The organism is Elizabethkingia occulta, from assembly GCF_002023715.1.
Classification (GTDB): Bacteria; Bacteroidota; Bacteroidia; order Flavobacteriales; family Weeksellaceae; genus Elizabethkingia; species Elizabethkingia occulta.
The window spans coordinates 288,356-345,833 of record NZ_MAHX01000021.1; the positions used below are offsets into that span (position 1 = coordinate 288,356).

The following is a 57,478-nucleotide window of genomic DNA, read 5'->3' on the forward strand; positions in this document are numbered from 1 at the left end:
AATGTATAATGAATATTGGCTTCGTATGAAAAGAGAAGGGCGTTATCCTTCATTTATGGATGGAGATATAGGCATAGGGCTGGATAAAGTTGAAAGTATCAATAATTATGAGCAGGTGTCAAGTACGTATGATTTTAAAAAAAATGAAAATCAGCTAAACCGCTGGGGGTATGGGCTTCAAGGGCAGGCTCAGGTGGGCTATTCTTTCGAAAAATATAATGTGTATGTTTTATACAACTATATGTATGGACTTTCTGATATTAACAAAGTTCAAGATAATGATAAGAAAATGTCGCCTCGCACGTATATGCTTTCTATCGGGATTTCTTATAATATAGACTAATACCCAATTTCCTTTATAATTTTTAAACTATAATAAAATGAAAGAAAAAAAAATATACATTTTTTTAAGTGTTTTTACATTTATGTTTGTTTTTAATTCCTGCGTTCGTGAAGATGTTATTTCTGGTAAAGAGCCAATGAGGTATACCTCCTCTGATATAAAATCTTATGCAGATCTTTTTCAGCTTTACTGGAAAACAATGGATGATCGCTATAATTACTTTTATGAACAAAAGCGGAGAGATGGTATGGACTGGAATGCAGTTTACAGAGAATATTACCCAAAATTTGCAGAGCTAAAGTCTTTTCAGAACCTCGATTACAGTCCTAATCAGCGAGAGTACGAAAGTAATAAAGCTAAACAATATTTTAAAGATATTATTGATCCCATTTTGGACAGGCATTTTGTTGTAAGAGTATTGTTTCCACAACCAAGAACTCCATTATTATCGGATACATTGACATTCTATGGCGGTATGAAAACATCGAACAGGAAAAGCCAAATATCCTATGCATATAAAGAAAAAACTTCTTATATGAGAGAAAAACTTATGGATGGTTATATGGATTATGAATCTTTTGATGATAAAAATAAATTACAATATTCTATGCTTGGAGGCAGGTTAAAATCTAATCAGGATATCTATTATTTAACTTTTCCAAGTTTCAATTTTATCTTGGGTGGGAAGGCCTTATTATTCGGAAAAGGCAAATATTTTAATCCCAGCAGTGATGATAGAAGTATTCTAACTTCTGCGGAAATCGACAACAATCCTTTATTCAAAAATATTAAGAATGAAGATAATAAAAAATATGTTAAAGAGGTCAGTTTAGAGGTACTAAAAAAATATAATGATTTTGTTACATCTGCCGGAGCAAAAGATTTTAGTTATTTGATGAACAAATTTAAAGAAGATGAAATCCTTTCAGATGATTTGTTGAAATCTATTGATAAACTAAATGCCTATCAGATACCAGATATGCAAATACGAAACTTTAATGGTGAAAAAATACTTCCTTTATATTTTTTACTTAGATTAGGTCTTGTTAATGAGAATAATACTCCCTATTTTTTATGGTTTGCCCAACGTATTGGAGAGCATATAAATGCCTTTGGTATAACAGAATTCGTAGTTGACTCGAAGAAGATTAAAGAAATTGCGCCATTGTATCAACAATTTCTAAATCCGTTGAGACAAGGTACAATCAAAAAGCTTATTATAGATCTAAGAGGTAATGGAGGCGGAGCTGCTGTAGATATTAATAATTTTGTATCGCGATTTATTACTAATACAACCACTTTTGCTTACCAAAGAACAAAAGAAGGAAGCGGTAGATTTAATTATACACAATGGGTTCCTCAGATAATTAGGCCTCACCGTTTTGCTATGCCTAATAAAATTCCTATGGTAATACTTACAGACAAAAGAAGTGTAAGTATGTCCGAAATATCAACTTTAGCTTGGAAATCACAGGGAAAACAAGTATTGTCAGTTGGTGATTATACATACGGAGGAACTGCTGGGTTAACAAGTAATTACGATGATTATAATGGAGGTTTGAATACTTATGGTTCTAAAAACCAGTATGTAGCGGATCGTATTTTATTCTATATGCCCGCTATGGCAACCAAAGATATGAATGGTGATGTTATAGAAGGTATTGGTATAAAGCCAGATATTTATGTAGACCCGCCAACAGCTCAGGAAGTCGAGGAAATGAAAAATTCCCCCGAAACTCATATTGACAGAACATTAAGAGAAGCTATTAAAGTACTCAATTCAAAATAAGATACTTAATTGCATTGTACATGGAAGCTAAAAGTATAACAAAAAACTAAACCTTTGTGATACATCTGGTATAATTTTCCACAATGCTTTTTTAATTAAGATACCTTATTCCATATAAAGTAATAAATATACATTAGAATTATTATGAAATTAACATTACTGAAAACAGCAGTAATTATGCTGCCTTTGTTTGTGATTATAAATTCATGTCGAAGTACTGATGCCGAGAATCAGTATGATGCCGATGCAATCGTGAAAGTTAAAATATCTGGGACAGAATATTTTGATACTATAGATATGACTCCTCCATCTCTGGAGCAAAAAGTACTTTCTTCTCAAAAGTTTGGAATGCAAAGTAAAATTGTCCAAGTTAATAAAGAAATGCATATAATTTCCGAATTAATTCCGATAGCATCATCTGCTACAAATATTGTAAAGGAAAACCTTTTACCGGATTCCCGATATAAAATTACAATCTATGATGCCCAAGGAAATTATGTGACAGAAAGGAATTATACTAGGGGTAAAGAGAATGAAAAAGATTTAACTTTTAAGCTAAAAAGTGATAATAACTACACTTTTATTGCTTATTCAGTTGGTAGTCCCACAGAGCTTCCCGAAATTACCTATAATGATCCTTCCAATAAAACATTAAAAAGCTCAGGATTAATCAATATAGATGATACTAAAGCTTTAACATATTCCAGAAAAGATATCAGAATTGATGGCAAAGATATTAATTATGTAGATGTTGTTTTAAAACATAAATTTAGTGAGATTGACGTAAATTTAATATCTGAAAATATGCCTATTAAAGAGATAAAAGCTAATATATCTCCTGGTTACAGAACTGCCAATTTGCAGTTGGCAGACGGAAATATCATTAATAATGGAACTGGGGTTCAAATTCCTATTGAATTTAAAGAGCTTAATAAAACTATAATCAGCAAGAAAATAATAATCAATAGTTCTACTACTAAGGGACTTCTGAATATTTCCAGTCTTGTTTTTGGTAATGAGACGATCAACTTTAATGCACCTTATCTTGATAATCTGATAATTCGGCCAGGACTTAGATATAAACTCAATGTTACAATCTCTTCAGATAGAATCTTATCCCATATGGGGCAACAAGCAGTAAGCATTAATGGTATGATATGGATGCGTCATAATCTTGGAGCAGATACAACTCTTGATCCTGACCAAAGTCCATCCGTTAAAGGATTACACGGTAATTATTATCAATTTGGCAGATTAGAACCGGTGGGAAATGCAGATTCATATAAACTTGGTAAGAACGCAAAGCCTTATGATAATAATGAAAAGTCGTGGAATAGTGGTACTGAAGAGATACCTGTAAAAACTCCAAATGACCCGTGCCCTAATGGATATAGAATTCCTACAACTGCAGAAGTTCGAAAATTAATTGATGCAACAACTCTGAGTTACACTCCTTCAAAAGATGATTGGAATGAATCTTTCACTAACTATGCATCTGCGGCAATGTTAATCAGTAAAAAGAACCCAAATGCTAAGATAACATTTCCTGTAACTGGTTATCTTACTAACAGTTCTGTAGATAGAGGAAAATATCTTTACATTATGACAAGTAATGTAAAAAAGCAAGGCTATATTTCTGTAATATCTGAAAAAGTTATTTCTGATACGCCTCGTTATGCTTGGTCTTTTGGGCGGAGTATACGTTGTATAGCACAATAAATTTATTGTTTGTAGCTGATGATAGATTTATAGTGCTTTGTACTAAAATTATTATAATCTTTTTTTCATAATAAGGAATGGTTTGGTAGACCATCGAGGTCGTCTCACTATATGTGCGGCGGCCTTTTTATTCAATTACTTTTTTACTTTGCTTTTCAGTTCGGTAGGTGTCTGGCCAAAATGCTTTTTGAAAGCTGTTGAAAAATGCCTTGGGTTTTTGTAGCCTACAGTCATTGCAATTTCGTTTATATGAAGTGATTCTTCTAAAATCAGTTTTTTTGCATTCTGCATTTTAAGACTGCTCCAATAGTTGAAAACAGTAGTATTAAATACTTCTTTGAATCCTTTTTTCAGTGCATATTCATTTGTCCCGAACCGATGGGCAAGATCTATTAGTGAATGAGTTTCTGCAATATGCTGCTCGATAAAATCCCGTATAGCATACATTTTTTCATAATCAGATTTAGAAAGGCTAATCTGATCATCTGGTGTATTGATCTGTTCCAGCTGTAAGAGTAAGAGTTCAATAGTTCTGGCTTCCAGAAACATTTTTTTATAGATTCCGGTGCGTTTACAATTTAATATTTCCCTTATGGTATGATGCATTTCCGGTGTTATTATAAAATGCTGTGGCAGCATAAGCTGCATGTTTCCTTTATCCATCATTGTTCTGAAGCGTTCAAATAATGTTGAATCATCCGGAAGATATTTTTTGAAAAATGAGGGCAGAAAGTTTATTTCAAAGATTTGGATATTGCCCTTATCCCACAAAAAATGTCCTTTCATCTGATTGGCATACATAATATTGTGGTGGTAAGATTCAAAGCTGATGTCTTCACTTTCTCCCTTTATAGATGCCGTACTATTTCCCTGGAGTGCAAAATGAAGTTCTACGCTTTCTGCTTCAGCTTCAAAGCTTATAAGGGCAGGCTGTCCCAGCTGTAAATCTCCATACCCGATATGTATCCCGTCAAAGGATATTTCGCGATATGATCCACGGATAAAAGCGTGGTTTATATAGCTGATATTCTCACTCAGCGCTGTTCCTGAAGCATTAAACTCCTTTTTAATGGAGAGGTCCGGTAGATCCCTATGGTGAAGTAGTGTTCTCATATTATCTGCAATTCTGGTGTAAAACTCCTTTTTGCGGAGTTTTTACTCCGTTATTGAAACATCCTGCGAAAAGGAAAGCTTTAGTTTTGCAAAGTTATTTATAATTAATCTAAATAAAAACAAAATGTAAAGATTATTGTCATAAAAGCAGTTCGGTATAGACAAGTTTTTCATATCAGATTATCGGTCTGAGTGATTTTGGGTACAAAATCGTATCGAAGACCAAGCTGGGAAATAAAATTGATAATGTTTCGACTTTTTTCTTTCAAAAAAGCTCAACATAACATCAATTTTATTATTCAAAACTTAGGAATAGCTGAAAAAGAAACCTATGTTTTCTGCAACAAAGTCAATAAAAAACAGAATATATAGCTCCGATTTTTTAAAACAATTAAAAAATGTACAATGAAGAAACAAGAGTTCAAAACGATTAGAGAACAACTAAGGGTAAGCAGAAAGGAGTATATCACACCGCATTACATAAGAGTTTATCTTACGGGTGATAATATAAACGTATTTACAAATACCACTATTGGTGTCAATAATAAGATTCTTATTCCGCCAAAAGGGCTTCAGGAAATTCACTTTCCGGAATATGACTACGAAGCCATGAGATGGAAGCCCCAGCCAGACGATATTCGCCCTTTTATCCGCACTTATACCCATAGAGGAATTGATACACAAAACAAGGAAATCTGGATAGATTTTGTAGCGCATGGCGATGAGGGGCCAGCATCTGCATGGGCAGCAAAGGCAGAAAAAGGAGATGTATTAGGGGTGTTGATGCATGATGGAAAAACAGAACTGTATGCTCAGGCCGATTGGTATCTTTTGGCAGGAGATGCAACAGCAATTCCTGTACTTAGTACTATTCTGGAAGATCTTCCAAAAACGGCAAAAGGAGTTTGCATTATAGAAGTTCACGGAAGGGAAGATGAACACAAAATAGATACCCAGGCTGATATAGAATTTATCTGGATATACAATAAAAATCCACAGAAAGGAAGCTTACTGCCAGAGGTTGTAAAACAACAGGATTTTCAGGAAGGACAACATTTTGGATATGTAGCTGCTGAATTTAGCTCTGTAAAAGAAATCCGAACCTACCTTAGAAAAGAAAGGCAATGGAAACAACAGCAGCTTTATGCCTATTCCTATTGGAAGTCCGGCGTTGCTGAAGACAAAAGTGCTACAGAAAGACATCAGGAAAAAGATTCAATACAATAAATTACAATGAATCAGCAGAAGTCTATCATATTGCACTCCAAGTTGCCCTCTGTTATGTGGCAGATGTCATGGCCGGCAGTAATAGCTATGGTATTATACGGACTCAATAATTTTCTGGACGGAATTTTTGTAGGACACCTCATTAATAGTACAGCGCTCGCAGCAGTTGGGATAGCCTATCCCTTGGCTCAGTTTGCACAGGGATTCGGAACTCTTATTGGTACTGGAATAGGGTCTGCCATTAGTATATGGATAGGCGCGGGAGATCAGCACAAGCTGAATAAATCCTTAGGTACTGTTAATTTTCTGGCCATATTATTTTCTATTCTGGTTACCATTCCCTGTTATATTTTCGCCAAAGATCTGGTGTATATGATGGGTGGACGGGGCGAGATAGGAATATTGGCTGCAGAATATTTTAGGGCTACTATTCTGGGAACTTTTTTCTGGATTTACGGATTAGCTCTGAATATGATTATTCGTGCCGAAGGCCGTATGAAAACTGCAGCGTGGATGATTGCAGTAGGTCTGGTAGTAGATGTTATACTAAAACCTGTTTTTATAGATACATTTGGATGGGGAGTAGCCGGTGCAGCGTGGGCAACTAATATATCTATGATTATTTATTCCGTTCTCGGAGTTTGGTATTATGCCGGAAAGAAAGCCTCTTTCAGTTCCAAATTCTGGTCGTGGACACCGGACAAAGCAATCATTAAAGAAACGATGTCTCTGGGGATGCCTGGTTTTATTATGATGGTTATGATTGTTGTACAGAACATTGTCATTTTCAATGTATTTGCGAAATATGGTACAGACAAAGACATCACTTTCTTTACCGCTGTCAACAGATTTTATATACTGCTCAATACTCCGTTATGGGGACTTATGCGCGCATTACAGCCCGTTGCCGGGATGAATTACGGAGCAGGAAAATATAAACGGACAATTTCCTCATACCGTTTGTTTTCAGTCACGGGATTATGTATCCTGATTCCGTTCTGGCTTTTTATTATGTTTTTCCCGGCAGATGTATTATCGGTAATGCTTCCTTCGATGAAGCTTACAGCCATACAGTTAACTGATTTCAGGATTTATATGAGCGTTCTTCTGGCATTGCCATTTACTTTTATGGCGCTCGTATGGTTTCCTTCAATAGAAAATGCAAAACCAGCCACGCAGATCAGCATATTGCGTCAGCTTGTCTTTTATATCCCGGTTTTACTTATTGTTCCGCGTTTCTTCGGGGTCAGAAGCATCTATGTTGCTTGTGCAGGAATCGACTGGCTGGTATTTTTTATAATTCTATTGGCTGTTTATAAAAGTTCAAAAAAACTGAGAATGAATTTAAAAGCAGCCTGACGACCACAGCATTAAAACACTACAACTATTATTTTTTACAGAAACAGATATATTATGATTAAGAGAATTACCCATTTGTCGGTATTGGTAGCGCCTTTATTCTTCTATGCCCAGCATACGAAGTCCGATACGACAAGTGTAGGAACTATTCAGGAAGTGAGCCTTCAGGGAACTAAAAGTTTCAGAACCAAGAAATCCGAAACTGTTGCAAGACTTCCTTTGGAGAATCTTGAAAACCCAACGGTTTATAGTGTGGTACCGAAGGAATTGATTAGTGAGATCACAGCAATAGATTTCAATACCGCAGTAGCTACTGTTCCGGGCGTGGTTGTGAATAATGGGGTTAATGATAGTGGAAATGATATTTTCCTCAGAGGTTTTACAAGTAATGCCAGCTTTAGAAATGGACTAGCCATAAACCCAAGAACACAAACCGAAATTAGTAATATCGAAACGATAGAAGTGGTAAAAGGACCTTCCGGAACTTTGTTCGGCGGGACCATGGCCAAGTATGGTGGGGTAGTGAATATCATTACAAAAAAGCCACAGGAAAGATTCGGAGGATTGATAACCTATACTACTGGTAGTTGGGGAATGAATAGAGTGACAGCTGATGTAAATACACCTCTGAATAAAGAAAAAACAGCTTTGGCCAGATTTAATTTTGCTACTTTTTCTCAGGATTCATTTCAGGATTCAGGATTTAGTAAAGGGACATTCTTTGCCGGAAGTGTCGTGTATAAAGTATCGGACCGTTTGAAGATAAGCTTTGATGCCGATTATTATGCTCCTTATAAAACGATGAATGCTTTTGTCCGAAACTCAGGTGTTCTTACTATAAAATCGCTTAAAGATCTTACCAGTGTACACGACCGTTCGTTTACAAGTAACGATATCGGATCTCGAAGAAATGTCTTCAATACCATGGCAGAGGTAGAATATAAAATCAATGATCAGTGGACATCCAGAACCTCTTTTCAGAGAGGGGAGTCTGTAGAAAATGAATCTATTTTCCTGGTACTTACTTATCTGGATAATAATACTGTAAGAAGAGGTATCAGACCCTTCGATATGTATAAAATTACCACCAATAATATCCAACAGAACTTTGTTGGCGATTTCAAAATCGGTAAGTTAAGAAACAGAATGGTTGTAGGAGTCGACTATTACCAGCAGGATTCCAAGAATCAATATCCTATGTTCAAGAACAGTGTGTTTGCTGTTTATGATCAGGTAAAATTAGATGATACAACGCCATGGCAGGGGATTTCCAGAAGTGGAGTCAATAAACTGGAGAGAACAGCTACCAATAACCAAACCGATACTTTTAGTACGATTAGTGGATATGTATCTGATGTGCTAGATGTTACTCCAAACTTACATGTAATGGGAAGTTTGAGATGGGATTATTACAATAGTGATCCAAGCCTGGAAAATGGTGTGAAGAATACCAAAACCGAATTTTCTAAATCCGCATTTTCTCCAAAGTTTGGTGTAGTGTACGAAGTAGTTAAAGATAAAATTTCAGCATTTGCCAACTATGTAAACGGATTTACATACAATGCACCTTCACTAAATCAGAATGGTGTAATGGAAAAATGGGCTCCTGAAAAGGGAGATCAATTTGAGTTCGGGGCTAAATTCGATGTATTAAATAAAAAGCTATTGGCAACAATCAGTTATTATGATCTTAGAGTTACCAATAGGCTTATTGCTACTCCGGATGGTATCGGAAGCTACCAGGATGGAAAAACGATGAGTCGTGGTATAGATGCTGAGGTAATTGTAAACCCTGTAGCCGGACTTAATATTATTGCCGGATATGGTTACAACGATAATAAGTTACAGGACAGAAGCGCAAATGATGGTAAAAGACTAATATGGACACCTAAGCATGTTGGAAATGTTTGGGCAAGTTATAAGTTCCAAAGCGGTGCTGTAGAAGGCTTAGGATTGGGTATAGGGGCCAATTTTGTAGATAAAACCAAATTGGATTATGTATCGGGATATTTAGTTCCTTCCTATGTTAATCTGGGAGCTACGATATTCTATGACAGATCCAGATACAGAGTCGGTTTGAAGCTTAATAATGCGAGCAATACCACCTATTGGAATTTCTATGGACAACCCCAGAAGCCGAGGGAGATATTGGCTAACTTTTCTTTTAAATTTTAAATTTTACTTTTCCGAAGCCTGTTGATTGCCAATAGGTTTCGGTTTTTATTTCAGTATGGACAAAGACTTACATATACTACAAAAGAAACATCACAAAAAAAGAGGAAAAACATTATTAAAAAAAATTACAGGCTGGCTGCATTTATGGTTGGGGCTGATATCCGGTTTAATTGTTTTTGTTGTTGTACTCTCAGGGACTTTATTTGTTTTCTGCGACGAGATTATTGATTTGGTAGCTGGCAGTGATAAATATACGGAGTACAGAGAAGGGCAACAGAAAATAGATGCCGATGTATTAATATCACAGTTTAATGCAAGGCATAAAGAAGAAGGAAGAAAAGCCTTTTATATTGATGAGTATAAAGATCCTGAAAGAAGCTTTAGGATTGCCTCCGGAGTTAAGAGAGGTGGGTTTTCCTATACTTATATCGACCCCTATACCGGAAAAGAAATCGGAAGTACAATGTCTTACCGTTTTTTCTATGTTGTAGCCCATATACACAGCCAATTGTTATTAGGTGGATTTGGAAAAGCAGTAGTAGGAATCGCTTCTATTATATTTTTTATTCAGCTTGTCGGAGGTCTTATTCTTTGGTGGCCACAAAAATGGACGAAAGCAACCAGAACATCTTCTTTTAAATTTAAAAGAGGTGTAAAATGGAAGCGCCGAAATTATGACCTGCACAATGTATTAGGTTTCTATGTCGTTATTCCGGCTCTATTTGTTACCATCACAGGTCTTATTATGGCTTATGAGGTACTGGAAAGTTTTACCCAGAAATCCTTTGGTGGGGTGCCTGCAACCGAGGCCCGCAAATTATCTAAAAAGTATGAACCGGCTTTTGTCGAAGGAAAAGAATTTATTACAATGCAGGACGCTATAGAGATTACCAGAGTAAGACATCCAGATGACAAACAGGTTAGGGTAAGTTTCTTTGGTGGTCATGATGCTACCACATATTCTATTCTTACCGGGAAATTTATTGGACTGAAAAGTGTAATAAACGGTTACAATATAACATTAGACAGATATACAGGAAATGAAATAGCAATGCCGGAAGTTTTGGAGAATCATGAAAAGATAGAGCATACCAACTTCGATTTGCATGTTGGTTATTGGGGTGGTTATATCGGAAAGACTATAACATTTGTTGTAGGAATTATCTGTTCCAGTTTACCCATTACAGGCGTTCTTATATGGTGGGGAAGAAGAAATAAGAAAAAACCTGTTGCTGTTGTTAAATAATTGATCCATTTTTCAGAATTAAATGCCATATTAAAATCGCTTAATACAGCTCTGGCCGGGAAACCTTTTCCCGGTTTTTTTGTAAATTGCAGTAAAGATTATAGTATTAATCTGGAATAAAAACAGAAAAGTAAAGTTAATGTTCTATATAAATAGGGAAGAGCTTTATAATAAATCAGTAAACAACAAATGGATAGAGAAATAAAAAGAATAACAGTATTTTGCGGATCGAGTTTCGGAACAGAGGCTGTATATGAAAAACAGGCTTATGAATTAGGTGAAACATTGGCGAAGCAAAATATCGGATTGGTATATGGGGGTGCTAATGTTGGTCTCATGGGAACTGTTGCCAATGGTGTTATCGAGAATAATGGTGAGGAGTATTGCCACATTTTCTGAAAGGAAAGGAAATTGCCCATGAAAGCCTTACAGAGCTTATTTTAGTTGATACCATGCATGAGCGTAAAGCTAAAATGAATGAACTTTCAGACGGCGTAATTACACTTCCGGGTGGCTTCGGAACACTTGAAGAACTTTTTGAAATGCTTACCTGGGCACAGCTGGGATTACATCAGAAACCAATAGGAATTCTTAATATCAATGGGTTTTATAATGAATTGCTTGCATTTGTTCAGACAATGGTAAGTAAAGGCTTTCTGAAAGATATTAATAAGGAAATGCTGCTCACAAGTGATTCGATAGATGAGTTACTGGACATGATGAAAAATTACAAAGCGCCTGAAGTTAGTAAATGGATTCAGAAAGAAGAAATCTAGATTACAACAGACTTTAGCCAGCTTATCCAAGACTAAATCCGAATTTCTATCTCCTGTTATGGAGTATAATTATGTTAAAAATCAATTTTCATTTGTAAATATGTATTCAACTACGTAGTTTTGTACTTTAAAAATAAAATACAATGAAATTAGATATTCAATCCATAGGAGATTCCTATTCAGAGCAGCTTGTAGAACTCATTCTGACAATTCAGCAGAAGGAATTTAATATTCCAGTAACTATACAGGATCAACCGGACTTGATTAAAATTGAAAGTTTTTATCAGGCTTCCGGAGGAAATTTTTGGGGTGCTTTTATTGATGGGGAACTGGTTGGTTCTATTGCTATCGTGAAATTTGATGAAAAAGCAGGGGCAGTTCGCAAGATGTTTGTTAAACAAGAATTCAGAGGTAGAGAGTATAGCATCGCTCAGATATTGTTAGAGACTTTAATCTCATACTGTAAAGAAAATCAGATTGATGATATATATTTGGGAACCGTATCGGTGCTAAAAGCTGCACAGCGCTTTTATGAAAGAAATCATTTTGCGAAAACCGAAAAAGAGAGCCTTCCGGCAAAGTTTCCGTTAATGAGCGCCGATGATGTTTTTTACCATTTAAAAATTAATTAAAGTATGAATGTAATTAATGAAGCAGGAATCCTGGCGATATCCACCAGGCTCCATCGCCTCAGTGAACAATTGAGAAAGGATGGTGCCCTTATTTATCAAACTTTCGGAATTGACTTCGAACTCAAATGGTTTCCTGTTATTTTTACCATCTACAAGAAAGAGGTAGCAGGTGTTGTGGAGATTGCAAATGAGATAGGTTATACCCATCCCTCTACAATAAACCTGTTAAAAGAACTGGAAAAGAAAGAGTTGATACAATGGGAGAAAGATAAGCAGGATGAACGCAAAAGATTATTTATGCTTACTTCTAAAGGTAAAGAACTTATTGAGAAAATGCAGCCGGTATGGGAACTGATGTCAAAAATTCTGGGTGATATTGCAGACAACGAAAACAATCTGCTGAAAGCTATAGATCAGGCCGAAGAGAAAATTGCCAGTCAGTCTTTTTATCAGAGGGCATTACAACTAAAAAATTCGAAATAAACAGTACTATATCTGGCTTTAAATTGAAAGTCACCAGTAAGTTCGATTAAAATACATAGTGTAAGGTATTTATAACAGTATTTTACATTGAAAAAATCAGTTTTTTTTTAGAGCCCTGTCAAAGCATAAAGCTATGGCGGGGTTTTTTATATCAAAAGCAGTTAGTATAGAATATAGTGTTGCCAAGACTCCGAAAGGATAGTTAAATGCCCTTGTTACCTAAATGGTAGAAACAATTGGATACTAACATAACTTTTGTAGCGATAAGGCTTCCAAATAATTACATTTGTATAATTATCAGTTAATCACAAAATTAAAACTTATATGAGCACCCGTAAAAATGCATTATCAGCAGATCAAAAAGAAGCATTATTAAAAAGCCTTAAAACCCGCTTCGAAAAAAATACTTCACGCCATAAAGGGCTGGATTGGAATAAAGTTCAGGAAAAATTGGAAGCTAATCCTGCTAAACTCTGGTCGCTAAACGAGATGGAAAGAACAGAAGGAGAGCCAGATGTGGTAGCTTATAATGCTAAAACAGGTGAATATATCTTTTACGATTGCTCAGCAGAAAGTCCTAAAGGCCGCAGAAGCCTTTGTTATGACCGCGAAGCTTGGGAAGCCAGGAAACAACACAAACCAGAGAATACAGCTATAGATATTGCGAATGAAATGGGTATTGAGTTATTAACTGAAGAAGAATACAGATCCTTGCAGGAACTGGGGAAATTCGATCTGAAAACTTCAAGCTGGATAAAAACACCTGCCAGTATCCGTGAACTTGGCGGAGCCGTTTTCTGTGATCGCCGCTACAATACAGTATTCCTTTACCATAACGGTGCCGATTCCTATTATGCTGCCCGAGGATTTCGAGGGGTATTAAAGGTATAATGTTCCGTGGTAAATAATTGATGAATTTGCTGGATCAGATATTATATTAATTCTGGACCAGTTTGGTAGTCCTGTTAACTGATACTTTTGCATCAGAATAAAATATTTAACTATGGATTACAAAATTACAAAAGCAAGTCTTGAGGACTTAAATGAAACAGCCGAACTGTTTAATCTTTACCGTGTTTTCTACAGACAGGAATCTGATGTAGAGAAGGGAAAAGCTTTTCTGAAAGAAAGATTCCTGAATAGTGAATCGGATATCTTTTTAGCAATAGCAGATGGTAAGGCTGTTGGATTTGTTCAGCTTTATAAGCTTTTTCATTATACAAAACTACAAAAACAATGGTTACTAAGCGATTTGTTTGTCCACCCTGATTACAGAGGGAAAGGACTTTCGGTTGCATTGATAGACCGAAGCAAACAATGGTGTGAAGAAACCGGAGCTTGCGGACTGATGCTGGAAACCGAGAAAACAAATGATATAGGAAATACGCTATATCCACGTTGTGGCTTCGAGTATGATGGACTACACAATTACTACCATTGGTGGAAGTAAAATATAAATGGCGGATTCTTATAGTCCGCCATATTTTGTTTAAACCTTAATAAGTCAATTAAAATGCAGGATAAGATTAGTCATAACTTACAAAACATTCTTCAGTGGATCGAAGCTGCTTGTATCCGTAGCAGCAGGAATCCGGATGAAGTTCGATTGCTGCTGGCCACCAAAACAGTTCCCACTGACCGTATTAAGCTTGCATTGGAAGCCGGCTGTACACTTATTGCCGAAAATAAAGTTCAGGAGCTAAAAGAAAAATATGAAGCTTTAAAAGAAATACCTCATACTAACCATTTTATTGGTCACCTGCAAACCAATAAAGTAAAAGATATTCTAAAGTATAATGTAAGCTGTATTCAGTCACTTGACCGCATAGATCTGGCAGAAAAACTGCATCAGCGTTTAGCGTCTGAAAACCGGACAATAGATGTATTGATTCAGGTGAATACATCCGATGAAGAAAGCAAATTTGGTGTACATCCCAACAAGGCAATAGAGCTGGTTAAACAGGTTTCAGAATTAAGCTCTCTGAAAATAAAAGGATTGATGACCATAGGTCTTTTTAGCGCAGAAACAGAAAAAGTGAGAACATGCTTCCGTTTGCTAAAGGATTTACAACAACAGATTATATCTCATAATATCCCGCGGGTAGAAATGAAAGAACTTTCTATGGGGATGAGTGGAGATCTGGAAACAGCGATAGAAGAAGGGGCAACTATAGTAAGAGTAGGAACAGCAATATTTGGACAGCGTACTTATCCTGATAGTTATTACTGGAATGAAGATAATGCATAGTATAGAATTTGTCAGGCTGAGCTTATCAAAGCTTTATAAATTGGTGGACCTTTTATACATATTCCAAACTCTTGGAATTAGAAATAAGCTGCATTATAGCTATCTTTGCAGTCCCAGATAAAGGAATTTATGATACACGATGCAGAAGCTTTTACACTTATTAATGGTAAAAATTTGTATACTGAATTTGTCAATGAATATAAGGATCGTCCGGTTTTAATTTTTTTGCACGATAGTCTAGGAAGTACACAATTATGGCGGGATTTTCCGCATCAGTTGGCTACTGCTGTACAGTGTAATGTGCTGATATACGACCGTTTGGGATATGGAAAATCGGATCCAATGCCAACATATGAAAGAGCAACAAATTATATGGAGGTGGAAGCAGATGTTTTGCATGAAGTATTAGTAAAATCCAATATTACTGATGCTATTTTATTTGGGCATAGCGACGGAGGAACCATAGCATTGCTTACTGCTGCTAAATATCCTGAAAATATCAAAGCCGTAATCTGTGAAGCAGGTCACATATTTGTGGAAGATGTGACTCTGAAAGGAATTTATGAAGTAATGGAAGCTTATAAAAATACCAATTTGCTACAGCGTCTGGAGAAATATCATGGTGATAAGACCGAAACACTATTCCGGGCATGGACGGAAACCTGGACAAGAGCTGATTACAGAAACTGGAATATTGAACATTTTTTATCAAATATTACTTGTCCATTGCTATTTATTCAGGGAGAAAATGATGAATATGGGACAATGGATCAGGTCGATAAGACTATTAACCAGGTAAGCGGTCGCTCTGAAAAATATATAATACCAGAGACAGGACATACCCCCCATAAAGAAGCATCTGAATTTACATTAAAAGCTGCGAAATCATTTATTGATAATGTACTGGCAGATTAGTTTGAATAGGAACAGATCAGCCTGGCAGGCTGATCCGTATATATGCTGATTATGTTTATAAAAGTTCTTTATGCTCCATTAGGTAAGCAAAGGATTCTTTCAGAATCTGTTCCGGTTTCTTAGGATTAAAACCAAGCTCATTTCTCGCTTTAGAAATATCAAAATTTTGCTGTAAACCAGAGAACATTGTAATATCTTTAATGGTAAGAACAGGTGGTTTTCCTTTAAGTTTTGCAGAGAATTGCATAATCCCTGCAAGAGTATACAAGATAAATTTCGGTACAGCAGCAGGCTTCTTTAGCTGAAGTTCCGGATATAGTTTGCCTGCCAGAACTGTTGTATCGGTAATGGTCATGCATTGTTCATTAGCCAAAATATAACGCTCCCCGTTACGGCCTTTTTCTGCAGCCTGAAAACAACCTTCCGCCACATCCTTTACATCAACCCAGTTTAATGTAATCCTTGTATCCATGGGAATCTCCTTGTTCAGTATCAGTTTTAGAATACCATAAGAAACATTTAACGGAAAAAAAGCTTCACTTCCAATCATAGCTCCGGGCATTACCGATACTAATTCTATTCCCAATTCATTGGCCAACTTCAAAGCCAGTCTCTCACCATCATTTTTAGAATTGTAATACATATCCCGTCTGTCGGGATTATAACCATTGCTCTCTTTGGTCGGGAGCTTTGTATAATCCAGCGCTGCAATAGAACTTACATATATAATCCGCTTTACGCCAGCTTCTGCAGCTGCTTCTATAGTATTACGAGTTCCCTCTATATTCACATCATAGATTTCTTTTTCAGGGTTTTTCGCCCATAATTTGAAAGAGGCACCAACAGCATAGAAGGTTTCAACGCCCTGTAAGGCTTTCACAAAAGAAGCTTTATCTGTAATATCGGCCTGAACAACTTCGCAGTTCAACCCCCTAAAAGGTTCTTTATTTTTAATATTTCTAACTGTAGCCCGTACCGGAATACCTTTTTTTAATAATAAGCGTACCAGATTGTTTCCCAGATGTCCGTTGGCACCAGAAACAAGTGCCAGATTATGATTATTCATGTGTAGCTGATTTTAATTGATGCTGCAAAGTTCAGCACTGCAGATTCAAAATCACTTCACAAATGTTACCTAATCACTTGCTTGCGGATTCGGCTTAAGCTTTTAGGATTCATGCCCAGAAATGAGGCGATATATTGAAGAGGAACATTCTGAAGAATATTTGGATATTCTTTAATTAATTTCAGATAACGCTGCTCTGCAGTAAGTGTAGCGAGTTCTTTGGAACGGTTCTCGTTGTAGGAGATTGATTGTTGGAATACTGAAATACTAAAATCTTTAAAAGCGGAACTTTTATCAATCAGTTTGTCGAGATTGGTTTTGGTAATTCTTAGCAGTTGACAATCTGTTATACACTCCAGATTTTCATCTGACGGCGTTTGATTAATATAATTGAAATAAGACGTGATAAAGCCCGGTGGACAATTAATATGTGTTGTCATTTCTTCACCTTTTTCATTCTGATGAAAAAGCCTCACATAACCGGAAACAATAAAATAGAGATACTGAGGAATCTTTCCTTCCGCTTCTATACTCGTATTTTTGCTATAGACAACAGGTTCGAAATAAGATGCACACCATTCTCTTTCTTCATCAGAAAGTATTACCCGTTCTGTAATAAGCTGAATAAGCTTTTCGTGCATCATACAAAGGTATAGAAGAATTAAGAATTGACTCAGACAAAAATACAATTTAAAAGACAAACTATATCTTTATTCCTGAATAATAGAAGTGTTCAGACTATTATATGCTAAAATAATTTCGTAGTTTCGGGATTCTATATATATATCAATTATAGTTTATAATTTAAATAATGATGAAGCTAGTAAAATATCAGGATATAAGACATCTTCTGCCCGAAGATACCAATTATATAAACGAAAGGTATTATGATGCCGAGGAAGCATGGGTACTACACCATGAAGGAGATCTGGTATTAGAAAAGCCACTGGATCTGGATAATTCTTATTCCTATTTTTTCGAAGGAGAAGAGCCAGAAGATTTATGTTATTTTATCTTCGTAGAAGGAAATGTGAAGGCTGGTAATATTTACAATAACGAAACCGATGGTTCCACCGGACTTGTTGTTATGGGAAATCTTACGGCAAATAATATAGTAGTGGGAGGCCAGGAATTATTTGTAGCGGGTGACCTTGCTGTAAATGAGCTTTTCTGGGGCGATTACAATCATGGTGAATTACAGGTAAGAGGTTCTATACAGGCAAAGGTTTTCATCAATACTGATTATGGTGTAGACTATAAGCGTTTTGAAGAGCATGCGAATATTTTTATAGAACATTTACTATGGGATGATGTAGAAGACGATTATGAAGACGACGAGCATATTCGCCAGTTACTGCGTCCTGAATATTTACTGTCTGCAGAAGAACTGACAGAAGAGGAAATTTATTCATGGAAAGATTGGATTTTTGTTTCAGGCTTAATGAAAGCTATGGAGCAAGACCTTTCTGTATTGAAGGACAATGTAAAACCTTACAAAAGACCAGAAGAAGACTTTTCATTTTTCTTTGAAGACAATATCGTTAGTGAGCACAATATAAAACGCTTTCTGGATAGTGATATTCTTGTTGGAAGGGCTCCTGTGGAAGGAGAGAGTTTTGCTCTGGAATATTGGGATGGTCCTGTATTTCGCAGAATTTACACTGTTATAGGGAGTCCCGAAACAACAGCTGTATATTTCCAGTACGAAGAGAAGTTTGCCTGTATGGCTTATTTTACAGAACATCAGAATATGTTGGGTAAACTAACCGGGAAAAAAGAATACCGCGTAGAGCAGGCCTATAAGATTTTTCCGGAAGATAAGTGGTTAGTTCTGGATAAGAATGCACCACAGGAGTTTCAGGATTTTATGAATACCCAATGGAATGTATTTTTGTGGCAATATTCGGAAATGGTTCATCTCAAGAATTTGTTCAGAAAAACAGTTACTCGTGAAAAGTTAGAACGAATACTCAATCTGCCATTGGTACAGGAAAAAAGTAAGCTATACTATACAGACGATGCATCCCTTGATTTAGGCTCATTGCATTTACAATTCCGACAAGAGAATTCTCAGGAAGATTATGGCAGCCGTATAAGCATTATCCGCCAGGAAAATGGCGATGAAGATATTTTTAATTTCTGGCATTTCGATCTTGTAGAAACTGTAGATGGTAGATTAGCTCCGGTATTGTTTAGTCAGGATGACAACGATTATGAGTCTAAACTTTACGAAGTATCTGCTACTGCTGTTAATAAATATAAGAACGCTATCCGCTACTGGAACAGATTGGAAAGAAATATTGACAGTCTGAATGAAGCTTACCTTCGCGGAGAATTAAGTCTTGTAAACGATGAAGAATCAGAAGAATCTTAAAAAAATATAGCCCTGTCAGAATCTTCTACAGGGCTTTTTAGTATTAAGGCACAAAATTTTATCACTTAGGTATTAAGATAATTATACAATAGAGATCTTAATAATCTTAATTTCTTAATGGTTTATATTGCAGTACGGTTGGGAAAAAGCCTGTGCTCTTTAAATGCTAATCCAAATATTCCAATACCTGATCAATTCTTTGCAGCTCCATAAAGTTTTCATGTTGAAGGGTAGACTCGTGTTGTTCGTGTGCCCATGTAATATGATACGGAATATGTGCTGCATACCCACCCAAATCTAATACGGGTAATATATCCGATTTTATAGAATTTCCCAGCATCAGAAAGCTATCCGGCTTGCAGTCCAGATGCCTCAGTAGTTTTGTATAATCATTAATCTGCTTATCACTCATAATTTCTATATGGTGGAAATAATCTTGTAAGCCAGAGTTTTTAAGTTTACGTTCCTGATCCAGAAGGTCTCCTTTTGTAGCAACCACTAGTTTGTATGTACCACTAAGGCTTTCCAAAGTATGCTGGACACCATCCAATAGTTCAATAGGCTTTTGTAAAAGTTCCTGTCCCAGTTCAATGGTTTTATTTACAAAGCTAATGGGTGCGGTATTTCCGGATATTCTGCCAATGGTTTCAATCATGCACAACATGAAGCCCTTTACCCCATAGCCATATAAATGAAGATTTTTCATTTCTGTTTTGAATAATTCCTGCGAGACAGAATGGTGTGGTAAATAATCCTGAAGCAGATCACAAAACTGTTTCTCAGCCTCCTGAAAGTAAGGTTCGTTTATCCAAAGTGTATCATCAGCATCAAAGGCAATGGTTTTTATCTTATTTTTCATTTTAATTCGTAATTTTCAGATTCAAAAATCGGAAACAAAATCCATACAGAAAAGGACATTTGTCCTGACAAAAATATGTTACGTACCCATCAGTCATTTTTAGCTTACATGGCACAACTTTACGAAGAACAACAGCGTAAAGAAGACATCATTGTAAAAACATTTAAAAAAGGAAGTAAACTACTGGAACAGGGGAGTAGTATTACCAAAGTGATGCTTATAAAAGAAGGGATTACCAAATGTTTTGTAAAGGAAGAAAACGACAAAGATTTTATTCTGGAGTTCCTTGGGAAAGGAGAAATTATTGGAGAGATAGAGCTGTTGCAGAATATTCCGTGTTTGTGTAATATCGAGGCAATGACAGAAGTTACTGTTTATGCACTTTCAGTTCCATATTTCAGAAGCTTACTCACCAGAGATCTTGGATTCAATAATCTGTTACTAGAAGTCTTTTCAAAACGTATTGTCAATACATCTAGCAGAGCATCTTATCAGCAGTTATATACAACAGAGCACAGCTTGTCCCGTTTGCTTACGCTGCAAGATCAATTGGGAGCACCAATGAGCAAAGAAGATATGGCTGCCTATCTTGGGGTTAGTATACGCAGTCTAAACAGAACATTAAAACAACTGGAGGATCATAAAAAATAGACTACAAGCTTTTATTTTTTGAAAGTTTTTCAATCCTTTCTTTATACAGCTTTTCTATTCTAGGCAAATCTTTTTTATAATCTTCAAGATTCCAGGAAAGCCCATCTTCCTGCAGATCGTCGTTTAATGAATCCAAACCAATTTCTTTTCTTAGCTCGTCCACTTTTTCTGGATTTTCTGTGTTTCATAAACCTATTTTATTAATTGTTTTGAATTTTGGCTGTAAATAAAGCTGATTTTTATTTTATAAAGATTATAATATCTTTGATTTTAATGAAACTACACCAAAAGAAATTTAATTGTCAAAGAAAATGTCATTAGAATCAATAACAGAAATCATAGAAATAAAAATATTTGATGATATACCATCAGATGAATATTTTTTTAATCTACCTAGAAATAAAAAGATAGTGTTGAAGTTTTCTGAAAAAAATGAACATAAGCGAAATGAAATTGGTGAAAGATTTAAAGAATTTTTTCCTAATCATATAATCGGTATACACACAATAAGCCCGGAAATAATAATAAGGAAGCTCATTACAAGGGAAGAAATTATATCAAACCAGGATTTTTTTGAAAAGTGTGCTTATGATTATAGAGAATTGGCAACACAATTAATTTTTGATTTAGCTAGTCATTTAAAAGTAGATATTCATAATGAAATTCCATATTTTGCTTTTCTTAGATATTGGCAAAAGTATAAGCAAAAAGGCAGATTAGGAGAATGGGATTTTTATTTTCATGGATTTCATTGTTGCTTTACTAATAGAGAAACAAAGCAGTATATTGAAGTTTCTATTGTTTTTGGATTAGAGTTTGGTGATCTAGACCCTTATTTTTTCACTCAATATATAAAATCATCTTCTAAGTATTATCCTCTACCCATTGGGATTTATGAAGATTATCATGACGGAGCGAGAATAAATCAAATTATGACTGACCTTGGAAAGTTTGAAAAAATGAATTCAGACTTTGATCACCATTCGGGTACAGTCATTAAGAATAGAGAAAATAAAATAGAAACAGGAACAATTTGCAATCTTCGAAATGAAACTAATAAAAAAATAAAATTCAAGTTTTTTAAATTTTTGCTACAAAGATTAAACTAATACATTTTGATGATGAAAAGATTAATTTTATTTCCAAATTTTTATTAAAACAGAGCCTAATATAATGCCTATCCCTACAAATAAAGAAGAACTATTAAAAGCTATAGAAAAAAACTACAGCAAATTAAAAAGTGAGCTGGAGACTATCTCTGTTGAGGAAGTAACAGTAAAAGAGTTAGATGGCCACGCAAAAGGCGCATATATGAGCATTAATAATCTGTTGGCATATCTTATAGGATGGGGCGAATTGGTGCTAAAATGGAATAAATATAAAACAGAAAATAAGCCTGTAGATTTTCCTGAGACAGGTTATAAGTGGAATGAGTTAGGTAAGCTAGCACAGAAGTTCTATGAAGATTATTATGACGATGACTTCAATACGTTGATCCAAAAACTTGACAATACAGTTAAGAAAATTACGGAGCTTATTGAAAGTAAAACAAATGATGAGCTTTATGGTGCAGGTTGGTATGAGAAGTGGACATTAGGAAGGATGATTCAATTTAATACGGCATCACCTTATACCAATGCCAGAGGAAGAATCAGGAAATGGAAGAAAGAAAAGAGCTTATGAAACCAATAACAGAAACTGAAAGACTTTTGCTTAGAGAACTTGCTCCTGATGATGCAAAAGATTTCTACAATTTGAATTTAAATCCGAGTGTTATAAAATATACAGGAGATAAAGCTTTTCAGAATATCGATGAAGCCAAAGAATTTTTGGAAAATTATCAGGATTATAGACTCAACGGATATGGGCGTTGGGCAGTAATAAGTAAAGATAATAATGAATTTTTGGGGTGGTGTGGATTAAAATATAGCAGTAGCACCAACGAAACAGATATTGGATTCCGCTTTTTTGAACATTACTGGAACAAAGGTTTTGCGACTGAAAGTGCCCGTGCATGTATTGATTATGGCTTCGAAAAACTAAACCTTAACAGGATAGTTGGGAGAGCAATGCTGGAGAATAAAGCTTCGGTAAATGTACTAGAGAAAATAGGCTTGCAGTATTTAGAAGAATTTGATTTTGATGGTCATAGAGGTGTAATCTATACAATAGAAAGTAGGACTCCTTAGTACTGAAATTATTGATACAGGATTATTTTATCATTTTGTTATTTAGGGAACTTAGCAAACAGCACAAAGAGTTAATTCATAATTGAAAATGTCATAAGAAAAGCCTTGTCAGAGTTTCAAACTTTGACAAGGCTAAATATAGTATAATGAACAATTTATCTCGAAAGCAGTACAAATACAAGAGCCAGTAATGCCGGAACAGCCTGTACAAAAAAGATCTTTTTACTGGCTGTAACTGCACCGAAGATTCCGGCAACAGCTACACAACCCAGAAAGAATAAACGTACGTTATTACTCCATTCCGGATTTTCTATAAAAAATGACCAGATTAGGCCAGCTGCAAGAAAGCCATTGTACAAGCCCTGATTAGCAGCTAAACCTTTGGTAGATTTGAACAAATCATGAGGTAAAGCACGCCCAAAAGCTTTTTTACCAGCTGTTTCCCATGCAAACATTTCCATCCACAAAATATACAAATGTTCTATGGCTACAATACCAGTAAGGATAATAGCGATGATCTGCATTTCTTTGGTATTAATTGTTAGATACTGTAAGCTTTACTTCGATATTTCCCCTGGTTGCATTAGAATATGGACATACCTGATGTGCTTTCTCAATCAAGTCCTGTGCTTCTTCTATTGTAACTCCCGGTATATTCGCATGAAGCTCTGCCTCCAGACCAAATCCACCATTTTCAATTTGCCCGATACCTACTTTTGCTGTTACTGTTGTTTCACCGGTTTTAATTTTAGCAGATTTAATTACTAAATTCAAAGCGCTGTCAAAACATGCTGCATAACCAGCTGCAAATAACATTTCAGGGTTTGCATAGTCATCATTAGCACCGCCTAATGCTTTTGGATAACGAACCTCCAGATCCAAAATTCCGTTGTCGCTTTTTACATGTCCGTTTCTTCCACCGGTGGCTGTAGCACCTATGGTGTACAATGTTTTCATATTTATTAATTTAAAGTTGTTAATATTTTTTCAGTTATTTTTTTTAATTGTATAAGTTCTTCTCTTGGAATTTTCATGTTTTTCAAAAATTGTTTCGGAATGCTGGCAGCTTTCTTTTGCAGTTTCTCACCTTCAGAGGTCAGTCTTATCTTTACAATCCGTTCATCCTCTTTGCTTCTTTCCCGTATAACTATCTTTTTTAGCTCCAGACGCTTTAGCAATGGAGTAAGCGTACCGCTGTCCAAATATAGTTTTTCTCCTAGTTGAGAAACCGATTGTTCTTGGTGCTCCCAAAGAACCATGAGAACCAGATACTGTGGATAGGTTACATCCAATTTGTCCAAAAGTGGACGATACCAGTTTATGATTTCCTTTGAGAGCGCATATACTGGAAAACATAGTTGGTTGTCTAGTTTTAGTTGTTGCATATTTTTTATTTCTTCTTATTCAAATTTACTAAAATTAAATTGTGCACAATTTAATTTTGATTGTTTAATATTATTCTCCTGATTGATATTCTGTATATACCTTGTAAAATATTACTAACAGTGAGTTTGTTTACCGTGGTCAGGTTTATAATTACCGTAATTTGTTTAAATGATTGATGTTGCGGTTATTTTACTTTTGCTTTATATCGATAAAACATAAAGTAATAAAAATGTAGAGGTGAAAAATTAAATGAGAATAATTAAATTTGATTCACAACAAAAATACAATATGAAACTAAAGGTCATTATAACCGGAGCAACAGGAATGGTAGGAGAGGGAGTGTTACAGGAGAGTATCAGTAATCCGAATGTAGAAAAAATCCTTTTAATTAACCGTAAGCCTAGTGGTTATACACATCCAAAGGTTGAAGAAATATTACACAGTGATTTTAGTAATATCTCAGCATTGACTAGTCAGGTTGGAGGATATGATGCCTGTTTTTTTTGTCTTGGTGTTTCTTCTATAGGAATGAATGAAGAACAATATACTAAAGTTACTTATGATCTGACATTGGGATTTGCTAAAACTATGGCAGAAGTTAACCCTCAGATGACCTTTTGCTATGTTTCCGGTGCCAGCACAGATAGCACCGAGAAAGGAAAACAAATGTGGGCACGTGTAAAAGGTAAGACTGAAAATGACTTGATGAAACTTCCGTTCAAAGCTGTTTACAATTTTCGTCCCGGTTTTATGAAACCTACGAAAGGCGCTAAAAATATAAAAAGCTTCTTTAAATTCATCAATGCTATTTATCCGGTTCTAAGGGCTATTAGCTCCACTTATTTCCTCACGCTGGAAGAGGTAGGAAAAGCCATGATTAATGCTGCATTGCGTGGCTATCCAAAACATGTCTTGGAAGTGGGTGATATCAAGAAACTCTCAATTGGATAATTTTATAATATAGTTTACCAAATAAGTATGAGGAAAATATATTTATGGAGTATAAGTTTGTTTACCATTTTAGTCGGAGCACAGGAACGCTATGAAGCTTTTGGCGTTAATAATAAATATGGTATCGTAGAGATACAGAATCAAAAAGAATATGTGGCGCCTGATTACAGTGATATCAACTTATTGGTTACAGATTATCTGGCGCTCCAAAATGGGAATCAGGTAAGTTTTTATTCCAGAGAAACCGGAGAGAAAACAGTATTGGACAAAGTAAAATGGCAGAATGTTTATTTGAATGATAAGAAATATGAACATTTTCAGGATGCCAATAATAGTTACCTTATTGCTGACCGATTTAAAGAGAAAATAATTTTATCCCGTAAATATTCGAGTGTTGACAATCAGTTTTTTAAAGAAGGGCGAAAATATTTTGTCGGTGTTCACGATCATAAACTGGATATTTATAAGAGCTCAGATATAACAAAACCTTTGATAAAAGATGTGAAAGCATCCGGATATTTTACAGATTTTTATACAAAGACCGGAACTGCAGAGGTAAAGCAACTGCATATATTTTACGGTGAAGGAATGGTAAATGTATATAATGATCACCTGAAACTGATTAAAAGCTACAAAGGAAATGCTGCCGGATTGGGAGATCTTAACGATATAATGGAAAAGGATTACAAACAGGTATTGCGACCTCCAAGTGTCAGTAATGTTTTCGCCGGAGAGTTTTGGTGGAAGGGAAAAACTACAGGTGGAAAAACAAAGATTTGGAACCGGAAAAATCCTAGTAAAAGCTTTGTAATAAATGGTGATTATGGTATTTGGGATGTGAAATTCAATGATCAATGGTTAGATATTCGAAATAGAGATCGAACAAAGTTATACAAGTTTAGAGTAGATATGGAGAACAAAAAAATAATTCTTCCTCAAAAGTATCAGGAAGAGTTGTCACCTGTATTTTCAGATTAAATATGATGAGAAACAATTAATAGAAACAGAATAAAAACACTAACAAAAACACACGATGCACACCGGAAAACGTTACACCCCTTTTGAATTCGCAAAATGGACGAAAAGAGATACCTTCTTAATGCTGATTATTGCTACAGTCCCGACTATTTTATATGTCATAGGATGGAAATTTATAGGATTGCCCTGGCAGCCTGTAGCCATCCTGGGAACAGCCGTAGCCTTTATTGTCGGATTTAAAAATAATGCCAGTTACAACAGGATTTGGGAAGCCCGACAGATTTATGGCGCAATTATTAATGATAGCCGAAGCTTCGCTTACTCAGTTCGGGATACGCTAGGTGGGAAAGAATCTCTAGTTGTAAAAAAGATTTTCTACCGGCATTTTGCATGGCTTACAGCATTGAGATTTCAGCTGCGAGAACCACGTTCCTGGGAAAATATGAGCCAGAGAAGTAATTTTGTTTACCGGGAAAGCAGATACGAAATTCCGGAACTCAACTCTACTTTGGAAGAGGAATTGAAGTCTTATTTGCCCGGAGAAGAACTACAATATATTCTTTCTAAGAAAAATAAAGCAACTCAGCTTACAGCTCTACAATCCGAAGAATTGATCCGGTTGAAAAAAACAGGAGAGATTAATGATTTCGAATGGACACTATTACAGCAGTCTATTATAAAATTTACAGACGATCAGGGAAAAGCGGAGCGTATAAAGAATTTTCCGTATCCCCGAAATTTTGCTTCCATTGCAACGTACCTGCTTTTTATTTTTGTAATACTGGCACCTTTCGGTTTGGTAAAAGAAATGGATAAACTGGGCGAAGGTACCTTTATGCAAGGTTATACGGTATGGTTCAATATTCCTTTTTCAGCGATTATAACATGGGCATTTCATACACTGGATACAGTGGGAGAGAGTTCAGTAAATCCCTTTGAAGGAAGTGCCAATGATGTTCCGATTACCCAGATTAGCCGTACAATAGAAATTGATATGCGCGATATGCTGGATGAAAGCGATCTTCCACAACCAATTACACCTAAAAACAATATTGTACTTTAAAAACAAATCACTTAAAAACTTTATAAATCGATGATTGAAAATTTTGTCTTTTACCTGGGATTGGTATTGGTAATCCTGCTGGCGATTATGCTGGCAAATAAATTAAAAATTGCCTATCCCATACTATTGGTGGTAGCCGGGCTGCTCATAAGTTTTATTCCCGGAATTCCCCAAATAAAAATAGATCCCGAACTTATCTTTATTATCTTTCTGCCACCACTTTTGTATGAAGCCGCTTTTGCAACCTCATGGAAAGAAATATGGAAACTACGGCGTATTATTACCAGCTTTGCTTTTATCGTTGTATTTCTAACGGCGCTGTCTGTTGCTGTTATCGCGAATGCCTATATTCCCGGATTCTCATTGGCTTTAGGTTTTGTCCTGGGCGGAATTGTTTCTCCTCCTGATGCTGTGAGTGCCGGAGCTATTCTGAAGTTTGTAAAGGTTCCTAAAAATCTGTCTACAGTACTGGAAGGTGAAAGCTTGTTCAACGATGCTTCTTCGCTTATTATTTTCCGTTTCGCCATGGTAGCTGTTGCTACAGGACAATTTATCTGGCAGGATGCTGCCACCAGCTTTGGATGGATGGTTGTTGGCGGAGTGGCAGTAGGCGTATTGCTCGCTTTTATTTTTCTGAAGGTTCATAAGTTATTTCCTTCAGATGTTAATATGGATACTATACTAAGTCTGGTAACGCCTTACATCATGTATATTGCAGCTGAAGAGATTCATGCTTCGGGTGTACTGGCAGTTGTAAGTGGTGGATTATTCCTTTCTGTAAGAAGACATGAGTTTTTCCGTACTTCCGAATCGCGGCTCAGGGGATCAAATGTCTGGGAGAGCTTTGCATTTCTGATTAACGGTATTGTTTTCCTTATTATTGGTCTGGATCTGCCAGAGATTCAGGAAGGATTACAGAATGAAGGAGTAGGACTTAGTGAAGCGGTTGGCTATGGAGTGATAGTTACTCTTACCCTTATTGTTGTACGTTTTATTGCAGCCTTTGGTGCAGTTATTGTAACTCTTATTGCCCGTAATTTTATCAATGTAGCAGACCGTAATCCGGGAACGAAAGCACCTTTGTTATTCGGTTGGACAGGAATGCGAGGAGTGGTTTCGCTGGCAGCAGCTTTATCTATTCCGGTGCATATGGATAACGGAGAACTCTTCCCACATCGGAATCTGATACTCTTCATTACTTTTATTGTAATACTGATTACATTGATTGTACAGGGGCTTACTTTACCTGCATTGATATGTAAGCTAAAGCTCTCACCGGATTCGGGAGACTATTTGTCGAAAGTGGAGGCAGAAGATGTTTTGAGAAAGGGAATGCGACATGCAGCTTTTACTTATCTCAATGAAAATTACAGCCATCGGAAAAGCGATAATGAGTATTTCCGCAAAATGATAGATCAGTGGGAAAAAGAGGACAAAGAAGAATCTATCCGTAAATTCTCCGATGAAACCAAAGAAATGTATCTGAATGCTCTGGAAGAGCAAAGGGTTTGGCTAAGAGAGGAAAATAGGAACAATCCGCGTATGGATGAGGAATATATAAGACACTATCTGGTAAAACTGGATCTGGAAGAAGAAAGATTGAGAATTGGTTAAAGTATTTTGTCAGCTTAATCGTCTTACTATTATAAAGGCTGTTTACAGTCACGTTAAGATATAAAATATAAATTTCAAAGGCTGCGTTATAAGTGGCTGTAAATTGTAAAATGAGTTTAATAAAGCAACTGGGGCAGTTCCCCGATAACGAGAGAAAATTATTTTTCGAAACATTATCCAATTATAAAAACGGACAGTTTCATAATCTGGTTCCGACTCCGGCATTGGCTGAAGGTGAGAAAATGGGTAAAGTTTTATGGAATTTTCTAAAAACAAAATTTCCGGATACAAAACCAAAGAAGGCTATTCCGTATGTGAGTACCGATCTGAAGAACCTTAATCCGGAAGAAAATGTGATGGTGTGGTTCGGGCACAGTTCTTATTTAATCCAACTGGATGGTATGACATTTCTTACAGATCCTGTATTTAGTGGAAATGCATCTCCAATACCGGCTTCTGTAACTGCATTTGAAGGATCCAATCATTATCAGCCCGAAGATATGCCCGAAATAGATGTATTATTTATTTCGCACGATCATTGGGATCATCTGGATTACAAAACGGTACAGGCACTAAAACCAAAGGTAAAAAAGGTAATTTGTGGTCTTGGCGTAGCACAACATTTTGAATATTGGGGCTGGGATAGAGATAGGATTATTGAAAAAAACTGGTACGACAGCATAGATCTTGGCAATGGTTTTAATGTTACGTTGACTCCGGCCAGACACTTTTCCGGAAGGCTTACAAAGCGTAATATCTCTCTGTGGACTTCTTTTGTATTACAGACGCCTACAATGAAATTGTTTTTAGGTGGAGACAGTGGTTATGGACCACATTTTAAAGATATAGGAAACAAATTCGGGCCTTTTGATTTTGCAATACTGGAATGTGGACAATATGGAGATAAATGGCCATATATTCATACTTTGATGGATGAGATGATGACAGAGATAAAAGAACTTAAAGCAAAAAGCTTTATTCCGGTACACAATTCCAAATTCAAACTTGCCCAACATCCTTGGTATGAACCACTGGAGAAGGTTACAGAATATGCGGAGGCAGAAGGAGTTCCCGTAGCAACCCCCAAAATAGGAGAGAAGCTGAATCTGAATGAGCTCGACAAAAAATGGAAGAAATGGTGGCGGGAAATTATGTAATTGAGATCTTTATAATATAAAAACGAAGGCACAAATATTAAACTTGTGCCTTTGTCTTTTCTTTGATTCATTAGGCTGTATTTTACCGAAGCTTATTCGCCAATATGTAAATGAGTACTAACAGCTATTCTGTTCCATGCATTGATGGTAATAATCGCCATAATAATCTGTGCAACCTGATTTTTAGTAAAATGTTTTAATGCTTTTTGATAAGTTTCTTCGGATACTCCGTTGTTGCTTATTAGTGTTACTTCTTCAGTCATAGCCAATACCGCCTGTTCTTCTTCGGTATACAAATAGGTAGCCTCTCTCCAAGCGCTTAGTACAAATATTCGTTGTTGTGTTTCACCATTTTTGATAGCATCTTTAGTATGCATATCCAGGCAATAGGCGCAATTATTGATTTGTGATGCGCGGATTTTTATTAACTCTTTTAAAGTTTTTGATAATTCCGTTTGTGCAGTAGCCGCTTCCAGACCGTACATTGCTTTGTACAATTGTGGCTCAGTCTGAGCAATATTGATGCGTTTTTCCATTGTTTCCAAGTATTTAGTTATTGATGTTACAAAGTTGAAAAATCTGCATCTGAAAAAACTTAAGCTGGTTTAAGAAATCTTTTTAGCCCTTATTTCACTTAAGTATTCAGGTGTAAGCCCCAGAAAAGAAGCAACCAGATATTGGGGTATCCGTTGTACAAACTGAGGTTGCTGTTCCAAAAAATGGAGGTACATTTCCTCTTTAGAAAATGTGTAGATATACCTTACCCGCATTTGAGCTGCAGCATATGAACGCTGATAAACATATCTGAAGTAGCGTTCCATTATTGGATGTTCCTTCAACAAGCGTTCCTGATCCTGGTATTCAATCACCAAAACCTCCGAATTTTCAACCGCCTGAATACTGAAATCTGTCCTTAGCTGATGCTCATAAGCCATATTGTCGGTAAGCCACCAGGCTTCAATAGCAAATTCTGTTGTTTGTTCAGTGCCTTTAGAAGTAAAGTAAAATTTCCTGAGACAACCTTTAAGAACATAAAAATGATACCTACATATTTCTCCAGAAGTAATCAGATTTTCCTTTTTTCGGAATTTTTTAATCCGGAAAAAAGAGCTTACTTTTTCAAACTCCTCATCGTTTATTTCAATAAATTTGTCTACGTGGGCTCTGAAGATCTGAAACATTTCCAGGGAGATTATAAATGAAAATTCATATTAATGGAACTAAGATACTAAAAAGCAAAGATATTTAAAGTTGAATATTGAATGATTTTTGCCAGTTAAGAAATTGGATTATATTTTTTTTATCCCTTTTAAGGGAATTAATATTTTTATTTTTTTATAATTTTTATATATTGGTATCATTATTGTTTTAACAAAACTTTAACAACTGTCAGTTCATGAAAAAAAGTTTTAAACTTGCTGGTTTAGTGATGATAAGTGCTATCGTATTGCAATGTAAAAAGCAAAACGAAACAGTTACATCTACACCCGATCACAACGATGCTACATCTACCATAGTAGAAGATCCTAAACAGGAAAAAGATTCTGTGGAGGTGCCGAAAAAAGACTCAATTGTAAAACCTGAAAGACCAACGGTTAGTATTAAAAGCAATTCTGACTATAGTGCATGGCCTATAAAAGGAAATGATTCGCTGAAGAAAGTCTTTCTGAATACTTATAAAGGGGAAGACCTTCACAATATTCTGGCACTGAACCGCCTGGATAGAAAAAATATGGGACAGGCGGATACGCTTATCGTACCGAATAAACTTGAATCTAATTTTCTGGCTTATTCACCATTCCCTGAGTATGTTGAAGCAATGTCTTCAATACCGAAAATTGCCTTTTTCTCTTATCCTATTCAGGCTTATGCCTTATATGAAAATGGAAAGCTGGTAAAGTGGGGGCCTACAAGTATGGGATCTAAAGCACACCAGACGACCAGAGGATTGCATTTTACAAACTGGAAAGGAAAAGAAATCATTAGTACCGTAAGTGATGAATGGAAGCTGAAATGGAATTTTAATATAGCCAATCATGAAGGTATAGGCTGGCATCAGTATTCAATGCCCGGTTATCCGGCATCGCACTCCTGTCTGAGACTTTTAGAAGAAGATGCGAAATGGATGTATGATTGGGGAGAGCAATGGGTGCTGAATAAAGGCGGAGCAACAGTACGTGCAAAAGGAAATCCGGTTATTGTCTATGGTGATTATCCTTGGGGCAAAAGAAGACCATGGAAAAAGCTAATGGATGATCCTAAAGCTAATGATATTTCTGAAGAACAATTAACAGAGATTGTAACTCCTTTTCTTGCGGAAATAAAAAAACAGCAGGATAATCGGGTGAAAGTTCTTGAGGAAATTAAAAAAGAAAAAGAACAGGCAAAACAACAGCAGGATACTGCAAAGCCTAAAGAAACAATGTAATTGAAAAGCCGGAATTTACTCCGGCTTTTTTATGGTTAAATCTGCTGATACTTTTAGAGCCTACCACACCTTATAGGTTTTCGAAACCTATAAGGTATATTTTTATAAAATAATATTGTAAATTAGATTAAAGAGAAAGCATAGTAAGAAATCTTTTGGGGCTTCCTTTTGTGGTTAAGTCAATAGATAACTCTACACAATTCATTTTCATATTTCGTACTTCTAACTTCTAACTTTATAAAGGTTCTCCCTTCTTAACTTCTATACTGTCTGAGGTTTCTTCTGCAAATTTTCTCAAAATTTCCATCTCTTTTTTTGCCAGCTTTTGGCCGAACTGAGAAGCCATCCAGGTTAGCAGGATAAGTACAATACAGGCTATACTGGCATGGATAGCCCATGGGTAGTTTTCAGTCTTGATCTGTATCTCAACGTAATATAATGAAATAAATACCATGAAGAATATTCCGAAAAGAAAATAAAGAAACATAAAGAATGTCCACACAGCAGAGCTGGGACCAAATATACCTCTTATTTCAGTATGGTCTTCCTGCTCGCTGCTCTTCTCTATTCTTATTGAAAGGTAAGGCTTCCAGTAGTTATCGATATTATTATTTACCCATATACTGGCAACTTCCCTGTTTATTTTTCCATGAATAAGAGGATTTGCCCGTATCATTTCCAGTAAATGCTGCTCATATTCAACAGGGGAGAGCTTTGTACTGAATTTGAACCGCGGTCTGTTTCGTATACTATTGAGTGTTGCTTCTTCCATAGTTTTAATTTTCCTGGTATGGTATTGGATCTTCCAGTATAAAGCTGAAATTAAAGGTTTCACTGTTTCGGGTAACAGTGATTTTGATAACTTTAAATTCTTCAGATTTAAATAACTCGTTGAGCTGTTCCAGCGTATAACTACCAGCTGGTTTACCATTTACCGTTACTAATTTATCATTTTTTCTTAATCCGGCCTTATAGGCAGGAGAATCTTCTCTGCACCCGGCAATAGAATAAGATGGTTTAAGAACAAATTTATACTGAAAACTATCACCCAGATTAACTTCTGTTCCTTCTCTGGGAGAATCTTTGCTCTTGGTAGTCGGTATAGAAACTAAATCTTTGTCCCATATCATACCATCGTGGCGAAGATCCAGACCACTCATATTAAAATGGAACGGATCATTGAAATTTCTGTTTTTCTTCAGGTATATTTTAGAATTAGGATAGTCAAAAAATACGGTGAATCTTCTTAGTATTTCGCCACCTATAGAACCTTTTCTGTCTGTAACCAGTTTCAGATGCTGAATAGAAAACTCATCAGGCATTGCGGTCAAAGGCTTTTCAAAACTAAATTCACCTATAGAAAACTTTCTGATTCGGCTTCTTTTTCCAAAAATATCACCATTAAAACCTCTGCCCAGATAGTCATCAATATTGGGTCTGTTATAAACAAAATTTTTAATAAGGCTTGGAAATATCCAGATTGGATCACCATTTCCCAGATCAATGAGAAGTTTTGAAGGTTTAGGGATTGTAGTCATCTGGATATCGGCTATAATATAAGGTTTATCTCCTTCCAGAGTAACAGGGAATGGAGAAGTTTTTCTTACAGCTCTTTCAAATTCTTTTTGATCGGAATATACAGTGATTTTCTTTTTGACATAATCAATTCTAACAGGGTAGTCTCTAAAAAATTCATATCCGATAATACCATTAACCGGAATACCGATATGTGAAGAAAAATTGAATTCTTCATTCAGGATCAGATATATTGTATGTTCTTTGTCTATAAGATCTTTTCCGAAGCTAAGAACGTTTTTCTGGGAAAGAATACCTTCTATTTCTCCGGATCCTCCGAGACCTGTAAATTTCATCTTGGAAACATCATTAAGGCTAAGATCTTTATCCTGAGTGCTGAATATAATAGTATTGGCGACACCTGAGTCAAGAAGAAAGGTTAGGCTGACACCATTAAGCTGTACAGGAATAAATATAAGACTATTGATTAACTGAAACGGTATAATAGCTTTTGTTCCTTTTTCTAATTCCATTTTATTTTGGCCTTTGAAAAAAGTTATTATAGTAATTAGTAATATAATAACAAAGCGTTTCATGTTATGTGAAGTTAATAAAAAAATGCTTTGCTTGTGCAAAACATTTTTCTGTTACTTTACAAATCTTTATGATTTGCATTTTTCTCTAATCTGCGGTCAGGTATTATCCATATAATGGCGACAGCATAATAAAAGAAAAGTGCAAGATATGGCTGATAAAATGAACTGGCAATTCCTAAAATATATAGTATTATGGATGCTTTTTCTTTATAGCTGCTGCCAATGGCTTTGGCATAGGCTGACTCTTTTCCTTCCTGATTCAGTATCTGATAAGAAAGTATTGTATAACCAATGGCAACAAGAATAAGAAGAATACCATAGGTAATGGTTGTATTCTTATCAAAATGGTGTTCTCCCATCCAGGCTGTTGCGAAAGGCATCAGAGAAAGCCAGAATAAGAAAAACAGATTACTCCACATAATTCTGCCATTAACACTGCTACAGTAATGCAGCATATGATGGTGATTGTTCCAGTAGATGCCGACATAGATAAAGCTGAGGATATAACAAATGAATTTAGGCAATAAACTGGATAACGCAGACCAGCTTGTGGCATCCGGAACTTTTAACTCCAGTACCATAATCGTGATGATAATGGCAATAACGCCGTCACTAAATGCCTCTAAACGCGATGTTTTCATAATTCCGATTATAGTTTTATATATTGTTATTTTTTTTGAAACAGAACAATAAAAGTAAAAAACTCCCGGAATATTCCGAGAGTTTTTTATAAGTTTTTAGTATACTATATCTTAGTATCTGTAATAGTCTGGTTTGAATGGACCATCTACAGTTACCCCAATATATTTTGCCTGCTCCTGAGAAAGAGTTTCAAGCTCTACACCTAATTTTTTAAGGTGAAGGGCAGCTACCTTTTCATCTAAGTGTTTAGGTAAAGTATATACTTTGTTTTCATATTTATCAGAATGTACCCAAAGTTCAATCTGAGCTAATGTCTGGTTAGAGAAAGAGTTAGACATTACAAATGAAGGGTGACCTGTAGCACAACCAAGGTTTACCAAACGACCTTCTGCAAGGATAATGATATCTTTACCATTAACGTTGTATTTGTCAACCTGAGGTTTGATTTCTATTTTAGATGCACCGTGATTGTCGTTTAACCATGCCATATCGATTTCGTTATCGAAGTGACCGATGTTACATACAATAGTTTTATCTTTCATTTTTTCGAAATGCTCACCTCTTACAATACCGAAGTTACCTGTAGTTGTAATAATAATATCTGCATTGTCTACTACTGTATCCAGTTGTTTTACTTCGTAACCTTCCATAGCAGCCTGTAATGCACAGATTGGATCGATTTCGGTTACTGTAACAATAGAACCAGCACCTCTGAAAGAAGCTGCAGTACCTTTACCTACGTCTCCGTATCCGCAAACTACAACACGCTTACCAGCAAGCATAACGTCTGTAGCTCTTCTGATAGCATCTACTGCAGACTCACGACATCCGTATTTGTTGTCGAATTTAGACTTGGTAACTGAATCGTTTACATTGATTGCAGGCATAACTAATGTACCATTCTGCATTCTCTCGTATAATCTGTGAACTCCTGTAGTTGTTTCTTCAGAAAGCCCTTTGATATCTTTTGTTAATTCAGGGTATTTGTCGAAAACCATATTGGTAAGATCACCACCATCATCAAGGATCATATTTAGTGGCTGTCTGTCTTCTCCAAAGAAAAGAGTTTGTTCGATACACCAGTCAAATTCCTCCTCGTTCATACCTTTCCATGCATATACAGGAATTCCGGCAGCAGCAATAGCAGCAGCAGCATGATCCTGAGTAGAGAAGATGTTACAAGAAGACCATGTAACGTCAGCTCCAAGAGCAACTAAAGTTTCGATAAGAACAGCTGTCTGGATCGTCATGTGAAGACATCCTGCGATACGAGCTCCTTTCAACGGTTGTTGCGGACCGTATTCTTCACGGATAGCCATAAGTCCAGGCATCTCTGCCTCAGCTAGTTCTATCTCTTTTCTTCCCCATTCAGCCAGAGAAATATCCTTAACTTTGTAAGGAACGTATTGTGTTTTAGTTTCCATTAATTTGAATTAATATATTTTTGCAAATTTACAATCTATAATCCTATTAGCAAAATATGCCGTTATACCAGAATTTCTCCGATAATAAAGCCGTTGTATGGATATGGAAGTATGATGAGAGTGAAGAACTGAATCCTCAGGAACTTTTGGAACCCGAAAATTTTGAAAAGGTTACCCATTATCATCCCAAGAAGTTATCAGAAGTATTGATGGTACGTAAAATGTTGAAAAAACTTTTACCCGAGCATAAAATACTGTATAAAGAAAACGGAGAACCTTATCTGGAGCCCGCAGATAAAGAAATATCAATAAGCCATTCTTTTCCTCTGGCAGCTATTGCTATTTCTGATAAAAAAGTAGGAATAGATCTGGAAATGGTAAAGGATAAAATTGTAAAAATAAAACACAAATTTACCCTTAACGAATCCTCATTTATAGTACCTGAAGAGGAAAAAGAATACCTTACAGCCATATGGTGTGTAAAGGAATCTCTTTATAAGCTGCATCATTCCAAATTCTGGTCTTTGAAAAAGAATTATGAAGTTGAAGCTTTTCAGTTACACCATCTGGATAATGTAAGATGCAAGGTATATGATGATAATTTTTCCGATTATTTCTGGGCCCAGCTAAAGAGATTTGATGATTTCTTTTTCTCCATAGTTGTGGAATCCTGATTCCGAAGGAATCTTTCAATCACTTTTACCTGTTCTTCGGTTACGTTGTTTATAAGAGCTAAAAGTTCGTTTATACTTTTTAGTTCTGTTAGCCTGCTGATTTTTTCCGGATTAGAAATAAAAGGTACTTCTTTCTCCATAATCTCACGGCGGCGTTTTTCCAGTAAAGTTTCTATTTGGTCGGAAGGCTCTTTATAATCCTCAAATTCTTTCAGACTTTCCTCTGTAATGCCTTCTACATTTAGTAAAAGCTGCATTTTGGTAAACTCCAACATAATTTTCTTTCTCCAGTTTTTTAAATCTACTTCAGAGAAAGTATCATTTTTCTGTGCATACATGGAAAGTGATGCAATATAAGCAGTAAGAAGATGACTTGTGTTGACAAACTGGTGTATACGTTTGATTCTTAAATGCTGCTGGAATTTAGGGTCAGATAACATTCTCTGGAAGTTGTCCGAGAGATTAGCCAGTGCAATAATGGCATCTTTTCTCGTTTCCTTGAAATCCTGAGTGATATTCACATTTTTTTCAGTAATCATTTCACAGACAATCTTAAAGTAGGCTTTGTTGCCATTAATAGCATCGATAACATAGGATTTGTTCTGTGTCCTTTCCCATACCGGAAATACAAAATAAGAAACCAAAAAGCTAATCGCACCACCAATAAGCGTATCGATAATACGGTCTGCAAAGATTACCTGAAAGTTCCCTGGTGAAAGGAAATTAAAAGACATAAATACATAAATTGTCATAAAGAAAATGGCCGTCATGTATTTATGTTTAAGAAAAGTATAGCACAATACCATACTAACCAATAGGATAATAAAGAGTATAGTTGTATTACTGATATAGTATAAAATAACAAAGCTCAGTGTAGCGCCTGCCAGTGTTCCGCCAAGCCTTAAGAGGTTCCGGGACTTGGTAATACTAAATGCAGGTTTCTGTATTGCCAGTATCGTAATCAGAATCCAGTAAGAATGCCCAATTTGTACGAATGTAACCAAAGAAACAATATAACCGATAAGCAAGGCTATAGTGATGCGTAGTGCATGCCGGAAGTGGGCTGATTTTAAGGACAAGTTAAATTTAAGCAGCTTTAGATTGATCTTTTCAGTTTTAGGAGCAAATTTTTCAAAGTCCAGACCGAAAGATAAACTTTTGGCAAGCTTCTCATCGTAACCTGATGCACGATAAACAGTTTTCACCTTTTTGGTAATTTCACTAAGGTTCATCAGGATCTGACGAAGCATCATAAAGTCCTGGAAGTTCTCATGATTCATCTCCGTATTACGAAGGTCATAATACAGTTGGTAGCACTTCATCAGTTCCTTATCGAGGTTGGCAATAGGAAAAGCTTTCTGATTGGCCTGTACTGCAATACCGATATTGATAAGTTCGGATGAAATAATCTCAATATAACGATGAATAGAAGGGAGAATATTTTTATCATCAAATTTCTCATGCATGGTTTTATAATCCTGCTGAGAAGTAAGAATTTGTTCGAAAAGATCTATACTTTCCAGGAACATTAGCATAATAATACGGCTGGTAGTCGTAGATTCGTTAACGTATGTTCTGGTGGTAAAAAGTATTTCACGCAGATCCTCGTGATGTTCTTTCAGTTTAATCTGTGAAGACATCATTTCGTGGAAAAGAGCGTCAAAATCAGGTTTTGTTCTGTAGAATTTAGATTTGATCCGGATAAAATTTCCAAGCTCTATAAAGTTTTCTCCCAGAATCTGTTTAACCAATATATAGGGCTGAATCTTAGACAGTATAAAAAAGAGAAGAAAAGCCCATAAACCGCCTAAAGTAAGTGTGATAGAAGTTTGGATAACCTTTCCGCCGCCAAAGTGCCCGTCGATAAGAATTGCAAATACCACAAGGGTTAATGATCCCATTGCGGAAAGTCGGGTACCATAAATACCGATAAGAGAAAAGAACATTCCGAAAAGAATAATCTCTGCAGCTACAATAATGGGGTATTGGTAGGTAAGTCCAATGGCCAGAGACACAATGAAAAAACAAATAATCCCAATGATAAAAGTATTCCGACGTCTTACGAAAGGGCCGGGTTGGTCCATGTTTGTCATAAGCATAGTACCAAGAGGAAAAGCAAAGTATTCTGCCAGAATACCGAAATAGGCCATAATAATGCAGGGAACTACAACTGCAAAGGTCATTCTAAGCCCATAATAAATATACTGGCTGGTCATGAATTTTTTCAATTCGGCGATTCGGTTCATTTTGCAAATTTAGCAAAGCTAATACAAGAATGAAAGCCTTTATAGTGGGGAAATATGATTTTTTTGTTAAATCAATATTAATTGAGTTTACTGTTTTTTAACTAAGTCTTTATGCTCATTGCCCCATTTGCCTAATTCAGTTATGATGTTGTGAAGTTTATAACCTATTGGAGTCAGTTCGTATTCTACTCGGGCAGGCACTTCTGCATATACAAACTTTTGGATTATTTTATGTTCTATCAGCTTTTTCAGTTCTAGTGCCAGCATCCTTTCTGTAATATTGGGGAGACATTGCTTTAGTTCGCTAAAACGCAGTTTTCCGTTGATAAGGTAACAGCAAATTGCAAGAGTCCACTGGCCACCAATTATATTAACAGCATATACCTCATGACACTCTTCGGTTAAGGCTTTTTTATTGGCAAAATTTGTTGAAGTGTCTTTAATTTTTGTCATTAGTTAAATTTTTTATAGGACCTTACAATGGGGTGCAATATAGGAAATTAAGGGTTTTTGTAAATACTTTTGTCCAATATAATTTTAGTTTTTAATATGAAAAAAGAAGGGAAAATATTAATTATTCTGGTGCATCCTGATCTTGAAAAATCAGTGATTAATAAACGCTGGATAGAAGAATTACAAAAATATCCGAATCAATATTATATACATGATCTATATGCGGCTTATCCGGATGAGAAGCTAAATATTGAAAAAGAACAGCTTCTAATAGAGGCTTATGATACAATTGTTTTTCAGTTTCCGTTTTACTGGTTTAGTGCCCCGCCCTTATTAAAGAAATGGTTGGATGAAGTATTGTTATATGGTTGGGCTTATGGCAGTAAGAGTGGGTATAAATTTGCAGAGAAAAAAGTCTCCTTGGCAATCAGTGTAGGAATTGATGAAGAAGAATATTCTAAAGCCGGTATCTACAATTATACACTTAAGGAACTGACAACACCCTTTGAACTTACTTTTAAATACATTAAAGCAGATTACAAACCTTTATTTGCATATTATGGTATTGAACGGAATGTGTCATCGGAATGGATTGAGAAAAGTATTCCGGCTTATATTAAATTTTTGGAAAAAATGTAGACCTGTAATAGGAATACTTTCATTTTGATTGCTATATATTTTATTTCTTTTTTATAATTTTGGAGTCATGAATACTGAACAGTTATACGCTATTTATAAAACTTGTAATAAGGTTGTAATAGATTCCAGAAAGATTGAAAAGGGAGATTTATTTTTCGCTTTTTCAGGTGAAAGTTTTGATGCTGCAACACAGGCTGAGGAGGCAATAAATAAAGGTGCTATAGCTGTAATAATTGAGAATCCTGATTTTAATAACCCGGAAAACAATATTTTCTGCTTTCCGTCTACACTTCAAACATTACAGGATTTAGCAAAAGAACACCGTAAGCACTTGCAGATTCCAATTATTGGACTAACGGGGAGTAATGGTAAAACAACAACAAAAGAACTTATTCACGCTGTCTTGGTGCAAAAATACAGTGTTCAGTATACACAGGGAAACCTGAACAATCATATAGGAGTTCCGCTAACGATTTTATCTATTCAGCCAGGGCATGAAATGGCTGTAGTAGAAATGGGTGCGAACCATCAGAAAGAAATTGAATTACTTTGCAGCATTGCTCAGCCGGATTATGGTTATATCACCAACTTTGGTAAAGCTCATTTAGAAGGCTTTGGAGGTTTTGAAGGCGTTATTAAAGGGAAATCGGAACTATATGACTATCTAAAAGCCAACGATAAAACTATTCTGGTTAATCAGGCAGATGCTATACAGGAAGAAAAAACAGCTGCTTACAGTAAAAAAATAACTTTTGGTACTGATGTTTCCAATTACCAGTTTCAGATATTTACAGAGAACAACAGGATTGGTATTCTGTTTAATGATCAGAAAGCGCTTTCTCAATTAACAGGTGAGTATAACTTCAATAATATTTGTGCTGCAATTTCTTTGGGTAAATATTTCGGAGTAGAAGATGCTGATATAAAAATCGCTATAGAGAGTTATACACCAACCAATATGCGCTCTCAGATTGTGGAAAGAGATGGGAAGACTCTGGTATTGGATACCTACAATGCCAATCCAAGCAGTATGGAAGTTTCCCTTAAAAATTTCAGCCAGTATAAAGGATCCAAAACTATTATTATAGGAGATATGCTGGAGCTTGGAGATGAAAGCAGGGGAGAACACGAAAGAATTCTGGCGCTGGCAGAAAGCTTAAATTTTGATAATATTATTACCGTTGGTCCTAAGTTCAAAGAAGTCAACGTTTCTGAATTGGCTTTTGAAAGCACAGCTCTTACCGGTGACTATCTGAAACAAAATCCTGTTGCAACAGAGAATATTTTGCTAAAAGGTTCCCGGGGTATTGCTTTGGAAAAGCTGATTGATTTATTGTAAGCTAAATTTAATAATCACTTGTATTTTTAAGGTTTATGATTAAAATTGAACCCGAAACATTAATAGAGTAAAGAATAGCTAACGGAAAATCTGTACACCGAAAGCCTGCTATATAAAATGTAATGAAAACTAAAAGAACTGAGATTGGAATAATCACAGTTTTTTTATTTGTCCATTTTTTTATGAGAATTGCTAAAATTAGCATGGCAGGAACTGAAAAAAGAAGTCCACATGCAGAGACAAACAGTAAATTGAACCATTATATATCTGGATAAAAAGAGCAGGCAGAATATTTGATATCACCCATACTTTCAATAATGATTTTAGTATGGAAGAATTGTAACTAATACTCATTGCCCTTTATTTATTACTTATGGCTATTCCAAATCCAGCGCTTCATCCAATATCAGGCGTATATTCTGGAATGTATTGGGAAAAACTTCTGTTTTAATCTCACTTTGAGGTTTCCATTCCGCTTTGGTAATACCTTCAATTTCCTGTGGCAATGGTTGTTGATTGCTATGGTGGCGCATTTTGTACCAATGTGTAATCTTTAGAACCTTGCTGCCATCTCTTTCTGTGTACATGTGATAAGTAGAACTCAGGAATTCTTCCAGAGAAAGATCCGTGATAGAACATTCCTCTTCAACCTCTCTCAGAGCAGTTAAATCTTTAGATTCTCCTTTTTCCATTTTTCCTTTCGGAAGATCCCATCTGGACATGCGGTAGATAAAAAGAACTTCATCTTTTGTGTTCAGTACAACACCACCGGCAGCTTCGATGTTTCTGAATGAGGCAGAAAAAGTATTCCAAACCTCTTCTACATTTTCAGCATAAATATTGACAGAAGGAGTTGAAGTGTTCTCTAATAGGTCTATAGCAATACTAAATGTATTAACATCCACAAATTCTAAATTTTTATCAATTTGCTGAATAGCATTTGTGAAGGATAATTTTCGTTCATTGATAAAAACTTTATACATTTGTTAGGGTTTATAATTAAGTACAAAAATATAAAAATAATGAATTTAGAAGGTAGAAAAGTTGTCGTAAATAAATCGGTTGCTGAATTAAAAGAAATGCTGCAAAAGCCGGAGGACTATAAAGCGCTAATGCCGGACAGTCTTAAAACTTTTGAAGTAAAAGAAGGTGGCTTTAACTTTGAGTTAAGTGGTCTTCCTAAGATTGGTCTTAAGATTCAGGAGGTTACAGACCAAGGTGTAGTATTGGCTTCAGCAAGTTCTTCTTTGGATTTTGCATTAAGAGGGGTGATGAATCCGGTAAATGATACCCAGACTGAGGTACAATTATTATTCGAAGGAAAATTCAATCCGTTTCTTAAAATGATGGTTGAAAAGCCGCTTCAAAACTTCATCAACTCATTAACCGACAAGATCGAAAGCTTATAAATATAAATTTTCTATCAGAAAGTATAAACCGGAAGAAGTTTCTTTCGGTTTTTTTATTATTTAATATCTTGCCTTGCCAAGGTTTCAAACCTTGGTAAGGCTATTTAATCCGAAAAAAGAAGGCTGTTTCGGATTACAAGTCCAAAGCTAAATTTGGGATTTAAAAATCAAAGAAAGTACTAAGCAATAATTCCGCTGCTGTGATCTTTTGCAGCTCCTGTTGCAGATGCCAGGACATTGTTTTCACCTAATACTCTTAAAAGCCCCATAAAAGCAAATATAAGAGCTTCTTTGAATTCTATAGTCTGTTGGTCCGGAACTATTAGTTGAGTTGGCGTTAGAGCCTGTAAAGACTCTATAAAAAAGTGATTGTAGGCACCGCCACCAGTAACAAGGATATTTTTGAGTTGTTTCTGGTTTAATACAATCGCGACCTGCTGGGCAGAGTGACGGGTTAATGTGGCTAAAGCAGTTTCAGTAGAAACATTTTGTAGCAATGGCATAACTTCAGTATTCACCCATTCTATACCCAGTGATTTTGGTGCCGGTTTTTTATAAAATGATAAAGCATTTAGCTTTTGAAGAAGAACATCATTAATAGTTGTATTTCTGGCAATATCCCCATTTCGGTCATATTCCTGTCCTAGTTTGCTGCACAAAGTATTTAGAACAACATTAAGCGGAGAAATATCAAATGCTATTCTCTTACCCGCTTCATTGTAAGAAATATTGGTGAATCCACCTAAATTCAGACAGGCAGAATATTTTGAAAATAATAAATGATCACCAATAGGTACTAATGGAGCACCATTTCCACCCATCAGAACATCCTGAGAACGAAAATCGTATACAGTGGTTATATTGGTGAGATATTTTATGAGCCTTGCATCACCAATCTGAAGAGTAAAATGTCGCTGTGGTTGATGAAAAACAGTATGCCCGTGGGATGCAATTATATCCAGCTTCTCTACTTTATGTTCCAGGATAAAGCTTTGTGCACACTCGGCTAAATAGGAGCCGTATTCAGAATGTAATGCTAAAAGATCTTCTGATGATAATTCTACAGCAGATCTTAACTTTTCTTTCCATACAGAAGAGTAGGGTAATGTACGGCCTTTGAGTATTTTGAAATCCCACTGCAGTTTTTTAGTAAACTGAACATAGCAGATGTCCAGTCCGTCCAGACTGGTCCCGGACATAAGACCTATGCAGTGATAATCCCTCATTTATTTTTTCATATCCGGCATTGTTTCGGAGTTTGCTTCTCCAAAGCTGCTGTATAGACTGTATTGACTAAAGTCATCTTTAGCTTTCATACCGTGAGAACCAATCAATATATTTCCTTCTTTATCGGTAATAAATACTGTATCTTTAGTATACATTTTTTTATTTTTCTTATCCCAGTAGATACTCTGCATTTTGAAAGTCTGACCTTCCGGATTAATAATTTTCACATCGCCTTTTGCAATATAAAAATCTTTTTTCTCAATCATTTTGGCATATTTCGCCCAGAGTTTACCCGGAGTTTTAGGATTCTTCTGGTCGATAAATTCTATATAAAGACCTTTCCGGGTTTCTACATACGGCGTATCCAGATACTCGTACTTTTCAATAAGCGGAGCATTGAACCTCATAGAAATACGCCCGGAATCACGCTGAATAATTTTAGCGTTATAAAAAACCTGAGATGGGAAATTAGTTTTCTTTTTTCCGCCTGCTTTGCTCTGGTCCTCCTCACAAGATACAAGCAGAAAAAAAATAGCCAAAGGAAATACTCCGGCTAATTTTTTAAAAGATATCTTATGTAAGATGTTCATCTTAGTTATATAAGTTTTTAATGAACCAACGGTCCGCAAAATTAAATCCAATTTTGAAGTTGATAAATCCTTGCTGTACAAGATTATTTTGAACAGTTCCTTTCTTACCAAATTCTACTGCAAAATCTATACTGCTGAATGAATTAATAGAAGGTTTGATAGGGAAGTTAGCACCAAGACTTAATCCGTAACCATTAATATCTTTACCATTAATGTTGAGTCCTCCTTTTTCATAGAATGCTCCGTATCTGTAAATTACGCGAGAGAAATAACTTCTGAAGTCATTTGCGTTCGGAATAAACCAACCTCCGGCAGAAATTTTATAACCATCTTTGTATTCAAATGGGTTTCCAAGGAAGTTAATAGTCCTTCCCTTTGTATAATCTACCTGAGCAGAAGCAAACCATCTTGCATCTCTACCATAACCAATACCAGCTGTAAATATCTGAGGAATAAGGTTTTTAGATTTGCTTACGTTCTGATCTATAATATTTACATTCTGTCTGTTTTCGCCAGTGTAGAAATATGTACTATTGGTATATGTAGATTCCATTGTACCTCCGTTTCCGAACTGATAAGTAGCACCGGCAGTAATTTTATGGTCTGTACTTGTTTTATGCTGATAAGCGGCACCTAAAGTAAAGTTGAAACTTTTTACTTTATTGCTGGTCTGGTAACCATTAATGAGCTCGGCATTTTTAAAAGTAACCTCTTCGATATCGGATACTTTACCGAAATAGAAGTTAGTTCTTAAACCTAAACCTAAACCAGGGATTACCTGATAAGATAAAGCCGCCTCTACTGTACTGATTGTTCCTTCGCCTTTAAAGAAATTAGCCTGCTGGTTACCTTCATTTCCTATATTTTTAGTTGTTAAGATATTATAGGTTTTAGAGCTGTATGGCTGATATCCTAAACCAAATTTAACTTTGGAAGATAATGGAACTGCTACCGATATATTAGAAAGATAGTTAGAGTGTTTAGTCTTACTATAATTATTATAATCGGATTTATAGAAGCTATTCTCATTAGTAACCTGACCTCTTAAAGAAGTAAGCTCTAAATTGAAGTTGGCTGCAGGGTTGCCGAAGTTAAATGAGTTGGTGAAATCTGAGATATATGCTGCAGAAATACCACCCATAGCAGATATATTGAGGTCATTATTGTATTTAACATCTCCAAGCCCAAATACTGCATACGGAGAATTTCCGATAGACTGAGCACTAAGTGTTGTTCCTAATGCGACTAAAGCGAAAACAAAGATTTTGTTCATGTACGATTTGCTTAACAAAGCGCAAATATCATAATAAATAATGAAAGCTAAAAATTATTTACCCCTTAAAATAAGTTAAATAATGTGAAAGAGCTAAAGACTTATGCCAATTTATACTTCAATTTATTGCTTTCGCAGTATAATTTGATACTTCATTTGTTGCTTTTGCTTTTCATTTAGGTTTGTGTTTTGTTATTACGGTGCTTATCTTTGTGCTATGCACTGGAATGAAATTGTCGGGCAGAATGCCATAAAGAAAATGCTTCAGGATTCGGTAACAGAAGGCCGTATCAGTCACGCCCAATTATTTGTCGGGAAAGAAGGTTACGGAGGATTGCCACTTGTTTTAGCTTATGTTAAAGAGATTCTTTCCAAAGAAAATTCATCTGCCGGTCACAAGGTAGAAAACCTTAACCATATCGATCTTCATTTTAGTTTTCCAAGTTATACGGAAGGAGGAAAAGCCCTAAGCAAAAATTTTCTACAAGAATGGAGAAGCATGATTTTGGAAAATCCTTATTCCAGTGACGATGACTGGATCATGCGTTTGGATTCTGAAAAAAAGCAAATGATCATCTCAGTTCATGAAGTGGAAGAAATTATAGACAAGTTTAAGCTTAAAAGTTTTGAAGGCGGCTATAAAGTCTTAGTCATGACCAAAATCGAAAAGATGAATGATCAGGCTGCCAATAAGTTTCTGAAATTTCTGGAAGAACCACCTGAGAAAACGATTATCCTGCTTCTGGCGGAGAGTATTGATTTCGTTCTGCCTACAATCTTATCTCGTTGTCAGCTGGTTAATATTCCTAAATTACCACCTGCTGATTTAGAAAATGCTTTGACAGAGCAATTTAATATTTCTGAGAATAATGCCCGAGCTTTGGCTTTTCAGGCACAGGGAGACTGGAATCTCGCGATGAAACTAATGTCTGACAATGCTGCAAATGATGAATTTGAGGCACTTTTTATTCAATGGGTCAGAAATGCCTTTCAGGCTAAGACAAAACCAGGCGTTATAAAGGATCTTATTTTATGGGCTCGTGAGATTTCTTCATGGAGCAGAGAGAAACAGAAAAAGTTCTTAGATTATTGTGCAGAAATCTTCCGTTTAGCATTATTACATAATTATGCTGCCGACGATCTGGTATATAAATCATTAAATAAAAATGGATTTAAATGGGAAGGTTTCTCCCGCTTTATCCATGGCGCTAATATCGAATCTATTCTGGAAGAATTATCCGAGGCAAATCTTCATCTACACCGAAATGGAAATGCCAAAATAGTATGGACGGATATGGGAATCAAATTAACCCGTTACATCCATAGATCGGCAAATTGAAATTTATATTAGGCTGATTAATTTGTTTAAGTTTGAAATTATTAATCTAAATGTATAAAGAAGATCACCTTTGTACTTAAATTATGTCTTTTGTTTTACTTATAATATCACCTGTAAAGGAACCTGAATAATTACATCCTTTTTCTTCTCATATAAATAAAGGTAATAATAACAACCAGTGCCATAACTCCCAAAGTTATATAGTAACCACTTTTATGATGAAGCTCTGGCATAACATCAAAGTTCATTCCATATACACCCGCAATAAAAGTAATGGGTAAGAAATAAATAGAGTACATAGACAAGATCTTCATAGCCTCATTGTTTTTCTGATCACTAATCGCCAGAAACATACCGATAAGGTTGGTAACTTGTTGATTCAGATGTTCAAAATCAGCAATAGCATCTTTCTGTTTATCCACAAGATCCATTACTTCAACATGCTCTAAAGAAAGTTTATTGAAATTCTGAACCCAGTCAGATGAGATATTCAGAATACGAAGATTCAGCCCTGTTTTACGTTTTAGTTTATACAAACGCTTTATCTGATTGGTATGAGATGTTTTCTTTAAAAATATTTCAGATTCAATTTTGTCAAGAAGCTCCAAAAGATTCTCACTTTCAGCATCAAAAGTTTTAATAACCTTATGTGCCAGCCTTAGTGCAATTCTTTCCACTGTAATCGCGTCCGGAGTTTTACTGTTATCCAGCTCATTTTTAGTTTTTGTTACACTCGTTGTACCAAGTCTGTGGACCGTAATTATTGTCTGTCCTACGATAAATATTCCCAACTTGGTACTCACATCGCTAATGGAGTTTAGGTTTATCCTTTCCAGTTCAGTATTCTCTCTTGTCAGAAAGAATTTAACATGGTCAGCTTCCTCATATTTTGGAAGGTGATTCGGATCTACAGTATCCTGAAGTAAAAGCTTATTAATTTCATACCTGTTTTGCAGGAAGTCCAGGTCTTCCTCCGTAGGTGCTTCAACATCTATCCATTCGCAGTTATGATTGTGAAATAAAGTTTTGATAGGCATGAGACAAATGTAATATAAAATTTCTTTCGATATACTACTATCAGCTATTTTAGGAGAGAAATTTATCTTCATAACCAACATGCCTACAGGTATTTAAAACTAAATATTATTATGTAAAGAATAAAGTGCTATTTTTGCCGAACTTTTAAGTGAATGCAGTTTTCAGGATCATAATTGTTGTTTCAAAATTGCATAAGCCCCCCATAAATAAAAAAAGAAATATGAAGAAAAGTGTCATAAAAGGCTTTGGTTATTACGTGCCGGAAAAAGTTGTGACAAACGACGATCTGGCTAAGTTAATGACCACCAACGACGAGTGGATTACCGAAAGAACAGGTATCAAACAACGTCATTACCGTAAAAATATAAACGATGCTGAAGAAACGACTGCTTACTTAGGTTTGCAGGCTTCAAAAAAAGCTATCGAAAGCGCAGGACTTACTGCCAAAGATATTGATTACATCGTATTTGCAACACTTTCTCCGGACTATTATTTTCCGGGATGCGGAGTATTGCTACAGGAAATGCTGGGATGCGATACTATTGGTGCATTAGATGTAAGAAATCAATGTTCCGGTTTTGTGTATGCAATGAGTGTTGCAGACGCTTTTATTAAAGTGGGACAGTATAAAAATATTTTGGTGGTGGGAGCAGAAATTCATTCATTTGGATTAGATTTCACCGATCGCGGAAGAGGTGTATCTGTAATCTTTGGTGATGGGGCAGGTGCTATTGTACTATCTGCATCTGAAGATGATAATGTACAAGGGATCCTTGCAACGAATATGCATTCCGAAGGAAAATATGCAGATGAACTTTGCACAAAATTCCCGGGAACAAAATACGGATGGAGTGTACGTCTGAAAAATGAACCAGATGCTATTCCGGATGAAGAAATTTACCCACACATGAACGGAAACTTTGTATTTAAGCATGCCGTTACACGTTTCCCGGAAACTATTCATGAAGCACTGGAGAAAGCTGGTAAAAAAGTAGAGGATCTGGATCTTCTTATCCCGCACCAGGCGAATAAGCGTATTGCACAATATGTACAACAGCAACTCGGACTTCCGGACGAGAAAGTAATGGTGAATATTGAAAAATACGGAAACACAACCGCAGCTTCTATCCCTATTGCGCTAAGTGAAGCTATTGAAGAAGGAAGAATGAAAAGAGGTGATCTTGTGTGTCTTTCTGCTTTTGGTAGTGGATTTACATGGGGTAGTGTTTTATTCGAATACTAAGCTTACAGAAAATATAAAATATATAAGAACTCTGGCATTTTTAATGTCAGAGTTTTTTATATTCTGAAAATCTGCTACTTTCGTTTCATAAACTAATAACATATGACTAAAACTATTATTCACTTTTTTCTTGTTATTCTAACTTTATCAGGATTAAGCCTGCAAGCTCAGAAAAGAATATTATACAATCTTCAGGTTACTTATCCCGATGGCTTAAAAAAGAATTCCACCGTATATCTGGACATTAATAATGATAAAACTGATTTTTATGAAGCCAGGTTTATAACACCGGGGCAAAAGCCTTCTGGTCTGGTACAGGCCATAGAAAGAAAAAGTGGTACATCTGAAAATACAATTTTGGTACAGGATTTTAAACTCAATAGTTTCAAAATCAAAACAACCGATATTTTGGATTGGAAACTCATGAATGATTATAAAACTGTTGAGAAATACAAATTACAGAAAGCAACGGTGTTATTCGGAGGGAGAAATTGGAATGTTTGGTTTTGTAATGAAATTCCACTTGCAGAAGGACCTTATAAATTTAACGGATTACCAGGCTTAGTTTTTGAAGCAGAAGATATGGATGGGGTATTTAAATACTCATTGATGAAAATTGAAAATCTATCCAAATCCTCAGTACAACCAACATTAAATGTTAAAGATGCGGTTAATATTACCTGGGAAAAGTATAATAAATTACTATCTGACTTTTATGAAAATCCTTACCAAAAAGAAAGAGAATCTACTCAGAAAGGTAATGAAATTGTTTATGAAGATAAAGAAATGAAAGTACAGGATTTCACTAAAATGACCAAAGATTTTCAGACAATGATCCGAAAGAATCTGCCTCCTTATGTTGAAGCTGACAAAAACTTTCTGCTTAATAAAACTAATTAACACCGAAAAGCTTAAAAAGCTTATCATTTTTAGAGACATAGTTTTTTTTCAGTTAAAAATCCAGTATTTTAGTCGTTTAAAATCTGAGAATGAAAAGTAAAACTAAGAAACCGATACTCATTTTATTAACATCGTTAGCCATTGCTAACTTTTCTGCACAGGAAAAATTAACCCAATATATTGATCCACTGATCGGAACTGGAGGGCACGGCCATACGTATCCGGGAGCATCACTTCCTTTTTCCATGGTCCAGCTAAGTCCGGATAACGGACGTGGCGACTGGGATTGGGTGAGTGGTTATCATTATACATCCGATTATATTGCTGGATTCAGCCATATGCACCTTTCCGGAACCGGAATTGGTGACTGGCTGGATATAGCTGTAATGCCTTTGTTAAAACCTGTAGAACAGTCTGTAGTAGATACACGTACATTCTATTCACATAAAAATGAAAAAGCTGCAGCCGGATTATATCAGGTAAAGCTGGATAACGGAATAACAGCGAAACTGACATCTACAGAAAGAGTAGGATATCACCAGTATACATTCCCGGCAGGAATAACTGAACCAACTATCCGTCTGGATCTGCATCATGCTTTTAACTGGGATAAACCCACTGATACAAAGTTAACTATCGTAGATAATAATACCATTATTGGACAACGATTCTCTAAAGGCTGGGCGCAAAACCAGAGAGTGTTTTTTGCTTTAAAGACATCTAAACCGATCAAAGAAATTTTGCTGAACGGTAAGAAATCTAAAGACAAAGAAATTTCGTCTAAGGAAACAGGTGTAAATGCACAGTTAGTTTTTAATCCTTCAGATGCGGTAGAAATAAAAGTAGCACTTTCTACAACCAGTGCTGATAAAGCTTTGGCAGCACTAAATGAAATTCCGAACTGGAATTTTGATCAGGTAGCAGCTAACGCAGATAAAGTATGGGAAAATGAAGTTTCCAAAATTAAAATAGAAGCTAAAAGCAAATCTCTGAAACGTATTTTCTATTCCGCTTTGTATCATACAGCCCTGACGCCGACTTTGTATTCGGATAAGGACGGAGAATATGGCAATTATAAAAATGAAATCAAGAAAATGCCGAACGGTGAACAGCGCTATACATTATACTCTTTATGGGATACTTTCCGTGCGGAACATCCTTTGTTAACGATTACGCAACCGGAAAAATATACTTCTCTTATCAATAGTATGTTGGCCTTTTACGATGAATATGGCCTACTACCGGTATGGGACTTAAGTACAAACGAAACCAACACCATGACGGGATATCATGCTATTCCGGTGCTGGCAGATGCAATACTGAAAGACATTCCGGGGATTGACAAAGAAAAAGCATATAAAGCAATGTTGGCCAGTGCGTTCCAGAAAGTAAGAGAAGTGCCTGCGTATAACGAATATGGCTATGTTCCTCAGGATATAGGTGGTGGTAGCGTAACCAAGACATTGGAATATACTTTTGATGATTATGCAATTTCTTTGGTAGCGAAGAAACTAGGCAAAACAAAAGACTTTGAAACTTTTAGTAAAAGAGCCAAAAATTACCAGAAGCTTTTCGATCCTAAGACCGGATTTATGAGAGCGAGATACAAGGATGGTAAATTTGTAGAGCCTTTTGATCCTTTTTATTCAGAACACGAATTCGATAAGAGTCAATATATTGAAGGTACTGCATGGCAGCATTCCTTCTTCGTACCTCATGATGTAAGAGGACTTGCAAAATTATTCCCGGCTAAAAACGGACTGAGTAAAATGCTGGATGCTCTTTTTGTAGCACCTTCTGTAATGCATGGCGATTTTACTTCTCCGGATGCCAGCGGATTTATAGGGCAGTATGCTCATGGTAATGAACCAAGCCACCATATTGCTTATATGTACAGTTATATTGGTGAAGCATGGAAAACACAGGAGCGCATCAGACAGATTATAGATACAATGTACAGCGATAAGCCGGATGGATATGCCGGTAATGAAGATGCCGGACAAATGAGTGCGTGGGCAGTATGGTCTATTATGGGATTATATCCTGCAAATCCGGTAACCGGAGAATATGTTTTCGGAAGTCCTTCGCTAGATAAAGCAGAAATTAAAATGCCTAATGGTAAGAACTTTACAATTGAAGCTAAAAATAATTCCCAAACGAATATTTATATCCAATCGGTAACTTTGAATGGTAAGCCATACGATAAAGTATATATTACACATGACGAAATGCTGAAAGGCGGTAACTTAACCTTTAACATGGGGGCTACGCCCAATAAAAATTTTGGGAAAGATCCTAAGAGCTGGCCAAAGTCTATGGAAAACTAAAAGACGACATCTCAATAATAAAAAATGCAGCCTCCAGGAGGCTGCATTTTTTATTTGTAATAGCTGGAAATGCTTTACAGAATTTCCTCTATCATTTCCCATTTCTCTTTCAATAGCTTTTCAAGTTGATTGATTTCTTCCTGATACATTGTTTTTTTTCTGGTACCGAAATATAAAGTATTTTCTACAGGATGAGTTCCTTCCCATACCATTTTAATTTTTCCGGAATTCAGAACATCAGCACACAGAAAATCCGGTACTACTGAGAAACCTTTGCTATCGCTAAGACATCGGATAATTGAGCTTATATTCGGAACGATATAATTGGGGCTAAAATCCGGATGCTCTCCAAAATGCTTTAACCAGAAGTTTTTAAGGTGTTCCATATCAGCTGCAGTGCTGTACCATAATTGTTGTTTTAGTAAATCTGCGGCATCCTTTATTTTTCCCTCATGTAATAATTCTTCCAGATCAGTTGTGTCTGTTTCGCTTCCGGCAATCAGAACAATTCTTTCCTTAGAAAAAGGTTGATACTGAATATTTTGCTGAGATCCTTTTTGTGGAGTAATAATCAGGTCCAGCATACCACTATCCAGATCATGCTGCATCTGCGGATATTCTCCAAATTTAATGATCAGATTAAAAGGAAGCTCAGAAATATGTTCCTCTAATGTATACTGAAAGGTTTCAAAACACATTCCTACGCTAATAGTAACCCGCTCACTTTGCGTACGCTTATGGAAATGCTGTTCTCCCTCTTCCAGCTTTTTCATAGAATCTAATATATAATTATAAAGAATCTTTCCTTTTTCGGTAGGGACCATCTTTCGCGCAAGCCTGTCAAATAACTTATTTCCGGTAAATGCTTCCAGAGAGTTCAGGTGCAGGCTAACTCCCGGCTGTGATATAAATAACTCCTGAGCCGCTGCAGACAGGGTTCCTGTTTCGTATATAGCTTTGAAAGTACGAAGCCATTCCAAATTCCAACGCATAACTATAATTTTTATGATACAAATATACAATTTAAATTATTTGTATTATAAAAAATTCTGATAGAAATTTGCACTATCAATTATTAAAATTATATAAATGAAAAAGAGTCTGCTGTCTCTTGCTTTAGGAGGACTAGGAATAGGGATTACCGAATTTACCATTATGGGAATGTTGCCCGACGTGGCAAGAGACCTTAGTATTTCTATACCACAGGCGGGTTATCTTATAACTGCCTATGCACTTGGAGTAGTAGTGGGTGCTCCGCTTTTGGTTGTGGGAATGAATAAGTTTTCACCTACCAAAACCTTAATTCTGTTAATGATTTTATTTACAGTATTTAATGGATTGTCTATCATAGCCCCGGATTATGAACTTTTAATGGTTTCCAGATTTATTTCCGGATTACCACACGGAGCCTTTTTCGGAGTAGGATCAGTTGTGGCCAGCCGTTTGGCGGACAAAGGAAAAGAAGCTCAGGCTGTAGCAACAATGTTTTCCGGACTAACAGTAGCCAATCTTTTGGGAGTTCCACTGGGAACATATATAGGACATCATTTTTCATGGCGTTATACTTTTCTGCTTATTGCTATTATTGGATTACTTACAATACTGGCTCTAAAATTATGGATGCCAAAAACGGAAGCCAGAAAAAGCAAACAGAACCCTTGGAAAGACTTTTCTATTTTCCGTAGCAGCAATGTATGGTTTATGGTGCTTATCTTTTCTGTAGCTCCTGGAGCACTTTTCGCCTGGATTAGTTACATCGCTCCGTTGATGAGTGACGTATCCGGAATCGCAGAGCAACATCTTCCTTATGTTATGGTTTTGGCAGGACTTGGAATGTTTGTAGGTAACCTTATAGGCGGAAAACTGACAGATGCCTTTTCTCCTTCAGTTATCGTTATTGCAGTGCTTGTATTTCAGATTGTATGTATGATGACTATTTATTACACAGCGACTAATGCCTGGGCATCCCTTGTAATGACTTTCCTTACCGGAGTTACCACTTTTGCACTTGTACCTTCACTTACATTATTATTACTGAATTCAGTAAAAAGCGATGCAGAAATGCTGGTAGCCTCTTTAGGCCCTGCCTGTTTCAATATAGCAAATGCTTTGGGCGCTTTTCTTGGAGGTGTGCCTATAGAAAAAGGTTATGGCTACACATCTCCGGTACTGGTAGGAGCAGCGATGGCAGCAGTCGGGATCGTAATATCTCTACTATATCTAAGAAGAAATAAAAAACAAAAATATGCTGTTGAAGCATGTTAATCATAAGATTATTAATTCATAAAATATTATCATCATGAACACTAACATCTTTGAAGAAGTAACTAAAGGTTCATTACAATTAAAAAACAGAATTGCAATGGCTCCTATGACCAGAGCCAGAAATGAAGACGGAATTCCAAAAGATTTTAATGCAGAATATTACGCACAAAGAACAGGTGCAGGCCTTATTATTACTGAAGGAACAGCGATCTCATCTACTTCAAAAGGAGTACTTCATATTCCTGGATTATATACCACCGAACAAACTGAAGGCTGGAAGCTTGTAACCAGTGCTGTCCACGGAAAAGGAAGCAAAATATATACACAGCTATGGCACGTAGGAAGAGTTTCACACGTTTCTAATCAGCCGGATAGACAAGCTCCGGTAGCACCATCGGATATTCAGGCCGCAAATTCCAATGCCTGGGGTTATGATGAAAACGGAAAAGAAGGCTTTGTGATTAGTTCTAAACCACGGGCTCTGGAAACAAATGAAGTAAAACAAATAGTTCAGGATTTTGCTACTGCAGCTCAAAATGCTATAAAGGCAGGCTTTGATGGTGTTGAGCTTCACGGGGCAAATGGCTACCTTATTGAGCAGTTCCTGAATCCGTTCATCAACAACCGTACAGATGAATATGGTGGAAGTATCGAAAACAGATCCCGCTTTTTACTAGAAGCTATAGATGCCAGTATTGAAGCAATAGGTGCAGATAAAGTTGCGATTCGTCTAACGCCATATGGAGGCCTGCATGAACTTCCACAATATGAGGAAATAGAAGAGACTTATCACTATCTAGCAACAGAACTTTCCAAAAGGAATATATCATATATCCATATCATGGATCAGAAATCAAGAGGAAGTTTTGCTTTACCTGAAGGCTTTATGGAACGTTTCCGTAATTGGTACGATGGTGTCATTATTCTTGCTGGTGGAATGACAAAAGAAAAATCTCAGGAACTTCTGGATGCCGGAATTATTGATATCGCTGCATTTGGAGAAGACTTTATCGCTAACCCTGATCTAGTGGAACGCTTAAAAAATAACTGGCCGCTAACACCCCCAAAAAGAGAACTGCATTATGGTCTTACCATGGAAGGCTATCTTGATTGGGAAGTATATAACAAAAATTAATCAGAATAATAATATAATTGAAATAAAAAAATGGAATTCAGAAAATTAGGAAATACAGATTTGGAATTATCAGCAATTACTTATGGAGCATTCGCTATTGGTGGTAACATGTGGGGAGGTAACGAGAAAAAAGACTCGATAGAATCTGTAAGAGCATCAATTGACAATGGTGTAACAACTTTAGATACAGCTCCTTTTTACGGTTTCGGACTTAGTGAAGAAATGATTGGTGAAGCTATTAAAGGTTACGACAGAAGCAAAATTCAGTTATTGACTAAATTCGGATTGGTATGGGATGGTAGCAACCAGGGAAAAGGAGAGTTTTTCTTCGATGCTGAGGAAGCCGGAAAAACAATTCCTGTATACAAATATGCTTCTAAAGCCAGTGTAATTAAAGAAGTAGAGGATAGCTTAAAGCGTTTGCAGACTGATTACATCGATTTGTTACAGATTCACTGGCCAG

Annotated in this window: 57 protein-coding genes and 1 pseudogene (2 of these 58 cut by a window edge); 36 read left to right on the forward strand and 22 right to left on the reverse strand. The window is 36.0% G+C overall.

All coding sequences use genetic code 11. From position 1 onward, the window contains the following. The 3 genes from BAZ10_RS18300 to BAZ10_RS18310 all read left to right on the forward strand — a co-directional run. Window positions 1-343: the final stretch of an outer membrane beta-barrel protein gene (locus BAZ10_RS18300; protein ID WP_078773276.1), read on the forward strand. The gene continues 392 nt to the left of window position 1, outside the view; the window shows 343 of its 735 coding nt (coding positions 393-735); the start codon falls outside the window, past its left edge; its stop codon occupies window positions 341-343. A 37-nt stretch (window positions 344-380) separates the two neighbouring features. Beyond that, the gene (locus tag BAZ10_RS18305; protein ID WP_078773277.1) at window positions 381-2,132 is read left to right on the forward strand and encodes a S41 family peptidase; all 1,752 of its coding nucleotides are present in this window, start codon (window positions 381-383) and stop codon (window positions 2,130-2,132) included. A gap of 144 nt (window positions 2,133-2,276) precedes the next feature. After that, window positions 2,277-3,851 carry an FISUMP domain-containing protein gene (locus BAZ10_RS18310; RefSeq protein WP_078773278.1) on the forward strand — a complete coding sequence of 525 codons (1,575 nt, stop codon included), beginning with the start codon at window positions 2,277-2,279 and terminating at the stop codon, window positions 3,849-3,851. 135 nt (window positions 3,852-3,986) lie between these two features. Here BAZ10_RS18310 and BAZ10_RS18315 read toward each other — a convergent pair whose 3' ends face one another. Next, window positions 3,987-4,964: a helix-turn-helix domain-containing protein gene (locus BAZ10_RS18315; protein WP_078773279.1), complete on the reverse strand. Its 978-nt coding sequence runs from the start codon at window positions 4,962-4,964 to the stop codon at window positions 3,987-3,989. Between the two features lie 405 nt (window positions 4,965-5,369). Between BAZ10_RS18315 and BAZ10_RS18320 the strand changes: the two genes are divergently transcribed. The 11 genes and pseudogenes from BAZ10_RS18320 (at window position 5,370) to BAZ10_RS18370 (ending at window position 16,025) form a co-directional block, all read left to right on the forward strand. Continuing rightward, on the forward strand, window positions 5,370-6,191 hold the full coding sequence (locus BAZ10_RS18320; RefSeq protein WP_078773280.1) for a siderophore-interacting protein: 822 nt from the start codon (window positions 5,370-5,372) through the stop codon (window positions 6,189-6,191). A 6-nt stretch (window positions 6,192-6,197) separates the two neighbouring features. After that, window positions 6,198-7,550, forward strand: coding sequence for an MATE family efflux transporter (locus tag BAZ10_RS18325; RefSeq protein ID WP_059323248.1), 1,353 nt, complete (start codon window positions 6,198-6,200; stop codon window positions 7,548-7,550). Between the two features lie 54 nt (window positions 7,551-7,604). Continuing rightward, window positions 7,605-9,725, forward strand: a complete 2,121-nt coding sequence (locus tag BAZ10_RS18330) for a TonB-dependent siderophore receptor (protein ID WP_078773281.1) — start codon at window positions 7,605-7,607, stop codon at window positions 9,723-9,725. 55 nt (window positions 9,726-9,780) lie between these two features. Continuing rightward, window positions 9,781-10,971, forward strand: coding sequence for a PepSY-associated TM helix domain-containing protein (locus BAZ10_RS18335; protein WP_078773282.1), 1,191 nt, complete (start codon window positions 9,781-9,783; stop codon window positions 10,969-10,971). 189 nt (window positions 10,972-11,160) lie between these two features. Next, a pseudogene (locus tag BAZ10_RS18340) lies at window positions 11,161-11,747 on the forward strand (LOG family protein). A 143-nt stretch (window positions 11,748-11,890) separates the two neighbouring features. Continuing rightward, window positions 11,891-12,379, forward strand: a complete 489-nt coding sequence (locus BAZ10_RS18345) for a GNAT family N-acetyltransferase (protein WP_078773283.1) — start codon at window positions 11,891-11,893, stop codon at window positions 12,377-12,379. Between the two features lie 3 nt (window positions 12,380-12,382). Next, complete coding sequence (locus BAZ10_RS18350) at window positions 12,383-12,862, forward strand: MarR family winged helix-turn-helix transcriptional regulator (RefSeq protein WP_059323252.1); 480 nt, start codon at window positions 12,383-12,385, stop codon at window positions 12,860-12,862. Window positions 12,863-13,186: 324 nt separating this feature from the next. Continuing rightward, window positions 13,187-13,753 (forward strand): DUF4256 domain-containing protein, encoded by a 567-nt coding sequence (locus BAZ10_RS18355; RefSeq protein ID WP_078773284.1) that lies wholly within the window; start codon window positions 13,187-13,189, stop codon window positions 13,751-13,753. A gap of 112 nt (window positions 13,754-13,865) precedes the next feature. Then, a complete protein-coding gene (locus BAZ10_RS18360; protein WP_059323254.1) occupies window positions 13,866-14,312 on the forward strand; it encodes a GNAT family N-acetyltransferase in 447 nt (148 codons plus the stop codon). A 63-nt stretch (window positions 14,313-14,375) separates the two neighbouring features. Further along, complete coding sequence (locus tag BAZ10_RS18365; RefSeq protein WP_078773285.1) at window positions 14,376-15,110, forward strand: YggS family pyridoxal phosphate-dependent enzyme; 735 nt, start codon at window positions 14,376-14,378, stop codon at window positions 15,108-15,110. 129 nt (window positions 15,111-15,239) lie between these two features. Beyond that, on the forward strand, window positions 15,240-16,025 hold the full coding sequence (locus tag BAZ10_RS18370; RefSeq protein WP_078773286.1) for an alpha/beta fold hydrolase: 786 nt from the start codon (window positions 15,240-15,242) through the stop codon (window positions 16,023-16,025). 55 nt (window positions 16,026-16,080) lie between these two features. Here the strand turns inward: BAZ10_RS18370 and BAZ10_RS18375 are convergent, their stop codons facing one another. Both BAZ10_RS18375 and BAZ10_RS18380 read right to left on the reverse strand, forming a co-directional pair. Next, window positions 16,081-17,091: an NAD-dependent epimerase/dehydratase family protein gene (locus BAZ10_RS18375; protein ID WP_078773287.1), complete on the reverse strand. Its 1,011-nt coding sequence runs from the start codon at window positions 17,089-17,091 to the stop codon at window positions 16,081-16,083. A gap of 65 nt (window positions 17,092-17,156) precedes the next feature. After that, window positions 17,157-17,735 (reverse strand): Crp/Fnr family transcriptional regulator, encoded by a 579-nt coding sequence (locus BAZ10_RS18380; protein WP_245803870.1) that lies wholly within the window; start codon window positions 17,733-17,735, stop codon window positions 17,157-17,159. Window positions 17,736-17,902: 167 nt separating this feature from the next. Here BAZ10_RS18380 and BAZ10_RS18385 point away from each other — a divergent pair, with 167 nt between their 5' ends. Continuing rightward, a complete protein-coding gene (locus BAZ10_RS18385) occupies window positions 17,903-19,465 on the forward strand; it encodes a hypothetical protein (RefSeq protein ID WP_245803871.1) in 1,563 nt (520 codons plus the stop codon). 166 nt (window positions 19,466-19,631) lie between these two features. Here the strand turns inward: BAZ10_RS18385 and BAZ10_RS18390 are convergent, their stop codons facing one another. Beyond that, window positions 19,632-20,324 carry an HAD family hydrolase gene (locus tag BAZ10_RS18390; RefSeq protein WP_078773290.1) on the reverse strand — a complete coding sequence of 231 codons (693 nt, stop codon included), beginning with the start codon at window positions 20,322-20,324 and terminating at the stop codon, window positions 19,632-19,634. A 75-nt stretch (window positions 20,325-20,399) separates the two neighbouring features. Here BAZ10_RS18390 and BAZ10_RS18395 point away from each other — a divergent pair, with 75 nt between their 5' ends. After that, window positions 20,400-20,975: a Crp/Fnr family transcriptional regulator gene (locus BAZ10_RS18395; RefSeq protein ID WP_078773291.1), complete on the forward strand. Its 576-nt coding sequence runs from the start codon at window positions 20,400-20,402 to the stop codon at window positions 20,973-20,975. A 1-nt stretch (window position 20,976) separates the two neighbouring features. Here BAZ10_RS18395 and BAZ10_RS19130 read toward each other — a convergent pair whose 3' ends face one another. After that, window positions 20,977-21,138 (reverse strand): hypothetical protein, encoded by a 162-nt coding sequence (locus BAZ10_RS19130; protein ID WP_165689698.1) that lies wholly within the window; start codon window positions 21,136-21,138, stop codon window positions 20,977-20,979. Between the two features lie 148 nt (window positions 21,139-21,286). On the opposite strand from BAZ10_RS19130, the gene BAZ10_RS18400 reads away from it, so the two are divergent. The 3 genes from BAZ10_RS18400 to BAZ10_RS18410 all read left to right on the forward strand — a co-directional run bounded on the left by BAZ10_RS18400 (window position 21,287) and on the right by BAZ10_RS18410 (window position 23,164). Beyond that, on the forward strand, window positions 21,287-22,084 hold the full coding sequence (locus BAZ10_RS18400; RefSeq protein WP_078773292.1) for a DUF6896 domain-containing protein: 798 nt from the start codon (window positions 21,287-21,289) through the stop codon (window positions 22,082-22,084). A 64-nt stretch (window positions 22,085-22,148) separates the two neighbouring features. Further along, window positions 22,149-22,658: a ClbS/DfsB family four-helix bundle protein gene (locus BAZ10_RS18405; protein WP_078773293.1), complete on the forward strand. Its 510-nt coding sequence runs from the start codon at window positions 22,149-22,151 to the stop codon at window positions 22,656-22,658. Beyond that, window positions 22,655-23,164, forward strand: a complete 510-nt coding sequence (locus BAZ10_RS18410) for a GNAT family N-acetyltransferase (protein ID WP_078773366.1) — start codon at window positions 22,655-22,657, stop codon at window positions 23,162-23,164. The genes BAZ10_RS18405 and BAZ10_RS18410 overlap by 4 nt, the downstream gene beginning before the upstream one ends. A gap of 155 nt (window positions 23,165-23,319) precedes the next feature. Here the strand turns inward: BAZ10_RS18410 and BAZ10_RS18415 are convergent, their stop codons facing one another. From BAZ10_RS18415 to BAZ10_RS18425, 3 genes are read right to left on the reverse strand one after another with little or no spacing between them, the layout of a single operon-like run. Continuing rightward, entirely contained in the window at window positions 23,320-23,688 is a 369-nt protein-coding gene (locus BAZ10_RS18415) for a DUF1304 domain-containing protein (RefSeq protein WP_078773294.1), read from the reverse strand. 10 nt (window positions 23,689-23,698) lie between these two features. Next, the gene (locus tag BAZ10_RS18420; RefSeq protein WP_078773295.1) at window positions 23,699-24,121 is read right to left on the reverse strand and encodes an organic hydroperoxide resistance protein; all 423 of its coding nucleotides are present in this window, start codon (window positions 24,119-24,121) and stop codon (window positions 23,699-23,701) included. 5 nt (window positions 24,122-24,126) lie between these two features. Further along, window positions 24,127-24,558, reverse strand: a complete 432-nt coding sequence (locus BAZ10_RS18425; protein ID WP_078773296.1) for a MarR family winged helix-turn-helix transcriptional regulator — start codon at window positions 24,556-24,558, stop codon at window positions 24,127-24,129. A gap of 280 nt (window positions 24,559-24,838) precedes the next feature. Here BAZ10_RS18425 and BAZ10_RS18430 point away from each other — a divergent pair, with 280 nt between their 5' ends. From BAZ10_RS18430 to BAZ10_RS18450, 5 genes are all read left to right on the forward strand, one after another. Then, window positions 24,839-25,501 carry an NAD-dependent epimerase/dehydratase family protein gene (locus tag BAZ10_RS18430; protein ID WP_059323265.1) on the forward strand — a complete coding sequence of 221 codons (663 nt, stop codon included), beginning with the start codon at window positions 24,839-24,841 and terminating at the stop codon, window positions 25,499-25,501. A gap of 27 nt (window positions 25,502-25,528) precedes the next feature. After that, window positions 25,529-26,479: a hypothetical protein gene (locus tag BAZ10_RS18435; protein WP_078773297.1), complete on the forward strand. Its 951-nt coding sequence runs from the start codon at window positions 25,529-25,531 to the stop codon at window positions 26,477-26,479. A gap of 55 nt (window positions 26,480-26,534) precedes the next feature. Continuing rightward, window positions 26,535-27,542, forward strand: coding sequence for a bestrophin family protein (locus BAZ10_RS18440; protein WP_078773298.1), 1,008 nt, complete (start codon window positions 26,535-26,537; stop codon window positions 27,540-27,542). Between the two features lie 30 nt (window positions 27,543-27,572). Beyond that, window positions 27,573-29,156: a Na+/H+ antiporter gene (locus tag BAZ10_RS18445; protein ID WP_078773299.1), complete on the forward strand. Its 1,584-nt coding sequence runs from the start codon at window positions 27,573-27,575 to the stop codon at window positions 29,154-29,156. Between the two features lie 110 nt (window positions 29,157-29,266). Further along, window positions 29,267-30,313: an MBL fold metallo-hydrolase gene (locus BAZ10_RS18450; protein ID WP_078773300.1), complete on the forward strand. Its 1,047-nt coding sequence runs from the start codon at window positions 29,267-29,269 to the stop codon at window positions 30,311-30,313. Between the two features lie 92 nt (window positions 30,314-30,405). On the opposite strand, the gene BAZ10_RS18455 is transcribed toward BAZ10_RS18450, so the two are convergent. Continuing rightward, on the reverse strand, window positions 30,406-30,849 hold the full coding sequence (locus BAZ10_RS18455) for a carboxymuconolactone decarboxylase family protein (protein ID WP_078773301.1): 444 nt from the start codon (window positions 30,847-30,849) through the stop codon (window positions 30,406-30,408). Between the two features lie 69 nt (window positions 30,850-30,918). Further along, window positions 30,919-31,494 (reverse strand): Crp/Fnr family transcriptional regulator, encoded by a 576-nt coding sequence (locus BAZ10_RS18460; protein WP_078773302.1) that lies wholly within the window; start codon window positions 31,492-31,494, stop codon window positions 30,919-30,921. Between the two features lie 215 nt (window positions 31,495-31,709). Here BAZ10_RS18460 and BAZ10_RS18465 point away from each other — a divergent pair, with 215 nt between their 5' ends. Next, the gene (locus tag BAZ10_RS18465) at window positions 31,710-32,741 is read left to right on the forward strand and encodes a L,D-transpeptidase (RefSeq protein WP_078773303.1); all 1,032 of its coding nucleotides are present in this window, start codon (window positions 31,710-31,712) and stop codon (window positions 32,739-32,741) included. 235 nt (window positions 32,742-32,976) lie between these two features. On the opposite strand, the gene BAZ10_RS18470 is transcribed toward BAZ10_RS18465, so the two are convergent. From BAZ10_RS18470 to ahcY, 4 genes are all read right to left on the reverse strand, one after another. Then, complete coding sequence (locus BAZ10_RS18470) at window positions 32,977-33,513, reverse strand: hypothetical protein (protein WP_078773304.1); 537 nt, start codon at window positions 33,511-33,513, stop codon at window positions 32,977-32,979. A 4-nt stretch (window positions 33,514-33,517) separates the two neighbouring features. Further along, complete coding sequence (locus tag BAZ10_RS18475) at window positions 33,518-34,789, reverse strand: PDZ domain-containing protein (RefSeq protein ID WP_245803872.1); 1,272 nt, start codon at window positions 34,787-34,789, stop codon at window positions 33,518-33,520. A gap of 119 nt (window positions 34,790-34,908) precedes the next feature. Beyond that, window positions 34,909-35,493, reverse strand: coding sequence for a TMEM175 family protein (locus BAZ10_RS18480; RefSeq protein ID WP_078773306.1), 585 nt, complete (start codon window positions 35,491-35,493; stop codon window positions 34,909-34,911). A gap of 111 nt (window positions 35,494-35,604) precedes the next feature. After that, on the reverse strand, window positions 35,605-36,918 hold the full coding sequence (gene ahcY / locus BAZ10_RS18485) for an adenosylhomocysteinase (protein WP_078773307.1): 1,314 nt from the start codon (window positions 36,916-36,918) through the stop codon (window positions 35,605-35,607). Window positions 36,919-36,974: 56 nt separating this feature from the next. On the opposite strand from ahcY, the gene BAZ10_RS18490 reads away from it, so the two are divergent. Next, window positions 36,975-37,592 carry a 4'-phosphopantetheinyl transferase family protein gene (locus BAZ10_RS18490; protein WP_078773308.1) on the forward strand — a complete coding sequence of 206 codons (618 nt, stop codon included), beginning with the start codon at window positions 36,975-36,977 and terminating at the stop codon, window positions 37,590-37,592. On the opposite strand, the gene BAZ10_RS18495 is transcribed toward BAZ10_RS18490, so the two are convergent. Together BAZ10_RS18495 and BAZ10_RS18500 are read right to left on the reverse strand one after the other, a co-directional pair. Beyond that, on the reverse strand, window positions 37,529-39,838 hold the full coding sequence (locus BAZ10_RS18495) for an FUSC family protein (RefSeq protein WP_165690109.1): 2,310 nt from the start codon (window positions 39,836-39,838) through the stop codon (window positions 37,529-37,531). The two genes, BAZ10_RS18490 and BAZ10_RS18495, sit on opposite strands and share 64 nt — an antisense overlap. An 87-nt stretch (window positions 39,839-39,925) precedes the next feature. Beyond that, a complete protein-coding gene (locus BAZ10_RS18500) occupies window positions 39,926-40,291 on the reverse strand; it encodes a winged helix-turn-helix transcriptional regulator (RefSeq protein ID WP_059323279.1) in 366 nt (121 codons plus the stop codon). A 96-nt stretch (window positions 40,292-40,387) separates the two neighbouring features. Here BAZ10_RS18500 and BAZ10_RS18505 point away from each other — a divergent pair, with 96 nt between their 5' ends. Further along, window positions 40,388-40,930, forward strand: coding sequence for an NAD(P)H-dependent oxidoreductase (locus BAZ10_RS18505; RefSeq protein ID WP_078773309.1), 543 nt, complete (start codon window positions 40,388-40,390; stop codon window positions 40,928-40,930). Window positions 40,931-40,997: 67 nt separating this feature from the next. Next, a complete protein-coding gene (locus BAZ10_RS18510; protein ID WP_078773310.1) occupies window positions 40,998-42,269 on the forward strand; it encodes a UDP-N-acetylmuramoyl-tripeptide--D-alanyl-D-alanine ligase in 1,272 nt (423 codons plus the stop codon). 377 nt (window positions 42,270-42,646) lie between these two features. Here the strand turns inward: BAZ10_RS18510 and BAZ10_RS18515 are convergent, their stop codons facing one another. Beyond that, complete coding sequence (locus BAZ10_RS18515) at window positions 42,647-43,252, reverse strand: NUDIX hydrolase (protein ID WP_078721590.1); 606 nt, start codon at window positions 43,250-43,252, stop codon at window positions 42,647-42,649. 39 nt (window positions 43,253-43,291) lie between these two features. On the opposite strand from BAZ10_RS18515, the gene BAZ10_RS18520 reads away from it, so the two are divergent. Continuing rightward, window positions 43,292-43,678, forward strand: a complete 387-nt coding sequence (locus BAZ10_RS18520; RefSeq protein WP_059155829.1) for an SRPBCC family protein — start codon at window positions 43,292-43,294, stop codon at window positions 43,676-43,678. Window positions 43,679-43,857: 179 nt separating this feature from the next. Here the strand turns inward: BAZ10_RS18520 and BAZ10_RS18525 are convergent, their stop codons facing one another. Genes BAZ10_RS18525 through BAZ10_RS18535 form a run of 3 tightly spaced genes read right to left on the reverse strand, consistent with a single transcriptional unit; the run spans window position 43,858 to window position 46,768 of the window. Further along, window positions 43,858-44,904, reverse strand: coding sequence for an anhydro-N-acetylmuramic acid kinase (locus BAZ10_RS18525; protein ID WP_078773311.1), 1,047 nt, complete (start codon window positions 44,902-44,904; stop codon window positions 43,858-43,860). Further along, entirely contained in the window at window positions 44,905-45,495 is a 591-nt protein-coding gene (gene lptC / locus BAZ10_RS18530; protein ID WP_078773312.1) for an LPS export ABC transporter periplasmic protein LptC, read from the reverse strand. A gap of 1 nt (window position 45,496) precedes the next feature. Then, complete coding sequence (locus tag BAZ10_RS18535) at window positions 45,497-46,768, reverse strand: hypothetical protein (protein WP_078773313.1); 1,272 nt, start codon at window positions 46,766-46,768, stop codon at window positions 45,497-45,499. A gap of 217 nt (window positions 46,769-46,985) precedes the next feature. Here BAZ10_RS18535 and BAZ10_RS18540 point away from each other — a divergent pair, with 217 nt between their 5' ends. Next, complete coding sequence (locus BAZ10_RS18540; RefSeq protein ID WP_078773314.1) at window positions 46,986-48,107, forward strand: DNA polymerase III subunit; 1,122 nt, start codon at window positions 46,986-46,988, stop codon at window positions 48,105-48,107. Between the two features lie 131 nt (window positions 48,108-48,238). Here BAZ10_RS18540 and BAZ10_RS18545 read toward each other — a convergent pair whose 3' ends face one another. Continuing rightward, window positions 48,239-49,144 carry a magnesium transporter CorA family protein gene (locus BAZ10_RS18545; protein WP_078773315.1) on the reverse strand — a complete coding sequence of 302 codons (906 nt, stop codon included), beginning with the start codon at window positions 49,142-49,144 and terminating at the stop codon, window positions 48,239-48,241. A gap of 221 nt (window positions 49,145-49,365) precedes the next feature. Here BAZ10_RS18545 and BAZ10_RS18550 point away from each other — a divergent pair, with 221 nt between their 5' ends. The 3 genes from BAZ10_RS18550 (at window position 49,366) to BAZ10_RS18560 (ending at window position 53,615) form a co-directional block, all read left to right on the forward strand. Continuing rightward, window positions 49,366-50,388, forward strand: a complete 1,023-nt coding sequence (locus BAZ10_RS18550) for a 3-oxoacyl-ACP synthase III family protein (RefSeq protein WP_009084434.1) — start codon at window positions 49,366-49,368, stop codon at window positions 50,386-50,388. Between the two features lie 102 nt (window positions 50,389-50,490). Beyond that, window positions 50,491-51,288 carry a GLPGLI family protein gene (locus BAZ10_RS18555; protein ID WP_078773316.1) on the forward strand — a complete coding sequence of 266 codons (798 nt, stop codon included), beginning with the start codon at window positions 50,491-50,493 and terminating at the stop codon, window positions 51,286-51,288. Window positions 51,289-51,377: 89 nt separating this feature from the next. After that, window positions 51,378-53,615 carry a GH92 family glycosyl hydrolase gene (locus BAZ10_RS18560; RefSeq protein ID WP_078773317.1) on the forward strand — a complete coding sequence of 746 codons (2,238 nt, stop codon included), beginning with the start codon at window positions 51,378-51,380 and terminating at the stop codon, window positions 53,613-53,615. 74 nt (window positions 53,616-53,689) lie between these two features. Here the strand turns inward: BAZ10_RS18560 and BAZ10_RS18565 are convergent, their stop codons facing one another. Next, window positions 53,690-54,607 (reverse strand): LysR family transcriptional regulator, encoded by a 918-nt coding sequence (locus BAZ10_RS18565; protein ID WP_078721597.1) that lies wholly within the window; start codon window positions 54,605-54,607, stop codon window positions 53,690-53,692. A 97-nt stretch (window positions 54,608-54,704) separates the two neighbouring features. On the opposite strand from BAZ10_RS18565, the gene BAZ10_RS18570 reads away from it, so the two are divergent. The 3 genes in view from BAZ10_RS18570 to BAZ10_RS18580 are tightly spaced (at most 34 nt apart) and all read left to right on the forward strand, a layout consistent with a single transcriptional unit that may run on beyond the window. Next, window positions 54,705-55,880, forward strand: coding sequence for an MFS transporter (locus BAZ10_RS18570; RefSeq protein ID WP_078773318.1), 1,176 nt, complete (start codon window positions 54,705-54,707; stop codon window positions 55,878-55,880). A 34-nt stretch (window positions 55,881-55,914) separates the two neighbouring features. After that, on the forward strand, window positions 55,915-57,015 hold the full coding sequence (locus BAZ10_RS18575) for an alkene reductase (protein ID WP_078773319.1): 1,101 nt from the start codon (window positions 55,915-55,917) through the stop codon (window positions 57,013-57,015). 30 nt (window positions 57,016-57,045) lie between these two features. Continuing rightward, window positions 57,046-57,478 carry the 5' portion of an aldo/keto reductase gene (locus tag BAZ10_RS18580; RefSeq protein ID WP_078773320.1) on the forward strand. 551 nt of this gene lie beyond the right edge of the window, so 433 of the gene's 984 nt are visible here — the first part of the coding sequence; its start codon is at window positions 57,046-57,048; the stop codon falls past the right edge of the window.

What these genes read in the sequence shown, in the direction of transcription:
- BAZ10_RS18355 (WP_078773284.1), top strand. Translation starts at nt 13,187, where the DNA reads ATGAGCACCCGTAAAAATGCATTATCAGCAGATCAAAAAGAAGCATTA.
- BAZ10_RS18460 (WP_078773302.1), bottom strand. Translation starts at nt 31,494, where the DNA reads ATGTTTCAGATCTTCAGAGCCCACGTAGACAAATTTATTGAAATAAAC.
- BAZ10_RS18335 (WP_078773282.1), top strand. Translation starts at nt 9,781, where the DNA reads ATGGACAAAGACTTACATATACTACAAAAGAAACATCACAAAAAAAGA.
- BAZ10_RS18430 (WP_059323265.1), top strand. Translation starts at nt 24,839, where the DNA reads ATGAAACTAAAGGTCATTATAACCGGAGCAACAGGAATGGTAGGAGAG.
- BAZ10_RS18390 (WP_078773290.1), bottom strand. Translation starts at nt 20,324, where the DNA reads ATGAAAAATAAGATAAAAACCATTGCCTTTGATGCTGATGATACACTT.
- BAZ10_RS18505 (WP_078773309.1), top strand. Translation starts at nt 40,388, where the DNA reads ATGAAAAAAGAAGGGAAAATATTAATTATTCTGGTGCATCCTGATCTT.
- lptC (WP_078773312.1), bottom strand. Translation starts at nt 45,495, where the DNA reads ATGAACATCTTACATAAGATATCTTTTAAAAAATTAGCCGGAGTATTT.
- BAZ10_RS18320 (WP_078773280.1), top strand. Translation starts at nt 5,370, where the DNA reads ATGAAGAAACAAGAGTTCAAAACGATTAGAGAACAACTAAGGGTAAGC.
- BAZ10_RS18510 (WP_078773310.1), top strand. Translation starts at nt 40,998, where the DNA reads ATGAATACTGAACAGTTATACGCTATTTATAAAACTTGTAATAAGGTT.
- BAZ10_RS18495 (WP_165690109.1), bottom strand. Translation starts at nt 39,838, where the DNA reads ATGAACCGAATCGCCGAATTGAAAAAATTCATGACCAGCCAGTATATT.
- BAZ10_RS18410 (WP_078773366.1), top strand. Translation starts at nt 22,655, where the DNA reads ATGAAACCAATAACAGAAACTGAAAGACTTTTGCTTAGAGAACTTGCT.
- BAZ10_RS18455 (WP_078773301.1), bottom strand. Translation starts at nt 30,849, where the DNA reads ATGGAAAAACGCATCAATATTGCTCAGACTGAGCCACAATTGTACAAA.
- BAZ10_RS18570 (WP_078773318.1), top strand. Translation starts at nt 54,705, where the DNA reads ATGAAAAAGAGTCTGCTGTCTCTTGCTTTAGGAGGACTAGGAATAGGG.
- BAZ10_RS18450 (WP_078773300.1), top strand. Translation starts at nt 29,267, where the DNA reads ATGAGTTTAATAAAGCAACTGGGGCAGTTCCCCGATAACGAGAGAAAA.
- BAZ10_RS18490 (WP_078773308.1), top strand. Translation starts at nt 36,975, where the DNA reads ATGCCGTTATACCAGAATTTCTCCGATAATAAAGCCGTTGTATGGATA.
- BAZ10_RS18525 (WP_078773311.1), bottom strand. Translation starts at nt 44,904, where the DNA reads ATGAGGGATTATCACTGCATAGGTCTTATGTCCGGGACCAGTCTGGAC.
- BAZ10_RS18550 (WP_009084434.1), top strand. Translation starts at nt 49,366, where the DNA reads ATGAAGAAAAGTGTCATAAAAGGCTTTGGTTATTACGTGCCGGAAAAA.
- BAZ10_RS18540 (WP_078773314.1), top strand. Translation starts at nt 46,986, where the DNA reads ATGCACTGGAATGAAATTGTCGGGCAGAATGCCATAAAGAAAATGCTT.
- BAZ10_RS18545 (WP_078773315.1), bottom strand. Translation starts at nt 49,144, where the DNA reads ATGCCTATCAAAACTTTATTTCACAATCATAACTGCGAATGGATAGAT.
- BAZ10_RS18555 (WP_078773316.1), top strand. Translation starts at nt 50,491, where the DNA reads ATGACTAAAACTATTATTCACTTTTTTCTTGTTATTCTAACTTTATCA.
- BAZ10_RS18330 (WP_078773281.1), top strand. Translation starts at nt 7,605, where the DNA reads ATGATTAAGAGAATTACCCATTTGTCGGTATTGGTAGCGCCTTTATTC.
- BAZ10_RS18380 (WP_245803870.1), bottom strand. Translation starts at nt 17,735, where the DNA reads ATGATGCACGAAAAGCTTATTCAGCTTATTACAGAACGGGTAATACTT.
- BAZ10_RS18575 (WP_078773319.1), top strand. Translation starts at nt 55,915, where the DNA reads ATGAACACTAACATCTTTGAAGAAGTAACTAAAGGTTCATTACAATTA.
- BAZ10_RS18360 (WP_059323254.1), top strand. Translation starts at nt 13,866, where the DNA reads ATGGATTACAAAATTACAAAAGCAAGTCTTGAGGACTTAAATGAAACA.
- BAZ10_RS18420 (WP_078773295.1), bottom strand. Translation starts at nt 24,121, where the DNA reads ATGAAAACATTGTACACCATAGGTGCTACAGCCACCGGTGGAAGAAAC.
- BAZ10_RS18405 (WP_078773293.1), top strand. Translation starts at nt 22,149, where the DNA reads ATGCCTATCCCTACAAATAAAGAAGAACTATTAAAAGCTATAGAAAAA.
- BAZ10_RS18470 (WP_078773304.1), bottom strand. Translation starts at nt 33,513, where the DNA reads ATGGAAGAAGCAACACTCAATAGTATACGAAACAGACCGCGGTTCAAA.
- BAZ10_RS18350 (WP_059323252.1), top strand. Translation starts at nt 12,383, where the DNA reads ATGAATGTAATTAATGAAGCAGGAATCCTGGCGATATCCACCAGGCTC.
- BAZ10_RS18500 (WP_059323279.1), bottom strand. Translation starts at nt 40,291, where the DNA reads ATGACAAAAATTAAAGACACTTCAACAAATTTTGCCAATAAAAAAGCC.
- BAZ10_RS18395 (WP_078773291.1), top strand. Translation starts at nt 20,400, where the DNA reads ATGTTACGTACCCATCAGTCATTTTTAGCTTACATGGCACAACTTTAC.
- BAZ10_RS18515 (WP_078721590.1), bottom strand. Translation starts at nt 43,252, where the DNA reads ATGTATAAAGTTTTTATCAATGAACGAAAATTATCCTTCACAAATGCT.
- BAZ10_RS18445 (WP_078773299.1), top strand. Translation starts at nt 27,573, where the DNA reads ATGATTGAAAATTTTGTCTTTTACCTGGGATTGGTATTGGTAATCCTG.
- BAZ10_RS18345 (WP_078773283.1), top strand. Translation starts at nt 11,891, where the DNA reads ATGAAATTAGATATTCAATCCATAGGAGATTCCTATTCAGAGCAGCTT.
- BAZ10_RS18400 (WP_078773292.1), top strand. Translation starts at nt 21,287, where the DNA reads ATGTCATTAGAATCAATAACAGAAATCATAGAAATAAAAATATTTGAT.
- BAZ10_RS18305 (WP_078773277.1), top strand. Translation starts at nt 381, where the DNA reads ATGAAAGAAAAAAAAATATACATTTTTTTAAGTGTTTTTACATTTATG.
- BAZ10_RS18315 (WP_078773279.1), bottom strand. Translation starts at nt 4,964, where the DNA reads ATGAGAACACTACTTCACCATAGGGATCTACCGGACCTCTCCATTAAA.
- BAZ10_RS18465 (WP_078773303.1), top strand. Translation starts at nt 31,710, where the DNA reads ATGAAAAAAAGTTTTAAACTTGCTGGTTTAGTGATGATAAGTGCTATC.
- BAZ10_RS18475 (WP_245803872.1), bottom strand. Translation starts at nt 34,789, where the DNA reads ATGGAATTAGAAAAAGGAACAAAAGCTATTATACCGTTTCAGTTAATC.
- BAZ10_RS18535 (WP_078773313.1), bottom strand. Translation starts at nt 46,768, where the DNA reads ATGAACAAAATCTTTGTTTTCGCTTTAGTCGCATTAGGAACAACACTT.
- BAZ10_RS18520 (WP_059155829.1), top strand. Translation starts at nt 43,292, where the DNA reads ATGAATTTAGAAGGTAGAAAAGTTGTCGTAAATAAATCGGTTGCTGAA.
- BAZ10_RS18375 (WP_078773287.1), bottom strand. Translation starts at nt 17,091, where the DNA reads ATGAATAATCATAATCTGGCACTTGTTTCTGGTGCCAACGGACATCTG.
- BAZ10_RS18325 (WP_059323248.1), top strand. Translation starts at nt 6,198, where the DNA reads ATGAATCAGCAGAAGTCTATCATATTGCACTCCAAGTTGCCCTCTGTT.
- BAZ10_RS18560 (WP_078773317.1), top strand. Translation starts at nt 51,378, where the DNA reads ATGAAAAGTAAAACTAAGAAACCGATACTCATTTTATTAACATCGTTA.
- BAZ10_RS18440 (WP_078773298.1), top strand. Translation starts at nt 26,535, where the DNA reads ATGCACACCGGAAAACGTTACACCCCTTTTGAATTCGCAAAATGGACG.
- BAZ10_RS18310 (WP_078773278.1), top strand. Translation starts at nt 2,277, where the DNA reads ATGAAATTAACATTACTGAAAACAGCAGTAATTATGCTGCCTTTGTTT.
- BAZ10_RS18480 (WP_078773306.1), bottom strand. Translation starts at nt 35,493, where the DNA reads ATGAAAACATCGCGTTTAGAGGCATTTAGTGACGGCGTTATTGCCATT.
- BAZ10_RS18385 (WP_245803871.1), top strand. Translation starts at nt 17,903, where the DNA reads ATGATGAAGCTAGTAAAATATCAGGATATAAGACATCTTCTGCCCGAA.
- BAZ10_RS18435 (WP_078773297.1), top strand. Translation starts at nt 25,529, where the DNA reads ATGAGGAAAATATATTTATGGAGTATAAGTTTGTTTACCATTTTAGTC.
- BAZ10_RS18370 (WP_078773286.1), top strand. Translation starts at nt 15,240, where the DNA reads ATGATACACGATGCAGAAGCTTTTACACTTATTAATGGTAAAAATTTG.
- BAZ10_RS18365 (WP_078773285.1), top strand. Translation starts at nt 14,376, where the DNA reads ATGCAGGATAAGATTAGTCATAACTTACAAAACATTCTTCAGTGGATC.
- ahcY (WP_078773307.1), bottom strand. Translation starts at nt 36,918, where the DNA reads ATGGAAACTAAAACACAATACGTTCCTTACAAAGTTAAGGATATTTCT.
- BAZ10_RS18565 (WP_078721597.1), bottom strand. Translation starts at nt 54,607, where the DNA reads ATGCGTTGGAATTTGGAATGGCTTCGTACTTTCAAAGCTATATACGAA.
- BAZ10_RS18415 (WP_078773294.1), bottom strand. Translation starts at nt 23,688, where the DNA reads ATGCAGATCATCGCTATTATCCTTACTGGTATTGTAGCCATAGAACAT.